The organism is Myceligenerans crystallogenes (assembly GCF_039529775.1).
GTDB classification, from domain to species: Bacteria; Actinomycetota; Actinomycetes; order Actinomycetales; family Cellulomonadaceae; genus Myceligenerans; species Myceligenerans crystallogenes.
This window is the reverse complement of sequence record NZ_BAAANL010000001.1, coordinates 1,010,595-1,067,286: the sequence shown is the minus strand read 5'-3', so window position 1 is coordinate 1,067,286 and position 56,692 is coordinate 1,010,595. Positions and strand designations below refer to the sequence as shown.

The window sequence follows — 56,692 nt, the reverse complement described above, 5'->3', positions numbered from 1 at the left end:
GATGCGGGCCTCCTGGAGCAGGTCGAGCATCTCGACGTTGTTGACGTGCTGGTACGCGTCGAGGTCGGACCAGCGCAGGGAGATCGGGATGTGCAGGCGCATGGGTCCATCTTGGCCCATCGTCTGGATTAATCGTTTCGTGAGCCCTCGCCCGCTCCCCTGGGCAACAGTGCGCCGCTACAGTGCGTTTCCGCTTGCACGACCACATTCCTGGAGGAAGCATGCGCCGCACCGTCGCGGTATTCGCCCTGGTCACCACCCTTGCGCTGACCGGCTGTTCCATGACGTCGGCCGGCCCCGGCGGGGCCGGCGACGGGAGCGACGCCGCCAGCAGTGCGCCCGCCGGGCCGCTGAGCAAGGAGGAGGCCGCTGCGCAGTTCTCGCAGATCGTCGCCCCCTACAACGGCGTCCTGGAACAGTTCGAGGAGGCGGTGAACTCCGACGCCCCGGTTGAGGAGCAGGCCGGGCTCGCGGCCGCGACCGGCGCCGCGTTGCGCGCCGAGGCGGAGGGCCTGCGCAACATCGCCTGGCCCGAGGACGTCGCCGAGGACGCCCAGGCCCTGGCCGCCGCCAACGACGAGGCCGCCGCGCACTGGGAGCACGCCGCCGGCGAGACCAAGACGAAGGACATCCTGAAGGCCGTCGACCTGGCGATGGAGGTCGACGCCGGCGACGCCGCGGCGAACATCCGCAAGGCCCTCGACCTCCCGGAGTACAAGGAGAAGTAGGCCGCCCGGGCGGCTCAGCTCGCCGCGATCGTCGCCGCCGTCCGGCAGCGGCCGAGCGCGGCGAGCTCCTCCCCCACCGGATTCCGCACCAGGCGGTCGCCCACCTCCGCCACGGACGCCCGCAGGCGCCGCCGGGCGACCGCGGCGCGGCGGCGCGCGCCGATCCCGGCCAGGATCCGCGAGACGAGCGCCACCAGCAGGCCGAGCAGCAGCCCGCCCAGCACCATCAGCGTCGGCCAGGGGATCTGGAACGGATCGACGCCGAGCCCGTCCGCCGGCCCGTCGGGCGCGCCGGGGAACACCACGTCGCCGTTCCCGGCACCGGACGGCAGCGGCACCGTCCACACCGGGGTGGGCGGCGCGGGCAGCCGCAGGTAGCTGAACAGGAACAGCACGGCCAGCCACAGCAGCCCGGCCCCCACCGCCACGATCAGCGCCCACTGCACCGCGTTCACCACGCGCCACCACAGCGGCCGCTTCCCGGCCTCCAGCCGGGTGCTCGCCACGGCCTGGTCCAGCGCGTCCGGCAGCTCCTCGATCCCCCGCTGCGCCCGTCCGCGCGCGGCCAGCACCCAGGAGTCCGCGACGCCGTCGGTCACGGCCTCGACGTACTGCCGCACGCCCGACGCCGCGGCGGAGCGCACCGCGGGCTTCGCCGTCGGCATCGAGGTGCGCATCAGGTCCTCGCGGCCCTCGGGGACGCGCCGGCCCGCGTCCCGCCGGCCGGAGTCGCGCAGGCCGAGCCGCCGCAGCGGGTCGCGCCGCAGCCGCCCGATCCACCGGGTCAGCGGCCAGCCCGTGGCCGCCGCCGCGTCCTGGCGCGCAGAGGCCCGCACGGCGTCGACGACGGTCGGCACGCCCGCGGCGTCCTCCAGGGCGGCGAGCAGGGCCCCCTTCGCCTTCTCCCCGGCCCGCACGGGCGGCTGCGCCCCGCAGGCGTCCACGATGCGCGTGGCCGCCGCGCGCTCGTCGGCGACCAGGCGCGCCGTGGCCGCCTCGCGCCTGCGCGCAGCCTTGGCGAGCAGCGCGCGCAGTTCGTCCATCCCCTGGCCGGTCTTCGCGGACAGGCCGAGCACCTTCGCCCCGTCCAGCCCGTCCTGCGCGACCAGCCGCCTCAGGTCCGCGAGCATCGCCTTCGTCGAGGCGGCGTCCAGCCGGTCGATCTGGTTCAGCACCACGACCACGATGTCCGCCCGCCCGGCCAGCGGCCGCAGGAATCCCTCGTGCAGGGCGGCGTCGGCGTACTTCTGCGGGTCCACGACCCAGACGAGCAGGTCCGCCCGCTCGACGAGCGCCTCGGCCCGCAGCCGGTGGTCCACCACCACCGAGTCGTGGTCGGGCAGGTCGAGCAGCACCAGCCCGTCGCCGTCGCCGGACGGCAGCGGCCCGGACATGTCGTGGCGGCGGGACACGTCCAGCCAGTCCAGCAGCGCCCCGGCGCCGTCGCCCCACACGGCCGCGAGCGCGTGCGACGTCGTCGGGCGGCGGACGCCCGGCACCGCGACGTCCTGCCCCGCGACGGCGTTGAACACCGACGACTTGCCCGACCCCGTCGCGCCCGCGAGCGCCACCACCGTGTGCTCGGCGGACAGGCCCCCGCGTTCGCGGGCGCGTTCGGCGACGGCGCGGGCCGCGTCGAGGGTGTCCTGGGCGATCCGCCCGGAGCCCTCCTGGGCCGCGTGCTCCAGCGCCGCGGTGCGGGCGGCCAGGTCGAGCCTGCTCATCGGTCCCCCTCCTGGAGCCCGAACAGCCGGTGCCAGAAGCCGCGGCGGCGGCCGGGGGCGTTCTCGTCGTCGGAGGTCGCGGCGCCGTTCGCGGCGTCGCCGTTGCCGGGGACGACGGCGGTCGCGGTGTCGTCGGGATGTCGTCCGGCGACGCCGCCTTGCCCGGCTCCGCGCAGGCGCTGGGCGGGTGTGCCGGCCGCGGCGTCGTCGGCTCCTGGGGCGGAGGCGGATCCGCGGGCGCCGCGCTCGGCAGATGCGGCGTCGGCGACCCGGCGGGCGGCGGCGCGCAGCGGCGCGCCCCCGGCGTCGGCCGAGCCGAGCGCGTCGAGCTGGGCGGTGTACCGGGCCGCCTGGCCGTCCATGAGTGCGCGCGTGCGGATGGTGAGGCGTTCCTTGGCCTCCACGGCGAGGCGGCGCACGGCGTCCTCCCCGAAGACGGCCTCCAGGAGGCGCTGCGCGAGGATGGCGCTGCCGCCCGCGATCCCGACCTCCACGCCCGTGAGGCCGCCGGTCGAGGCGAACACGACGACCATCAGCGCCACGCCCAGCGCGTTGACGCCGAGGGACAGCGCCCGGGCCGTGCCACGCTTGGCCTCGCCCTGCTCGCGCACCAGGCCGAGCACGTCGGACTGCCAGCCGCGGATCTGCTCGCTCACCTGCCCGCGCAGGGCCCCCGACGCGCGGGACAGCTCGAGCCCCTCCAGCAGCGCGCGGCCCGCGGCGTCGCCGTGCCAGCCCGCGTAGGCGCGTTCGGCGGCGTCCTCGGCGGCGTCCAGCACCACGGACTCCAGGCCGTGCGCGATGGCCTGCTCCACCTGGGGTGCCTGTTTCGGTTTGCCCTTGAAGAACGCGCCGATCGCGTCCCGGACGCGGCCGATCCCGTGCTCGACCGCCCGGAAGAACTCGCCGGTGCCCACGAAGTCCTGCCAGCGGGCGAGCACCTCGCCGCGCAGCAGCGCGCCGTCGGAGGTGGCGGCCCGGACGTGCGCGACGGCGTCGGCGTAGGCGGACGCGACCATCGCGCGCAGGCGCGCGTCGGCCTCCTGCTGCAGGTCGGCGGCGTCGGCGAGGTCTCCGGCGCGCCGGATCAGGTCGTCGACGACGCCGTCGCGGGTGGCCGCGATGACGTGCGCGCGGGCGCCCGCGTCGCCGCCGAGGTCGGTGAGCCAGTCGGAGACCGGGGCCACGGCCTCCTCGGGGAGGTAGCCCTCCGCCGTGAGCGGGGCCTCCGGCAGGACGAACAGCGGCGCGTCGGCGAGGCCCTGCTCGGCCATGAGGTCGCGCAGGTCGTCGGCGGTGGCCTCGGCGCCGGGGTCGACGCGGTCGAGCACCATGGCGACCTGCGCGCGGCGTTCCGCGGCGGTCTTGAGCAGGTCCCAGGGGACGGCGTCGGCGTAGCGGGCGGCGGTGGTGACGAACAGCCAGAGGTCCGCAGCGCCCAGGAGCTGGGCCGCGAGGTCGCGGTTGGCCTGCTCGACGGAGTCGATGTCGGGGGCGTCGAGCAGCGCGAGGCCGCGCGGGAGGGTCTCGCTGGAGACCATGCGCAGCGTGCGGGGTTCGGCGGTGCCCGACGACGTCCGGTTCGCCGGCCCGTTGCCCGACGACGACGCGCCGCTGGTCACGCGCGCGAGGCCGGGCAGGACGCGGTCGCCGGTGAACCAGCGTGCGTCGAGCGGGTGGTGCACGAGCACCGGGGCGCGCGTGGTGGGGCGCAGGACGCCGGGCTGCGTGACGTCCTCGCCCAGCACGGAGTTCACGAGGGTGGACTTGCCCGCTCCCGTCGAACCGCCGACCACGACCAGGAGCGGCGCCTGCTGCGACCGCAGGCGCGGGAGCAGGTAGTCGTCCAGCTGGTCGACCGAGCGCCGCTGCGCGTCGCGGGTGGCGGCCGCGTCCGGGGTCTCGAGGGGCAGGCGCAGGGCACCGAGGCGCGTCCGCAGCCCTTCGAGCGAGGTGGTCAGCTCGCCGACAGGGTCGGGCAGATCACCGGCGTCCGGCTCGGTGCGCGCGTCCTCGGGCTGCTGGGTCATGGCGCACAGTCTGCCGCAAGCACGCAGGCCAGGCTCGCGCGGGCCGTCAGAAGCCGAGCCGCCGCCGGAGCCATTCCACGCAGACTCTCGCCAGCGCGTGCTGCGCCGGCGCGCGCTGCGTGGTCCCGGCCGCGGGGACCGGGCCGAGGGCCTGCTCGATGTACTGGCCGGTGAGCGCGGTCACCAGGCAGGTCACGGCGTCCGGATCGACCGTGGGCGGCAGCGGGTGCTGGGCCAGGACGACCTCGGGCGCGGGGCCGCCGTCGGTGCGGATCTGGGCGAGGAGCTGGATCACGTCCACGAACGGGGCCCCGCGGGCGGCGCGGAACCAGCCGACCGCGATGCCCTGCTCCTGCGGGGACAGCGGGATCATCAGGGTGCGGCGGTCCGGGGCGCCGTGCAGGAGGTGCGAGCCGGAGACCGCCTCCGCGGTGTGCGCCGCGATCTGGGCCAGGGCGTCCAGGCGCGGTTCCAGCCAGGGCGAGAAGCCCCGCAGCCCGTCGGGCCGCTCGTTCGCGAGCCGGATCCACGACCCCGCGGCGAACAGCTCGCGCGCCTCGAGATAGGGCGCGCCCGGGGGCGCCTCGATCTCGTTGACCTGCCGCAGCACGCCCAGGGTGGCGGCCACCTCCTCCTGGGTCCACTCCGGGCCGACGGGGCGGACCACGCGCATGCCCCAGCCCGCCACGATCCAGTGCCCGAAGTCCCCGAAGTCCTCGTCGAAGGACCACAACAGCTCGGGCGCGGGCGCGCCCTTCGGAAGCGCGCGGACGACGGCGATCTCCCGCCGTGCCACCTCGAGACCGTCCGCGTCCGAGATGCTCACGACCGTCAGGACCACGCTGCCCAGGCTGGTCTGCACCTGCAGCTTGGCGCCCGGTACGACGTCGGCGGGAAGGTTCTTCCAGCCCAGCACCCGTGCGCCGAGTTCCTTCGAGATCCGCGCGCGGACCGGGGGCGGCAGGTCGGGCCAGCTGGGGAGCGGAAGAGAATTCGCCATGCCGTGATCTTCGCTGATTCACCCCATTCCCGGCAATGGGGTCGCGGGAACGGAGTGAATCAGGAAGTGGTCACGACCGGCCGGGCCTCGGTCGCGGTGTCAGTCGCGGGTGAGGCGCCGGTAGGTGACGCGGTGCGGGCGGGCCGCGTCCGCGCCGAGCCGCTCGACCTTGTTCTGCTCGTACGACTCGAAGTTGCCCTCGAACCAGTACCAGTTCGCCGGGTTCTCCTCCGTGCCCTCGTACGCCAGGATGTGCGTGGCGACCCGGTCCAGGAACCAACGGTCGTGGGAGACCACGACGGCGCAGCCCGGGAAGTCGAGCAGGGCGTTCTCCAGCGAGCCGAGGGTCTCGACGTCGAGGTCGTTGGTGGGCTCGTCCAGCAGGAGCAGGTTGCCGCCCTGCTTGAGGGTGAGCGCCAGGTTCAGGCGGTTGCGCTCGCCACCGGAGAGCACGCCCGCCGGCTTCTGCTGGTCCGGGCCCTTGAACCCGAACGAGGCGACGTACGCCCGGGACGGGATCTCCACGTTGCCGACCTTGATGAAGTCGAGCCCGTCGGAGACCACCTCGAAGAGCGTCTTGTCCGGGTCGATGCCGCCGCGCGACTGGTCGACGTAGGACACCGACACGGTGTCGCCGACCTTGAGCGACCCGCCGTCCAGCGGCTCCATCCCGACGATCGTCTTGAACAGCGTCGTCTTGCCCACGCCGTTCGGGCCGATGACGCCGACGATGCCGTTGCGCGGCAGCGTGAAGCTCAGCCCGTCGATCAGGACGCGGTCGCCGAAGCCCTTCTTCAGGCCCTCGGCCTCCAGCACCAGGCTGCCCAGGCGCGGGCCCGCGGGGATCTGGATCTCCTCGAAGTCGAGCTTCCTGGTGCGCTCCGCCTCGGCGGCCATCTCCTCGTAGCGGGCCAGGCGCGCCTTGGACTTGGTCTGGCGGCCCTTGGCGTTGGACCGCACCCACTCCAGCTCCTCCTTGAGGCGCTTGGCGAGCTTGGCGTCCTTCTTGCCCTGGACCTCCAGGCGCTCGCCCTTCTTCTCGAGGTAGGTCGAGTAGTTGCCCTCGTACGGGTACAGGCGGCCGCGGTCGACCTCGCAGATCCACTGGGCGACGTGGTCCAGGAAGTAGCGGTCGTGCGTCACGGCCAGGACGGCGCCGGGGTAGTTCGCCAGGTGCTGCTCCAGCCAGAGCACCGACTCCGCGTCCAGGTGGTTGGTGGGCTCGTCGAGCAGCAGCAGGTCCGGCTTCTCCAGCAGCAGCTTGCACAGCGCCACGCGACGCCGCTCACCACCCGAGAGCACCTTGACGTCGGCGTCCGGCGGCGGGCAGCGCAGCGCGTCCATCGCCTGCTCGAGCTGGTTGTCGAGGTCCCACGCGTCGGCGTTGTCGATCTCCTCCTGGAGCTCGCCCATCTCCGCCATGAGGGCGTCGAAGTCGGCGTCCGGCTCGGCCATGAGCGCGGAGATCTCGTCGAAGCGCGCCTTCTTGGCGAGGATGTCGCCGACCGCCTCCTGGACGTTGCCCAGCACCGTCTTGTCGTCGTTGAGCGGCGGCTCCTGCTGCAGGATCCCCACCGTGTAGCCGGGCGAGAGCCGCGCCTCGCCGTTGGACGGGGTGTCGAGGCCCGCCATGATCTTCAGGATCGTCGACTTCCCGGCCCCGTTCGGGCCCACGACGCCGATCTTCGCGCCGGGCAGGAAGTTCAGCGACACGTCGTCGAGAATGACCTTGTCGCCGTGCGCCTTGCGCGCCTTGTACATGGAGTAGATGAACTCAGCCACTGCCTTCGTTCCACCGTTTCAACAGGTAGGGAGAGAGGGTTGCGCCCGCCGCGCCGCGACGTGCTCGCGCACGACGTGCTCCTGAGATGGTCGCGCGCGGCGGGCGTCGTCGGCCCCCAGCCTACGCGGTCAGGTCCCTGTCGCGCCCGGCGCCCGCGCCGACGGGCTCCAGGACGCCGTCCGGCTCGCCACCGGCCAGGTCACCGCCGCTGTCGCCGGCGTCGTGATCCTCGGCGTCGTGATCCTCGGCGTCAGGGCCCCCGGCATCGTCGTCCCCGTCGAGGCCGTGCGGCCCGGACCGCGGCACCGACGTCGCGTACGGGTCCGGCGGCTGCCCGTGCGCACCGCTGCGGGCCATGCCCCCGCCGTGCTCCACCGGCGCGCCGGGCGGCTCCGCGGCCTGCACCACCCGGGTGAACGCGGTCCGGCCGCGCGCCAGGTTGTGTCCCACCGTCTCCGCGTTGATGACCAGCCCCATCCGCGGGCCCAGCTCCGACTGCCACTCGTCGACCTCGAGCCGGCCCGTCACCACCAGCGGCTGCCCCTTCTCGACGCTCGCGGCGATGTTCGACGCCGCCAGCCCCCACGCCTTGACCTTGAACCACAGCGTCTGCCCGTCGTGGAACCCGCCGTCGGCGCCCCGGATCCGCCGGGTACTCGCCACCGAGAACTGCGTCCACTCGGTGCCCCGCGCGGACCGGTTGATCACCGGCGTGCTCCCGGCGTTCCCGGTCACCGTCACCATCACCTCGTTGCTCACCACGTGCTCCTCCCGGATCCGTCGCGCGGCCCCGTGCCGCCCGACGGATCCAGCATCACGCGCGGGCCGCCGCCACGGACCGTCCCGGAACCGGGGCTGTGTACGCAGAGCCGGATCCGGGCCCTGTGGTCGGCGTCGGATCGGCCTGATCGCTCACTGAGGGTCCCTCGTCACGCGCGGACTGCGCGAGCTCCCGGACCTTGCGGTGATCGTCGAGCAGCGCCTGCGTCGGCACGCCGAGCGTCTGCTCCAGCACCCGCTCGACCGCCGCCCGGCCCGCCGCGAGCACCGCCTGCTCCCGCCGCCGGGCCAGCGTCCGGCGGATCCGCGTCGAGGCGAAGAACACCCCGAGCGCCGCCAGCGCCGCGACCACCCCCGCCACGCCCAGCACGGTCGTACCCGGGTCACCCAGCCGCAGCACGCGCATCGAGGCCAGGACGGTCGCGAGACCGAGGACCACGGCCAGCACCACGAACGCCAGCGCCACCCGACGCAGCGGTTTCGCCGACGCGGGGCCGCGCACGTCCAGCGTCACGCCCTGCAGCGCCGCCCCAAGCGCGGACGCGACCTGATCGGCGGACGCGACCGTCTCCGCCAGGGACCGCTGCCAGCCCGGCCGCAGCGCTTCCCCTGCCGTCGTCAGCCAGCGCGCCCGGGACAGCGACACCGCGTCCGGGTCCGGCGCCGGGAACTCGGGCCGCCCGTACCCGTTCTGCACCGAGGCCGCCACCTGCGCCGCGACCGGCCCGAGCCCGGCCGCCTCCGCCAGCGCCTCCGTCTCCGCGGCCAGCACCGCGGTCGTGTGCCAGGGCACCTCCGCCGGGGTCTCCTCGAGCAACGCGGCCGCGGCACCGTCCAGCTCCGCCGCCGCCCGCCCGGCCGCCACCGACCGCCGTGCCACCGCCTCCTCGAGCAGGTCCCGCAGCTCCGGGACGCCGTAGCCGGTCTTCGCCGACACCGGCACCACCGGCACGTCACCCAGCCCGTCGTCCCGCATCAGCCGCGCCACGTCGCGGATCAGCGTGTCCTGCTGCCCCGGCGGGACCGTGTCCATCTGGTTCAGCACCACGACGATCGAGCCGGGACGCGCGCCACCGCCGCGCAGGTATCCCGAGTGCAGCGCGTCGTCCGCGTACTTCTGCGGGTCGACCACCCACACGAGCAGGTCGACCAGCGGCAGCACGCGGTCCACGATGTCGCGGTGCCCGGGCGCGACCGAGTCGTGGTCCGGCAGGTCGAGCAGCACCAGCCCGCCCAGGCCCTCCTCGTCCGCGCCGTCCAGCTCGCCCGCGCGCATGATGCGGCGCTCGCGCTCGACCCCCAGCCAGTCCAGCAGCGCGGCGGCGTCGTCGGACCACGAGCAGGCCGACACCTTCGCGGTGGTGGGCCGCCGCACGCCGACGTCGGCGAACGACAGCCGCGAGACGCGGTTGAACAGGCTCGACTTGCCCGAGCCGGTGCCGCCCGCGAGCGCCACGACCGTGTGGCCGACGCCGAGCGCGATGCGCTCGCGCACCCCGGCCACGGCGCCGGCCACCCGCCCGAACACGGCGTCGTCGAGGCGGGACCCGGCCACCTGCAGGGCGCGCCCGAGGTCCTCGGTGCGGGCCCGCAGGGCGGCGTCGTGGTCGGCACGGCCCGTGGCCCGCACCGTGTTGCCCGTCACGCTCGTCATGTCAGCCTCCTGAGCTCGGCGAGCCGAACGCGCAGCGGGGCGGCCGCGTCGTCGGCGAGTGCGGGGATCTCAAGCGCACTCTGGACAGATCGGGCCTCATCCGCAACTGCTAGCGCGGTACGGTCCGCGAGCCCGGCCCGCAGGCGCGCGGCGAGCTCGCCGGCCGGCTCCCCGAGCACGCGGCCCGCGAGCCGCGCGGCGTCCTCGTTCCCGAGGGCCGCGGCGAGCAGCAGGGCCGAGAGCCCGGCGGGGCCGAACGCCTTGCGCGCGGCGTCCACGACGGCGGCGTCGATCGCGGGCAGGGCGTCCGCATCGTGGACGCCCTGCCCGCCGGCGTCGCCCGCACCGGCGGAACCGTTCGCACGGGCCGGAGCGGCGTCCGCGCCCCCGGCGCCGCCGCCGGTACCCGCCGGATCGCTGTTCGCGTCCGCCGGATCGCCGTTCGCGCCCGCAGGGGCGTCGCCCGCACCGGCGGAACCGTTCGCACCCGCGGAGGCGGCGCTCGCCTCCGCCGAGGCGCCGTCGGCGCCCCCGGTCACCCGAGCCCCGAGCGCCGCGACCAGCCGGTCGCCGTCGGCGACCCACTCCGCCGCCCCGGCGGCGGCCCGCCCGGCGCGCGCGGACTCGCGTTCCCCGCCCTGCGGGGCCGCCTGCGCGCCGCCGGGCGGCGCCCCCGGCCCGGACAGCGCGGCCCGCAGCTTCTCCTCGGTCCGCGCACCCGCCGCGGCGAGCGCACGCTCCGCGGCCTGGACGACGACGTCGCGCAGCCCGCCCAGCGCCTCCTCGCGGGCGCGCCCGCCCCGCTTGGTGGAGCGCACGACGCCGTCCTTGACCGTCACCCTGTCGATCCGCTGCCTCGCGACCAGCTCGCCGAACCTGGCGGCGACCTGCGCCCCGCCGCTCGTGGCCGCCAGCACGGCGGAGCGCGCCTCGTCCTGGGCGCCGGGGAGGACGGCGTCGACCACGCGCCGCAGTTCCCGGGCCGCCGCGCCCTGGGCGTCGACGGCCTCCACGAGGCTGTCCACCCAGCCCGGCAGCGCCTTGATCGCGCCCCGGAGGGTGCGCAGCACCACGGTCCGGGACCGCTCGGGCCCGGCCATCATCGCCAGCCAGCGCCCGATCCCGGCGACCAGCCGCGTGTCGAGCAGCCCTTCGTGCGGGCCGACGTCCGGGATGACGAACAGCGGCGCGTCCGTCATGCCGCGCTCCCGCATCCGCGCGTTGAGGTCGGCCCGGATCTCCGCCAGGTCCTCCGGGCTGACCCGGTTGAGCACCATGGCCACGCTCGCGCCCCGCTCGCGCGCCCGGTCCAGGGCCTCCCACGGCAGGGCGTCGCCGTACCGGGCTGCGGTCGTGACGAACAGCCACAGGTCCGCGCCCTCGAGCAGCTTGGCGGCCGTCGAGCGGTTCTGCGAGACGAACGAGTCGAGGTCGGGCGCGTCGAGCAGGGCCGTGCCGCGCGGCACGCCCTGATGCTCGACGACGCGCGCGAGCTCGGTGACCGGGCCGGCCTTGAGCGTGGGGCGGTCCCGCGGGTGGATGCCGACCACCGGCTCGCGGGTGGTGGGGCGCAGCACGCCGGCGTCGGAGATGTCGCCGCGCAGCAGGCTGTTGAAGATGGTCGACTTGCCCGCGCCGGTCGAGCCCGCGAGCACCACGAGCGCAGGGCTGGACAGTTCGGCGAGCCGTGGCAGCAGATGCTCGTCGAGCTGCGCGAGCAGGCGCACCCGGGAGGCTTCGGCGTCGCCGGCCCCCTCGATCGGGAGCGGGAGCCTCACGGCCTCGATGTCGCGACGAAGGTCCGTCACGACATCGTGCACCGTGAAGCCGAGTTGCTCGGCCACGTCGGGGTCGACTCCACCCCGGCGGCTGAGCGCGGCAGAGCGCGTTCCGAGAGTCACGGGTTCATCCTGATAGGTCCGGCTGAAGGTTGCCAACCGGGAAACACCACCGATCTGCGGCCGGTTCGAGGACGAGCCGCAGATCCGAGCCGTGCGTACCGCCATGATCCTCACATCTAGTTCATCACTCAGGCCACAGGGCACCGGGCGGAGGAACCAGGTTCACGACACACATTCCACAACCGCGGCCAGGATCGATACGATAGGCGCGCGCCTTCGCGGCGCATGCCTCCGTAGCTCAGTTGGATAGAGCACCGGCTTTCTACTCCGGGTGGCGCGGGTTCGAATCCTGCCGGGGGCGCCCGTCCACTGAAGCGACCGCCCCTGTGTTTTTCACCCGGGCAGCGGTAGCAGGATCACCCGCCTGGATCTACCGTGTCCTGAGCAACTATGTTCCGGCGCCCCCGGTGGCGCGGAAAGCACTGCCCCAGCACCGGAGGTATCGCCGATGACCGTGGCCGCCCCGACCCGGCCCGGTTCACCCACCCCTTCTGACGGGCTCGCGCAGCGTGCGGCCAACGCCATGGCCGGGACGCCCGGGCGCCTCGGGCTCGCGCAGATCGCCTCCGTGCTGGCCTGCCTGGCGATCGGCATCGCGGGATACCTCGCGGGCAGCGGGCAGTCGAAGGATCTCGACACCGCCCACGCCGACGCCGTCGACCTCGTCGCGACCCAGGAGCTGCGCAACCACGTCGTCTCCGCCGACGCCGCCGCGACCAGCGCGTTCCTGGTCGGCGGCCTCGAACCCACGGCCACCCGCGAGAGCTACTCCCGCCACCTCACCGCGGGCGCCCGCTCGATCCCGCCGCTGGCCGCCCGCGCCCCGGAGCGCTCGGACGACCTCGCGGCGATCTCCGACGCCGTCCAGCGCTACTCCGGCCTCATCGAGTCCGCCCGCGCCAACAACCGCCAGGGCTTCCCCGTCGGCACCGGTTACCTGGACCTCGCCTCGGCCACGCTGCACGAGGAGGTCCTCCCGGTCCTGGACGACGTCGCCACCCGCCTCACCACCCGCATGGGCTCCCACCTCGACCACGTCGCGGCCCGGCAGTCCGCGCTGATCGTCGTGGTCGCGGGACTCGTCGTGCTCCTGCTGGTCCAGTGGTGGCTCGCCCGCCGCACGCACCGCATGATCAGCCCGTGGCTCGTGGTCGCCACCGTGCTCGCCCTGATCGGCTGCGTCTCGGTCAGTGCCGGGGTGATCGGCGGCAACACGGTCGCGCGCGAGGTCGCGGCGGGCCCCTACGCGGCGACGGTCGCGACGTCGGCCGCGCTCGCCGAGGCCACGGACGCGAAGTCGCAGGAGTCGCTCACGCTCATCAAGCGCGGCTCCGGCCAGGAGCACGAACGCCGCTTCCAGAGGTCGACGGCCCGCGCCACCGAGCTCCTGTCCGCGTCCGACGACGCCGCCGGCACCGACCGCCCCACCCGCGACCTGCTGGAGGAGTGGGTGACGCACCACGCCGGGATCCGCGAGGCCGACGACGCCGGCCGCTGGGAGGAGGCGGTGCAGCGGGCGATCGCCACCGGGCAGGGCTCGGCCGGGAACGCCTTCGACGCCTTCACGACCCGCGCCCACGACGACATCGCCCGCACCGGGAGCCACGCCGGGATCAGTCTCGCCAAGGCGTCGGCCCTCGCCGCCGCGAGCGGCTGGATCGCCCTGGTGACCGGCCTGCTCGCCGCGGGGATGACCGCCACGGGCATCTGGACCCGGCAGAAGGAATACCTGTGACCGCCGCCGCCTCGGCCGGGCGCCTCGCGGCCGCGGCACTCACCGGGCTGCTCGCCGCCGTCCTGGCCGGCTGCGCCGTCCCGGGCGCCGCCCCCACGCCGTCGTACGCCCTGCACGGCGGCCACGACGTGAGCCGCGGCGCCCCGCGCGCGGCCGCCCGGACGCCGTCGTCGGACCTGAGCCACCTGCTGGAGACGAGGCAGACCTGCGCGGACGGCAGGCCCGCGACGGCGTCGTACGCGCCGGACGGCGCCAGGCCCGGGACCATCCCCGACGGCTCCACGATGGCCCGGATCCGCGAGCGCGGCTCGCTCCGCGTCGGGATCTCCGCCGACACGCTGCGGATGAGCGCCCGGAACCCGTTCACGGGTGAGATCGAGGGGTTCGACATCGATGTCGCGCGCTCGATCGCCGAGGCGATCCTCGGGGACCCGGGCAAGGTGACGTTCCGCGTCATCACCTCCGCCCAGCGGGAGGAGGTGCTGGAGGCGCACGAGGTCGACGTCGTCGTGCGCACGTTCACGATCACGTGCGAGCGCTGGCGGGACATCGCGTTCTCCGCCGAGTACTACCACGCGGGCCAGAAGCTCCTGGTGCCGATGTCCTCGAAGGTGACGGACGCCGAAGGGCTCCAGGGACAGCGGGTGTGCGCGCCGCAGGACACGACGTCGCTCGCCCTGCTGCAGACGTGGGGCGGCGTGACGCCGGTGGCCGCGGACACCCACACGGAGTGCCTGGCGCTGTTCCAGCAGGGGCGTGTCGACGCCGTCACCGGCGACGACACCGTCCTGGCGGGTTTCGCCGCGCAGGATCCCTACGCGAAGGTGGTGGGGGACGCGGTCGGCGACGAGCCGTACGGCGTCGGCATCCCCGCCGATCAGGTGGACATGGTGCGGTTCGTGAACGCGGTGCTGGAGCGCAGGGCCGACGACGGCGCCTGGCGGGCGAGCCACGACCGCTGGCTCACGGACGTCCTCGGCCACGCGCCCGGGGCGCCGGAGCCCGTGTACGGGCGGAGGGTCCCGTGACGGCGCCGTCCGACACCGCCGGCCCGCGGTCCGGCCGGCAACCCGACACGACGCGCACGTACGCGCCGGGTGCGACCAGCTCCGCCCGCCTGCGGACCGCCGCGCTCGGCTCCGCGATCGCGAACGGCTCGCGCGAGACCCAGCTGCACAGCACCTCGTCGCCCCGGCTGCGGGAGAACCGGCTCGGCGCCGGGCTGACGGTCGTCCCGACGCCCGAGGTGACCGATCCCCTGCGATCCGTCATGCATCGCCCGGAGCTCGGCGAGGAGAAGCGGTTCTGCTCCGCGTGCGGCGAGGCCGTGGGCCGGGCGCGCGACGGCCTGCCGGGGCGCACCAAGGGGTACTGCGCCGCGTGCGGCACGCCGTTCGACTTCGTCCCCGCGCTCACCGCCGGCGACCTGGTGGGCGGGCAGTACGAGGTGGTGGGCGCCATCGCGCACGGCGGCCTGGGCTGGATCTACCTGGCGCGCGACCGCAACGTCGCCGACCGCTGGGTGGTGCTCAAGGGCCTGCTGAACGCGGACAGCAAGGAGGCGTACGACGTCGCGGTCGCCGAACGCGAGTTCCTCGCCGAGGTGGAGCACCCGCTGATCGTGGAGATCTACAACTTCGCGCGGCACGAGGGCGCGGCCTACACGGTGATGGAGTACGTGGGCGGGCGCTCGCTGCGAGAGCTGCGGGCGGAGCAGGGCGGGCCGTTCGCGCCGGACCACGCGATCGCGTACCTGCTGGAGATCATGCCCGCCTTCACCTACCTGCACGAGCGCGAGCTGCTGTACTGCGACCTCAAGCCCGACAACCTGGTGGTGCAGGGCGACGCCGTCAAGCTGATCGACCTGGGCGGCGTGCGGCGCACGTCGGACATGACGTCGCTGATCTACGGCACGCGCGGGTACCAGGCGGCCGAGGTGGGCAAGGTCGGGCCGTCGGTCGCCTCGGACATCTACACGATCGGGCGCACGCTGGCCACGCTCGTGCTCGACTTCCCCAGCACGAGCGTGCACGTGCACACCCTGCCGCCGGTGGACGAGACGCCCCTGTTCCAGCGCCACGACTCGCTGCACCGCTGGCTGGTCAAGGCGTGCCACCCCTCGCGGGACGACCGGTTCCTGACCGTGGACGAGGCGCGCCGCCAGCTGCTCGGGGTGCTGCGGGAGGTGGTCGCGCTGGAACGGACGGGCAACGGGGGCGCGACGACGTCGGCCGCCTCGGCGCTGTTCGGCGTGCCGCCCGCGGACGGGTCGGACGGCCCGCTGGCCTGGGACGAGCTGCCCGCCCTGCTGCCCGACCCGGCCGACCCGATGACGACCTGGCTCGCGGGCGTGAACCTCACCGATCCCGCCGCGCGCATGGACCAGCTCGCCCTCGCCCCGCGCCGCACCGTGGAGGTGCTGCTGGCCGAGGCGCACGCGGCGCTCGGCATCGGCGAGCTGGGCCTGGCGCGGGAGACCGTGCGGCAGATCCTGGTGCTGGACCCGTGGGACTGGCGCGCCGCCTGGATCGACGGGCGGGCGCATCTCGCCGCCGGCGACCCGCACGCGGCCGCGGCGTCGTTCAACGCCGTCTACGGGCAGATCCCGGGCGAGCCCGCGCCGAAGCTGGCGCTGGCCTGCGCGTGCGAGCAGTCGGGTGAGCTCGGCATCGCGCACGAGATGTACGCCGTGTGCGCCCGGACCGACGCGAACTACGCGGGGGCCGCCGCCTTCGGCCTGGCGCGCGTGCGGCTCGCGGGCGACGACCTCGACGGCGCGCTGGAGGCGCTCGACTTCGTGGTTCCCACCCGTGGCTCCTACGGCGACGCCCGCCTGGCGCGCGCCCGGCTGCTCATCGCGTCCGGCCGTGGCCTGCCCGCCCTCGCGCAGGCCGCCGAGGTGATCGACGACGCGCCGGTCCCGCTGCGGATGCGCGCCCAGGTGGTGGTCGAGGCCCTGCAGCGCGCGCTCGACCACGTGCTGCGGCACGGCGAGGCCCCGCAGCTCCGGATCGCGGGGGCGGAGGCCACCGAGCCGGCCCTGCGGGACGCGCTGGAGGCGGGGCTGCGCAGGCTGGCTCAGCTGACGGAGAACCGCCCCGCTCGTGTCACGCTCGTGGACCGCGCCAATTCCGTGCGACGCTGGACGCTGCGATGACTACCCCGGACGAGAACCCGAGAAAGACCCGCTGCCCGCGCTGCGGCGAGCTGTCCGCGCCCGGCGCGCGGTTCTGCGAGCAGTGCGGCACCGAGCTCCGCCCGCAGGCGCCGCCGTTCGGGGCCGACGACGCCGGCCTGCCGCCCACCGAGCCCATCCCCGTGGTGACGGTCGTGGACCCGGACCCCGACTCGTCGGTGACCCCGCCGCCGGCCGGGCTGTCCGAGCGGGACCACTTCACCGAGAAGCCCGCGGCGTGGGTCGCGGGGATGTGCGACCGTGGCGTGCGGCACGCGCGCAACGAGGACGGGATGGCGCTGGCCGCCGCGGGCCCGGACTCCGCGCTCGGCACGGCCGTGCTCGTGGTGTGCGACGGCGTCTCCAGCGCCCCGAACTCCGACGTCGCCTCGCTGGCCGCCGCCCGCGTCGCCCGCGACGTGCTGGTCACGTTCGAGCCCGCCGGCTCGATGCCGGTACGCGGCAAGATCGAGAGCCGCGTCGCGGAGTGGACGCACGCCATGGTGACCGCCTCCCGGGAGGCCGGGGGCACCGTGGTCCGGGTGGGCGACGAGATCGCCCGGGAGGCCGCGATCTCGGGTGAGGTGAGCGGGCCGGCGTTCGACCCGCCGGCCTGCACGTTCGCCGCCGCCGTCGTCGACTCCGGGCTGGTCGTGGCCGGCTGGCTCGGCGACTCGCGGGTGTACTGGCTGCCGGACGAGGGCACCGCCGATCAGCTGTCGGTCGACGACTCCTGGGCGCAGGAGATGATGGCCGCCGGGTTCTCCCGCGAGGAGGCGGAGAACTCCCCGCACTCGCACGCGATCACCCGCTGGCTGGGCCGCAGCGCGCCCGACCACGACGCGCACTGCGCGGCGATGCTGCCGGAGGTGCCGGGCTGGATCCTGGTGTGCTCGGACGGTCTGTGGAACTACTGCTCCGAGGCCCAGGACGTCGCCGCGCTGGTGCGCCGCCTGTCCGGGGGCACGACCGACCCGTCGGAGACCGCCGCCGCGCTGGTGCTGTGGGCGAACGCGGCCGGCGGCCGGGACAACATCACCGTGGCTCTGGCGCGGGTGGAGCCGCCTGCCTGACCCGGAGCCCGGCCAGGCCGCACAGCAGGAGCGCGGCGACGTTGACCACCACGATCAGCCGCCAGTCCCAGACGGCCAGCAGGGCGGCGGCCCCGACCGTGACCGGCACCTGCGGGAAGTTCAGCAGGAGCGCGCTCGCGGCGCCGGTGCGCCCCTGCAGCTCCAGCGCCGTGACGACCTGCCGTTCGGTGACGTACGCGACCACGGCGGAGGTGAGCCCGAAGCCCATCGCGAACTGCGCGATCACCGTCGGCACGACGAGCCCCAGCGGCACCGGCCCCAGCCCGGCGGCCGCGAGCAGCAGGCCCACGGCCACCACCCGCGCGCGCCCCCAGCGCGCCATCATCCGCGGCAGGAGGGCGCCGGCGAGCAGCCCGCCCACGCCCTGCAGCACGAGCATCGGGGGCAGCCAGGCGTTCGGGATGCCGAGGTCCTCCATGATGGCGAAGGTCACGCCGTTGATCAGCCCCACCGACGCCAGCGCGATCGTCATGGCGGTCGTGAGGCCGCCGAGCGGCGAGACGGCGTAGAGCTGACGGAACCCGTCGGCGAGCTCGCGCGGGCTGACCCGCTGGGTCGGCGGGACCATCGTCTCGGTGATCCGCAGCGCGAAGAACACCACCGCCGCGACCGCGAACGCCGCGACGGTCGTCACGACCAGGAAGTGCGCGCCCAGGAACGCGTACACGCCCGCGCCGAGGAACGGCATCGCGACTCGGAACACCTGGTCGATGGTCGCCAGGCGCGCGTTCGCGTGCCCGAGGGCGGCGTCCGGCATGAGGTCCTTGAGCAGTCCCGACTGCCCGGCCGCGGTCACGTAGGCCACCAGCGCGTACACGGCCGTGACGGGGTAGATCACCCAGGCCGTCGCGGCGTCTTTCACCCAGAACAGCGGGAGGAGCACGACCGCACCCCCGACGTACGCCCAGGCCATCAGCTTGCGGCGGGACACCCGGTCGGCGAGCGCGCCGAGGAACGGGGAGGCCAGCGCGGGCAGGCCGAGCATCGCGAAGTTGAGGCCGCCCGCGATGGGGTCACCGGTGAGGTCGGCGATCCAGATCGCCAGGATGAAGGTGAGCGCGGAGTCCGCGAAGTTCGTCGCGGCCCAGCCGGTGGTCAGCCACCGGAAGGCGGGGGTGCGCAGGTGCGCCGCCGGATCCGTGCCGGGACCGGAGGCCGCGGTGCCCGCGGCAGGAGGGGACGCGTCGTCAGTCTCGGGGCCGACGACGGCGGCCGCCTCGTGAGTCATGCCCGGACGGTAACAACCCTGCCACTGTGTCAGTCAAAGCCTTATCGCCGTCCGGGACGAGCGCGGATCCGCCCGGAGGAAAAAGCCGTGCGCCCGGCATGCCTGACGTGCGAGTCTGCGGACACACCGCGGTGACGTCCGCCCGTTCCCCACGACCGGGCGGTGGAGAGGTCCGGCCAGACCTCACGCCGGGACATCCCGGCACTCCCACGTCACGAAAGGCACTCACGTGCTGACCATCGACCATCAGCTGTTCCAGGCCATCCAGCAGGAACGCATCGATCATGCGGCCGAGCTCCGGCGCGAGCGCTCCCAGCGCGACGCGGAGGAGAAGCGCCGCACGTCGCGCGACGCCACCGGCTCGCGCACCACCGCCGCCGGCGCACGCCGGGGGGCGACCCGTTGACGACACCGACCCCCTCGCACAGCCCGGCCTCACCAGCGGAACGCCCGTCGATCCGCCGGTGAGGCCGCGCCGTCGTGCCGCGTCCCTGCGCCACCTGGCCGGGCCGCGTCGTAGGGTGGGGCCGTGAGCACCAGTCCCGCCGACCGCATCGTGTGGATCGACTGCGAGATGACCGGTCTCGACGTACGCACGGATGCGCTCGTCGAGGTCGCCGCGGTCGTGACCGATTCCGAACTGAACCCGCTGGGCGACGGGATCGACGTCCTCGTCAAACCGCCGGCCGAGGCGCTGGCGCAGATGACGGACTTCGTCCGCAAGATGCACACCACCTCCGGCCTGCTCGACGCCCTCGCCGGCGGGCTCTCCCTCGCCGAGGCCGAGTCCCGCGTGCTGGAGTACATCCGCGAGTTCGTGCCCGCCCGGGGCAAGGCCCCGCTCGCGGGCAACTCGGTGGGCACCGACAAGATGTTCCTCGACGCCCAGATGCCGGCGCTGACGAACCACCTCCACTACCGCATCATCGACGTCTCCTCCATCAAGGAACTGGCCCGGCGCTGGTACCCGCGCGTCTACTTCGCCAGCCCGGAGAAGGACGGCGGCCACCGGGCGCTGGCGGACATCCTGGAGTCGATCGACGAGCTGCGGTACTACCGCGCGGCGCTCTTCCCGGCGCAGCCGGGCCCGGACACGGAGACCGCACGCGCGACGGCGGCGTCGGTCAAGGAGACGTCCGTCACGAAGCTGCTGTCCGCGGCGGAATAGATGCGAGGCCGGGGCCCGGCCTCATGTATGCTTTTCGTCGGCCGCCGGTCCAGGATCGGCGGGCATGGTGGGCGTAGCTCAGCTGGTAGAGCATCGCGTTGTGGTCGCGAGGGTCGCGGGTTCAAGTCCCGTCGCTCACCCCATGTGAAAGGCCCCTCTCGCCTCGGCGAGAGGGGCCTTCGCGCTCTGCCCGGGCTCAGCCCAGGCGGGCGACGATCGCGTCCGCGAGCCTGCCGAAGGCGTCCACGTCGCCCGCGAGGTGCAGCCACAGCGACGGCTCGGTGAGCTCCAGCTCCAGCACGAGCGGGGTGCCGTCGTCACCGGTGACGAGGTCGACGCGGGCGTACAGCAGCGGCTCGGCGACGCCGATCGCCGCGGTCGCGACCTCCAGCGCCCGGCGGGCCGCGGCGACCTGCTCGTCCGACGGCGCGAACGGCGCCATCTCCTCCAGCAGGTACAGGCCCTGGGTGGGCCGCATCGGTCCGTTGAGCAGGGCGTTCTTCCGCACGGCGTGCGTGGGCTCGCCGTCGACGAACACCACGCAGGTCTCCCCCGCGGTGTCCACGGACGTGACGTAGGGCTGGATCATGACCCAGCGACCGTCGTCGAGCAGGCGGCAGGCCCGCTTGATCGCCAGCGCCCGCGACTCGGCGTCGACCGGCTGGTACCGCCCCGTGTCGGCGGCGCCGGCGCTCACCACCGGCTTGACCACGAAGTCGCCGAACGCCGGCATCCGCGTGTGCACGGCACGCTTGGACAGGTGGCGCGCGGGGTCGAGCCAGATCGTGGGGACCACCGGGACGCCGGACTCCTCCAGCACCCGCAGGTAGCGCTTGTCGGTGTTCCACTCCAGGACGTCGGCGCCGTTGAGCAGGTTCGGGACGCTCCTGGCCCACTCGACGAACTCGTCGCGACGCGCCGAGTAGTCCCAGGTGGATCGCACGACGACGAGGTCGTAGCCCGCCCAGTCCACGGCGTCGTCGTCCCAGACCACGGGTTCCGCGGTGATCCCGCGCTCCGTCAGGGCGCCGACGAGCGGCTGGTCCCCCTTGTCGAGCTGGGGCAGGACGGAGCAGGTGGCCAGCGCAACGCGGCGGTTCTCAGTCACGGGATGCCAGCGTAGCCCCGCGGTGTGACGCGCGCCTCGCCCGGTCCACGTTCCAGGACGGCGTCGACCCGTGGCGCCCGGGCCGCCGCGGCACGACGACGCCGCCGGGCTCCGGCGGTCACCAGGTCAGGGACTCCCGGGCCGCGGCGACCTCCTCGGCGAAGTCGCGGCCGGAGGCCGGGCCGCGGCCGAGCACCGCCGCCGCCGCGTCGGGCGCACCGACCGCGACGGCCCGCCGGATCACGGCGGTGAGCAGCGCCTGCAGCTCGTGGACGATGTCCAGGCCCTGTTCGAGCGCGACGACCTGCATGACACCGTGCGTCCACAGGTCCTCGATGTCCCGTGAGGTGGAACCGCCGGCGCTGAACGGGCGCGGGGCGAGGACCTCGCGAAGCCGGTGCACCCGGGCCGCCACCAGCTTCGGGACCTGGATCAGGCCGAGGCTCTCGCCCTCCGCCAGCTCGGGCGGCAGCCCTCCCGCGCCCGAGCAGAGCCAGGTCACGGCCCGGTCCAGCCACGTGCCGGCGTACATCCACGCGTCCATGAGCGAGGATCCCGCGAGCGCGGTACGCGGGCTCAGGAAGGACGCCTGCTCGACCAACCTGCCGTCGACCAGCAGCGGGTTGTCCGACGGCCGCGCGAGATCCCCCTCCAGCGCCTCCTCGAAGCGTGCGACGACCTCGGCGAGGCTCGCCAGCACCTCGTCCGTCGCGCGGATCGCCACGGGGTCCTGTCCCAGCCGGGGCTCGATCCGCACGCCGTGCGCGGCGTCGGCGTTCTTGGCCCGTCCCGCCACGAGGGCCGCCGCGGCCACCCGCCGGAGGTCGGCCAGCGCCCCCCGCATCCGCGGCACCAGCGCCAGCGCCAGCCCCAGGTGCACGTACGAGCCGTTCATCAGGGTCAGCGCGCCCTTCGCGCCGAGATCCGCACGCGAGTGCTCCACCAGGCCGTGCGCCCACCAGGCGCCGGGGATGACGTCGCCCGACGAGTACGACGCGTCCAGCGGGACCCGGGGCGCGAACCCGGGGTCCACCGCGGCCTCGCAGACGGCCCGGTAGGTGGCGGGCGGGCATCCGGTGCCACCACGGCTCAGCTGGTGCGCCTTGGCCAGTGAAATGCACCGGGACTGCAGGCGCGTGGCCCACTCGAGGCCGGGCAGCAGATGGCTGCTCAGCAGGTCCTGCTGGAAGGCCTCGATGTCGCGGACACGGTTCTTGTCGCGGTGACCCACCTGCGTGGTGACGCCGTATCCGTCCGTGCCGCCGGCCACCAGCTCGGCCAGGGCCTTGTGCTCCGCCGCGATGCGGCGGGACGCACGGGTCCAGGCAGGCAGGGGCTTGCCGCCGTCGACCCGCGCCAGCAACTGATCGAGCGTCTCAGCCACGTCGTTCTCCCGTCATCACCAGGTAGGTGCTCGCGCCGGCGGCGATCAGCATGGCACCGGCCACCACCACCCTGAGGATGCTCGTGATCGGCGCGTCGCGCTCGACGAGGAACTCGTAGACGATCAGGGCCATCTCCATCGCGGCGATCAGCGTGAACAGGTAGAGCAGGTTGTTGCGGCGCACATCCATCTTCCTGCCGATGGCGTCGCGCGCGTCGGACGCCACGGACCGGACCGACGTGACCTGGTCGCGCAACCCCTCCCGGGACTCGTCGAGGCGCCAGGCGGCGACGGCCGAGGCGCGGGTCGCCGCCGCGGCGTGCGTGAGGTAGCGGGCGCGTTCGTCCATCACGAGCATCTGGTACTCGAGATCGGCGGCCGCCTCGGCGCCCTCGAGCACGAGCTCGTCCAGGCGGTCGGTCCGCCGCCGCCGCGACGCGTTGCGCATCCGGCCCATCTGGTCGAGCATCCCCCGGTACGCGCCGTCGAAGATGATCCACTCCTCGGTGGCGGCGAGCACGCCTTCCTCGACGTCGTCCAGGAAGGCCCCGTCGGGGACGTACGTGTACCCGTCGCCCACCTCGACGCGGTCGCCGCCGTGCGTCAGCCCGTGGACCGCGCAGACCTCCGGGGCGGGCGCGACCAGCAGGCGGTGCCACCAGATGATCTGCCCCTCGAAGGCCGCGCCGGCGTCGGTGCCGAGGTGCCGGCGGACGACGGCCACGGTCTCGCCGGCGATGCGGTCGACGTCCCCGCGCAGCCGCGTCTCGAGGCTCCTGAGCTCCTCCAGGCCGGCCACCTCGACGTCCAGGGTGAGCGTGGCGATGCCCAGGGCGGACAGGTGCAGCGACGCCTCGTGCTCCCGCACCGCGACGCGCGCGAGCGCGCGCCGCGAGACGAGGCCCGCCCCGGCGCCCGGCTTGTGGTCCTCGATGACCAGGTCGGACTCGACGGGCATGTTCATCGTCGCGCCGAGATCCGCGAGAAGCCTGCCGATCAAGCTGTCCCGCTCGACGCGCATCGACCCGTCCTCGCGCCAGATGCGGTCGAGGACCTTGGGAACCATGAACGGGGCCATGAGTCTGACATGCACACCGTGACATTACCGGACGAAGCGCATGCCCTGGCGCGGGCCCGGGGCTCCCCGCGAGATCACGCGCGAGGTGCCGGCGTCCTGGCCGGATGCCGCACGCCGGTCAGGCGAAGTGCTTGCTCAGGACCGCCCGGTAGGTGGGGCCGGCGGCATCGAGGAGGTCGCAGCCCTCCGAGGTGATCGCGAGGAAGTTGGAGCGGCGGTCGTTGTCGCAGGCGCCGCGCTCCACGAGCCCGGCCTTCTCCAGACGGGTGACGGTCCGGGAGAACGCGCTCTGGCTGAGGTACATCTGGGCCTCGAGATCCTTCATCAGGATCTTGTTCTTCGCCTTGCCGCAGCTCTTGGAGAGGATCTTGAGCAGCTCGAAGTCGCTCATGCCCAGGCCGTGCCCGGACTGCAGCGCGTGCTCCAGCTGGCCGGAGACGCTGTGGTAGGCGTGCAGGACGTCGGACCACTGCGCGTCCACCCGGAACTCAGGTGTGGCGAACTCCGATACAGCCTCCATGACCGGGACCCTACCATGCCCGAGCATTTTATGTCCAGGCATTTTATGCGTTGACATCTCATGCGCGCGCATTTATGTTGGCGCCATGGCTCTCACCGCAACGGAACCACCGGCCACCCCGGCCACCGACGCCCGCGATCTCGCCCCGCACGCCCCGCGGACATGGAGCCCGCGGCTCTGGGCCGTGCTCGTCGTGGCAGGCCTCGCGATGTTCCTCGACGCCCTCGACGTGTCGATGGTCGGCGTCGCGCTCCCGTCGATCGGCGCCGAGCTCGGTCTCGGGACGGCCTCGCTCCAATGGATCGTCAACGGTTACATCCTCGGCTACGGCGGGCTGCTGCTGCTGGGCGGCCGCCTGGCGGACCTGCTCGGGCGGCGCCAGGTGTTCCTCACCGCGCTCGTCGTCTTCGGCGCCGCCTCGCTCGTGGGCGGGCTCGTGGACAACGAGGCGCTGCTGATCGCGTCCCGCATCGTCAAGGGCGTCGCCGCCGCGTTCACGGCGCCGGCCGCGCTCTCGATCATCACCACGACCTTCAAGGAGGGCCACGACCGCAACCGGGCCCTGTCGATCTTCACCGTCTTCGGCGCCACCGGCTACGCCTCCGGCCTGGTCGCGTCCGGCGCGCTGACCAGCATCGACTGGCGGCTGACGTTCTTCGCGCCCGTCGCCGTCGTGATCGCCCTGATCATCGCCGCGTTCATCGTGGTCCCGAGGACCACCCAGCGCGAGGCGGGCACCGTCGACCTCGCCGGGGCCGCCACCCTCACGGGCGGGATGCTCGCGGCGGTCTACACGATCGTGACCGTCCCCGAGACCGGCTTCACCCCGCTGGTCACCACGACCACCGTGGCCGCCGTCCTGCTCCTGGGCGCGTTCTTCGTGCTGGAGAACCGCGTGCGTCACCCGCTGGTGCGCCTGAGCATCTTCAAGGTCCGGTCCATCGTGCGCGCCAACCTGGCCGCCCTGGCGATCTTCGGCTCGTACGTCTCGTTCCAGACCATCGTCACGCTGTACCTGCAGAACACGCTGCAGTGGGCCCCGATCGAGATGGCCCTCGCGCTGGCCCCGGCCGGCGTCATCGTCGCGATCCTGTCGCCGCTCGCGGGCCGGTTCATCGACCGCTTCGGCACGACGTCGATGATCATCACCTCCATGGCCGCGTTCGTGCTCGGCTACACGTGGTTCATCGTGCGGGGCGGCTCGCCCGAGCCGAACTACGTCACCGACTACCTGCCGGCCTTCCTGCTGCTCGGGCTCGGGTTCGCGATCGGGTTCTCGGCGGTCATGGTCCAGGCCACCGAGGGCATCTCCGACGACGAGCAGGGCCTGGCCTCGGGCCTGGTCCAGACCTCCGGCCAGATCGGCGGGGCGGTCGTCCTCGCGATCGTCACGGGCCTGATCTCCGGTGGCGTCGCCACCTCGATCGCCCAGTACCGGCCGGGCCTGTACCTGGTCACGGCGGTAGCCGTCATCGGCCTGGCCGCCAGCGCCACGGCCCTCGTCGGCCGCCCGAAGCCGGCCCTCTCCCCCGCGAGCTGACCCCGGCCCGCGCTCCGCGCACCGGGTAGACCCGCCGGACACGCGTCGGAGGGGCCACCGTCGTCCTGACGGTGGCCCCTCCGACGTGTTCGCGTTCACGTGTTCGCGTTCACGTGTTCGTGCGTCCGGGCGTCGTGCGCCCGGGTGTCGGTGCGGCCGGGGTCAGGCGAGGCCGGCCCGGCGCAGGGCGTCCGCCAGGGCCGTGTCGGCCGCGGGCTGGCCGCCCCGGCCGCCGCCGCCACCGTTTCCTCGGCCGCCCTGTCTGCCGCGCTGACCGCCGCCCTGTCCGCCACGGTCCCCGCCACGTCCGCCCCGGCCCTCGCTGCCGGGACGCCCCCGGACCGCCCCGCGCGCGGCGGCGTCGTCGTCGGAACCGGCGGAGCCGCCCGCACCCGGGAGCTCGTCGTTCAGGCGCAGCGTGAGGGAGATGCGCTTGCGGGCGGCGTCGACCTCCAGCACCTTGACCTTGACCACGTCACCCGACTTCACGACGTCGCGCGGGTTCTCCACGAACCGGTCGCTCATCGCCGAGACGTGGACGAGTCCGTCCTGGTGCACACCCACGTCCACGAACGCGCCGAAGGCGGCGACGTTGGTGACCTGACCCTCCAGGATCATGCCCGGCACCAGGTCCGTCAGCTTCTCCACGCCGTCGGTGAACGTCGCCGTCGTGAACTCCGGCCGCGGGTCACGACCGGGCTTGACCAGCTCGGCGAAGATGTCGGTCACGGTGGGCAGGCCGAACGTCTCGTCGACGAAGTCGGTCGGCTTCACGCCCTTGAGCGCCCCCGCGTTCCCGACGACGCCGGTCACGTCCACGCCCGCCGCGGTCACGATCTTGCGGGCGAGCGGGTACGCCTCCGGGTGCACCGACGAGGCGTCCAGCGCCTCGGCGCCGCCGCGGATCCGCAGGAAGCCCGCGCACTGCTCGAACGCCTTGGGCCCGAGCCGGGCGACGTCCTTCAGCCCGGCCCGCGACGCGAACGGCCCTCGTGCGTCCCGGTGCGCGACGATCGCCTCGGCCAGCGTCCTCGTGATCCCGGAGACCCGGCTCAGCAGCGGCACCGACGCGGTGTTCAGGTCCACGCCGACGCCGTTCACGCAGTCCTCGACCACCGCGTCGAGCGACCGCGACAGCTTCGTCTCGGTGATGTCGTGCTGGTACTGGCCGACGCCGATCGACTTCGGGTCGATCTTGACCAGCTCGGCCAGCGGGTCCTGCAGCCGCCGGGCGATGGACACGGCGCCGCGCAGCGACACGTCGAGCTCCGGCAGCTCGGCCGAGGCGTAGGCGGACGCCGAGTACACGGATGCGCCCGCCTCGCTCACCACCACCTTCGTCAGCCCGAGCTGCGGCGCCTTCTTCATGAGATCCGCGGCCAGCCGCTCCGTCTCGCGCGAGGCGGTGCCGTTGCCGATCGCCACCAGGTCGACCTGGTGCCGCGCCGCGAGCGCCCCGAGCTTCGCCAGCGACTCGTCCCACCGGTTGGCGGGCGCGTGCGGGTAGATCGTGTCGGTCGCGACGACCTTGCCGGTCGCGTCCACGACCGCGACCTTCACGCCGGTGCGCAGGCCGGGGTCGAGCCCCATCGTGGCCCGGGTCCCGGCGGGTGCGGCGAGCAGGAGGTCCCGCAGGTTGTCGGCGAAGATCTGCACGGCGCCGTCCTCGGCCTCGGTGCGCAGCCGCAGCCGGGCGTCGATCCCGAGGTGCACGAGGATCTTGGTGCGCCAGGCCCACCGGACGGTGTCGCCGAGCCAGCGGTCGCCGGCGCGCCCCTCCTGCCGGATCCCGAAGCGGTCGGCGATGGCCGCCTCGTACGACGTCGGCACGCCGGGCTCGGCGTCGGGCTCCGGATCGATCACCAGATCGAGCGCCTCCTCCTTCTCGCCGCGGAACATCGCCAGGATGCGGTGCGACGGGAGGCTGGACAGCTCCTCGGAGTAGTCGAAGTAGTCGGAGAACTTGGCGCCCTTCTCGGCGGCGCCGTCGCGCAGCCTCGAGACCATACGCCCGCGGGCCCAGAGGCGCGTCCGCAGCGTACCGATGAGGTCGGCGTCCTCCCCCATGCGCTCCACGAGGATGGCGCGCGCGCCGTCGAGGGCGGCCTTGACGTCCGCCACGCCCTGCTCGGCGTCGACGTACGACACCGCCTGCCGCTCCGGGTCGAGCGTCGCGTCCCCGATCAGCGCGTCGGCCAGCGGCTCCAGGCCCGCCTCGCGCGCGATCTGGGCCTTGGTGCGGCGCTTCGGCTTGTACGGGAGGTAGATGTCCTCGAGGCGCGACTTGGTGTCGGCGGTGAGGATCTGCGCGCGCAGCTCGTCGGTGAGCTTGCCCTGCTCGTCGATGGACTGCAGGATCGCCGCCCGGCGCTCCTCCAGCTCCCGCAGGTAACGCAGCCGCTCCTCGAGCGTGCGCAGCTGCGCGTCGTCGAGCGTGCCCGTCACCTCCTTGCGGTACCGGGCGATGAACGGGACCGTCGCCCCGCCGTCCAGCAGGCCGACGGCCGCGGCGACCTGGTTCTCCCGGACGCCCAGCTCCTCGGCGATGCGTGCGTTGATGCTCTGCACTGTCCCCTACCTCGTCGTCTCCACGGCCCCGCCTCGGGACCGGATCAGATCATGCCAGGAGACACCGACATCCACGAAGCACGCCGCGCAGGGCGAGGGCCGGGGAACGAGTCACCTGTCAGGCGAGCTTCAGCTGCATCTCGGCGCAGCCGCCGGCCGGGCGGAACCCCATGGCCACGTTGATGGCCAGCATGTAGGGGTTCTCCTCGTTGTTCCAGGTCCAGACGCGCTTCACGCCGGGCCGCGCGACGACGAGCGCCTGGGCGTTGACCGCCTTGACGAGCAGGCCGAGCCGGTGCCCGCGGTGGGCGCGGAGCACCACGGTGGTGTTCTGCTCGGCGTACTCGCCGGCCGCCTCCGCCCGGAACGCCAGCATCGTCATCGCCACGAGCTCACCCGTCGGCACGTGTTCGGCCGCCGTGATCAGATACCCCTTGCCGCGCGCGGCAAGCTGCTCGTGAGCGTTCCGCACGCGCTCCGCGTCCCACGGGTCGTCCTCGACGTCCTGGTCGCCGCGCGGCTCGTCGGCCGCGAGCGCCGTCTCCAGGGCCGCGTAGGCGTCGATCCACTCGTCGGGGATCCGGTCACGCCAGGTGTGCAGGCGATACGTCTCACCGGCCACCGCCCGGCCCTCCGCCTCGAACGCCTCCAGCGCGCCCGGGGCGAACGGCAGCTCCAGCAGTGACTTGCGCTCCACGATCGCGCACTCGAACCCGAGCGACAGCGCCCGCCGGATCCCCGGCAGCCCTGCCGCGACCCGCCCCTTCCCGGACGACGCCGTCACCCACTCGGCCGTCGCGGGATCCTCGTCGCCGAAGTCGACCGAGTACAGCACCGTGTCGCGCCCGGCGGCGCGAGCCCGCGCGAGCAGCGCCTCGGCAAGCGCCCGCCCGACGGCGTCGGCGTCGTCCTCGTACCCGCGTGCCACCTGGATCTCGAACTGCGCGAGGTGAGTGTTCGACGACGTCGGCAGGAACAGGAATCCGTGCCCGACGACGCGCGGCCGCGCGCCGTCGTCCTCCACCGCCACGAGGCGACAGAAGTCGGCGTACCGCTGGTTCGACATCTGCACGTGGAGGTCGACGACGCTCCTCGCGGTATCGGCCGCACCCCACGTCTCGACCGCGAACCCGCGCTCGACCTCCGCGATCCCCCGGTAGGCCCAGGAGTCAGGATGGTCGACGGACACGGGGTGCGGGGCCTCGACGATGCGCATCCTCACAGGATGCGCCGCGCCCGCCGACCCGGCCAGGGATTTTCCGCGCCCCCGCGACACCTACCGCGGGTCGATCTCGTCCGCCCACGCAGTGAAACGACCGATCATCGCATCACGCCGGACGGGATCGACCTCGTACTGCCCGAAGACGGCCGCCGGATGCCGGGCAATCATGCGGAATCGATCAGCCAGCAAGGCACGGTCGAGGGGCGTCGCTTCAATGGTGTCGCCCATCATGAGGAGGTCCGCCTTCGTGAACCGACCTGAACCGAGCACGGTGTCGATGTCCACGAAGTCGCGCGCCTCGCCGCGTGACCACAGCGCTCCCATCTTGTTGGCCACAGCATCCCGCGGGTCGAGCACCGGACCGATCGCGATGCGACGGGGTGGGAACTCCCGCCAGTCCCACCCGAGCTGAATGTCACTCTGCTGCCAGTCTTGCGGATCGACAACCTTGAGGTCCGCGAATGTTGCGCCGATCCGGTTGTCGCTGACCTCGAGACCGGACTCGCTCAGGGCCTCTCGCAGAGCAAGCACGGCCTCTGCGAAACGCTCTGGGTCGCCCTGGTCGGTGAAGAGATCAACGTCCATCGAGGGCCGGTCGCCCATACCGTTGGCAGACAGCGCATAGCCGCCGGCGAGCACGAATCCGTACGCCTCAAGCGCCTCCAGCCCAATTCGGGTCAGACGCTCGTGAAAGTGAAGCACTAGATGATTTTGGACGAGCTTGCATCGTGCGACAACTCGGGGAACTCTCGCTCCCACAGCGCCCTGCATGCGACCGGGAGATTGAGCTCGCGCCACAACGCGATGAGCGTCGCGCGATCAAGCAGCTGTTCCTGTTCCTGCCCGGTGCCGTCACGAACGACCGCACTGTAGAGATGCCATCGCATGGCCTCGTCCGAGAGGTCGTACACAGGATCGGGAGCAGTACTGATCGGTGGCCCCACACGCACCACACCCTGGGTCGGACCGTGCAAGGCATCGAGAGATCGCGGTGTGTGATACGCGATGCGTTCCGCGTACCGGGATCCTCGGGCGACCCGCCCGCGAGCATGCACGTCCTCAGCGGCCATCGGTCACCCTCCTTCCGGTGTACGTCCGTTCGCCAACCGGATCCAGCGTATCGCCACGCACCAGACCGGCACCAGGCACCTGGTAACTAGGTATCCTGCGGCGGTGATCGTGTCGATGGATTCCCCGGACCGGGCCGACGTCGTGCGGCTGCTCGACGAGCATCTCGCGGACATGTTCGCGACGTCGCCGGCCGAGAGCGTGCATGCCCTGGACCTCGCGGCCTTGCTCGCGCCGTCGGTCACGTTCTGGACCGCGCGGGAAGGCAGGACCCTGCTCGGGTGCGGGGCCATGAAGGAACTCGACCGGGAGTCCGGGGAGATCAAGTCGATGCGGACCGCGGCGACAGCCCGCGGGCAGGGCGTCGCCGCCGCCGTGCTGGCGGAGATCCTCCGGGAAGCCCGGACCCGCGGATACCAGCGCCTGAACCTGGAGACCGGATCCCAGGAGTTCTTTGCACCCGCACGCCGCCTGTACGAACGCCATGGGTTCACCGAATGCGGGCCGTTCGCCGACTACGTCGAGGACCCCCACAGCATTTTCATGACCCTGTCGCTCTCCTGACGCCGCCCCAGCCGACGCCGCGGCCTGTATGCCACGCCTGTCAGGGTGAGGGCCGGGTCGCGGAGGCGGTGGGGCCGGATTCCAGGGCGGCCCGGAGAACCGGGAGGATTCGCGAGAGGTGGGCGACGTCGTCGTCGGGCAGACCCGTGGCGCGGACGACCGCGCCGACCTCGCGGGCGGCGGCCGGCAGCAGGTCGTCCAGGACCTGGCGCCCCTCGGGCGTCAGCGCGAGGAACGAGGAGCGGCCGTCCTCGGGGTCGGGTATCCGGCGCACGAAGCCGTCCCGCACCTGCCGGTCGACCCCCTTGCTCGCCGCGCCAACGGTGATGCCGAGGCGGCGCACGACGTCGGACACCCGGCAGCCCGGGACCTCCGCGATGGTGCGGAGCGCGTCGAGGCGGCCGATCCCGTGGCCGGTCGCGGCCCGCAGCCGGGCGTCGAGGAGGGTGTAGAGCCGGACCTCGACCCGCACGAGGTCGTCGAGCAGCCGCACGAGGTCCGGCCCGCCGGGCGGAATAGATTCCTCGGAATCTTGTTTAGTTTCCATGGAAGCTATCCTGCCGCACGAGGAGAACCATGGACCAGCAGTCCCTCACCGAACTCCGCACGTTCTACGCGTCCTTCGGCCGGTTGCCACTCCCCGGCGGCACCCGCGTGACCGAGACCGCGCTGGGCGGCGTCCCCGCGCTCGCGATCACCCCACCACGAGCCGGCGACGCCGCGGGCACCCTGCTCTACCTGCACGGCGGCGGCTACGCGATCGGCAGCGCGCACACGGGCGCACCGCTCGCGGCGGCGCTCGCCGACCGGGCGGGCCTGCGGGCGCTCTCGCTCGGCTACCGCCTCGCCCCGGAGCACCCGTTCCCCGCGGCGGTCGACGACGCGCTGGCCGCGTACCGCGCTCTGATCGGCGACGTCGATCCCGCCCGTGTCGTCCTCGCGGGCGACTCCGCGGGCGCGGGCCTTGCCCTGGCGACGACGCTGGCGGCCCGTGCCGCGGGCCTGCCGCTGCCGGCCGCGATCGTCGCGTTCTCCGGCTGGTTCGACCTCACGCTGTCGGGTGCCAGCCTGACCGCCAAGGAGAGCGTCGACCCGCTCTTCGACGCCGCCGACATCGCGGGGTACGCCGGGCTGTACCTGCCCGACGCCGCCGACCCCGCCGACCCGCTCGCGAGCCCCCTGCTCGCGGACCTGCGCGGCCTGCCGCCGCTCCTGCTCCAGGCCGGCTCGCACGAGGTGCTGCTCGACGACACGACGGGCCTCGCCGCCCGCGCGGCCGCCGCGGACGTCGAGGTCGTCCTCGAGACGTACCCGGGCAGCGCGCACGTGTTCCAGCACAACCACACCACGGAGCCGGCCGCGGCCCGGGCCATGGACGCCGCCGCGAGCTTCCTGGCCCGGCGGCTCGGCGTCGTCGTGCCTCAGGGGTGACGCGGGACCGCCCGGTCCGGGAGCCCGTCGCCGGCCGGGCCCACGGCCCGATCGACCACGAGCAGGTCGCCCCCAGGCGCTGACCTCACGACAGCGGCCGCGATGCGTCGCAGCCGGCACCCGCCGGCTGCGACGCATCGCGGCCACTCGTCCTCAGGGATCCTGCGATCGATCCGGGCCAGGGGCCCGGGTCAGTGCGAGGTCGCCTTCTCGGCGCCCGCGCCCGTCAGGGAGCGGACCTCCATCTCCGCGTACTTCTCCGGGTGCGACTGCTCCTTGCTCAGGTACGTGCCGACGACGCCGAGCACGAACGCGAGCGGGATCGTCACGATGCCCGGGTTGTCGAGCGGGAACCAGTGGAAGTCGACCGACGTGTCCTTGATCATCGACAGGCTCGCCCCGGTGACCGGGTCGACCTTGCCGGACACCACCGGCGAGAAGATGATCAGCACGACCGTCGAGATCAGGCCGCCGTACATGCTCCACAGCGCGCCCGACGTGTTGAACCGCTTCCAGAACAGCGAGTAGATGATCGTCGGCAGGTTCGCCGCCGCCGCGATGCAGAACGCCAGCGCCACGAGGAACGCGATGTTCTGGCCGTTGGCGAAGATGCCGCCCACGATCGCGACCGCACCGATGACGACGACCGTCCAGCGGGCCACCTTGACCTCGCCGTCCGGGGAGACCTCGCCCTTCTTGATGATCGACGCGTAGATGTCGTGCGCGAAGCTCGTCGCCGCCGTGATCGTCAGGCCGGCCACCACCGCGAGGATGGTCGCGAAGGCGACCGCCGCGATGACGCCGAGCAGGATCTCGCCGCCCAGGGCGAACGCCAGCAGCGGCGCGGCCGAGTTGGCTCCGCCCGGCGCGGCCTTGATGACCTCGGGGCCCACGAGCGCGCCCGCGCCGTAGCCCAGCACCAGCGTGAACAGGTAGAACAGGCCGATCAGCCAGATCGCCACGACCACGGACTTCCGGGCGTCCTTGGCGGACGGCACCGTGTAGAAGCGCGTGAGCACGTGCGGCAGGCCCGCGGTGCCGAGCACCAGGGCCAGCGCCAGGGACAGGAAGTCGATCTTGGTGACGTCGGAGACGCCGTACTTGACCCCCGGCTCCAGGATCGCGTCCGTGCCGGCCTTGTCGACCGCGGCCTGCATCAGGCCCGACAGGTCGAAACCGTGCAGCACCAGCACCCACACCGTCATGACGCCGGCGCCCACGATCAGCAGGGTGGCCTTGATGATCTGCACCCAGGTGGTGCCCTTCATGCCGCCCACCAGCACGTACAGGATCATCAGCGCGCCCACGACGGCGATCACGACGCCCTGCCCCGCGAGGTCCGTCACGCCGAGCAGCAGGGCGACCAGGCCGCCCGCGCCGGCCATCTGGGCCAGCAGGTAGAAGAACACCACGGCGAGCGTGGAGAGGGCCGCCGCCAGCCGCACCGGCCGCTGCTGCAGCCGGAACGAGAGCACGTCGGCCATCGTGAACTTGCCGGTGTTCCGCAGCAGCTCGGCCACGAGCAGCAGCGCGACGAGCCAGGCGACCAGGAACCCGATCGAGTACAGGAAGCCGTCGTAGCCCTGCAGGGCGATGGCGCCCGCGATCCCCAGGAAGCTCGCGGCCGACAGGTAGTCGCCCGCGATCGCGGTGCCGTTCTGGGTCCCGGTGAAGCTGCGGCCGCCGGCGTAGAAGTCCGCCGCCGACTTGTTCTGCCCGGACACGCGGAACACGACGACGAGCGTGACGACGACGAACGCGGCGAAGATGCCGATGTTGATCCAGGTGTTGCCGACGTTGGTGGCCTCGGCAGCCATGACGACGCCGTTCACAGCTCGCCCTCCTCGATCTCCTCACGCAGGGCCGTGGCCCGCGCGTCGAACCTGTCGTTGGCCCACCGCGCGTAGAGCGTGGTGATCACGAACGTGGACACGAACTGCAGGAGGCCGAAGACCAGGCCCACCGTGATGTTCGAACCGCCGAGGCGCGTGCCCATGAAGTCGGTCGCGTAGACGCTCATCACCGCGTAGAGGAAGTACCAGACCAGGAAGAGCGCCGTCATGGGAAAGACGAAGTTCCGGAACGCCCGGCGCAGGCTCTGGAACTCCTCTGATCTCTCGACACGTTGGTAATCGGTTTCGACCGGCGAACTGCCGGCCTGTGTCTCACTCATGACGCCTCCATTGGCCCATGCGGCGCGCGCCGTCGGCCCGCCACCCGGTGCGCCCTTCGCACCGTGGCCCAATGTGCCGCACCTCACATGCTTCTGGCAAACACCTGTCCCGGCAGGTCGGGGCCAACGGCAATGCTCAGGTCACGACTGGGACTATCTCCAAGGGCCCGGGGACAACTTCGGAGCGTCGCCACCACGGTCGCGCACCCCGCCTGGATACGCTGGTCATCCCCCGTTTCAGTACTTCCCCAGGAGCGCAGATGCCCGGCCTCGCCCCCATCGCCTTCATGATCACGCTGGCCGCCACCGCGATCGCCGTCATCCATCACTCGAGCCTGCGGTCCGGCGCCACGTCCGGCGCCGCCGGACCCGAGGACGACCGCGCCGCCGAGTCCGGCTGGATCCTCGACGTCCTCCTGGCGGCGCACGCGGCCGTCTACGTCTGGCTCACGCTCGCGACGCGCGAGGTCAACCGCGGGGAGCTGAGCCTCGTCCCGCTCGCCGACGTCGGCCCCACCCTGACCGCCTGGTTCACGGAGTGGATCCCGCAGCACGGGCTGACGCAGGTGCCGCCGCAGGTCATGCTCGTCGCGGTGAACTTCCTGCTGCTCGCGCCGTTCGGCGCCGTCGCGCCGCTGCGCTGGCGGTGGCTCTCGACCGGCCTGCGGGTGCTCGGCGCGGCGGCGGCCGTCGCCGTCGCGGACGAGCTGCTGCAGCTGCTCCTCGGGCGCGGACGGGTGGTGTCGTTCGACGACGTCCTGGTCCAGGCCCTCGGCGCGTGCGCGATCTACGCGATGACCGACGCCGCCCTCAAGGCCCGCGACCGCCGCCTCGCCACCGCCCGCGAGGCGAGCTGACGGCCCGGGCTCACGGCCGTCCGCCGCCGGGCGGGCCAGGCAGGACTGCCCGGTCGGGTCCGGCCGCCGGGCCCGGCGCCGGGCCCGGCCGCCGGTCCGCCGTCAGCCCCAGCGGTGCTCCACCACCCTGCCGGGCTCCCCGGACAGCGCGTCGGCGAAGAGCTCGCCCAGGTAGGGAGCGACGCTCCGGGCATAAACCCCGGTGAGGTGGAACCCGTCGCGGTACACGATCGCGTGCCCGATGACCGGCGAGCACGTCTCGGGCCCGCAGTACAGGTCCGTGGCGTCCACGAACACGGCGTTCGGGTCCCGCCGGGCGGCCTCACGCAGCCCGTCGCCGGCGACGACGTCGGCCCGCGGCCTGCTGCAGGCCGCCGCGGCCTTGCCGGGCCCCGCCTCCGTGACGCACGGCACCACCTCGCTCCAGTACCTGGTGGCGCTGTACTCGAAGACCGGCACGTCCTTGAGCGCGATGATCCGCGTGGCGCCCGAGGGGCGCAGCGCCCACTGCTCGGCGAGCCCGTTCGCGAGCGCCACGATCCGGTCGTCGCCCTCACCGGGTGCGTTCTGCACCGACGTCCGCGCGGAATGCGTCGCGATGATCGCGTCGAGTTCCGGGATGGCCCTGAGGTGCTCGGTCACCTGCTGGTTCCACTGGTCGCAGAGCCCGGCCAGCTCGGTCCCGGCGGCCAGGCGCGAGCGCGAGTTCCAGTGGCACCCGGCGCGCCCGGCGACGTCGATGCGCCAGTTGTAGCGTTCCGCGATCCACTGGTAGGCGCCGGCCAGGGCGTGGTTGTGGGAGTCGCCGACGGCGAACAGATGCCTGTCGTACCCGGTGGCCGGGCCGACGGTGCAGATCCGCAGCTCGACGGGGCGTTCCTTGTTGGACCAGCAGCCCTCGACGCTGTGCTGGTCGGTGTCCAGCGTGGCGACCGCCGGGACCATCACGCCCTCCAGCTCGGGGGCCTCGCAGGGCCGCTTGGCGGGGTCCAGCACGGCCGCGCCGAGGCAGGGGTGCTCGCCGCCGGAGACGAGCTCGTCGATCCGCGCCTGCTCGGCCGCCTGGGCGCGGTCCACGGCCTGCAGCCCGGCGTACGAACCGCCGGCGACCAGCCCGACGGCCGCCACGGCCGCGATCAGCGGCGTGGCGCGGGACCGGCGCACGGCGGCGGCGTGCAGCGGGTCGAGCGCCTTGTGCGTGGCCCACGCCAGCACCCCCGCCACTCCGAGCAGCAGGGCGGCGTCCGGGACGGAGATCGTCTCGTGCTGCCGCCACTGCAGGAACGCGACGAGCAGGACCCAGTGCCACAGGTACAGCCCGTAGGAGATGTCCGCGACGAACGTCACCGGCCGCAGGTTCAGCGCCCGGCGCACCAGCGTGGGCCGCTCGCTCACGGAGCCGAGCACCACGAGCAGGGCCCCGGCCACGGGCCACAGCGCGAGCGGGCCGGGGAACACCGCCCCGCCGTCGATCACGAACCCGCAGGACACGACCAGCGCCAGGCCGGCGGCGGCGAGGAACCCCGCGACCGGAGCGGGCATCCGCACCCGCGGCAGCACGATCGCGAGCAGGGCGCCGGCGCCCAGCTCCCAGAACCGGGCCCCGGTGTGGAAGTAGGCCTCGGGCTGGTTGGCGCGCGACAGCTGCACGGCGAACGCGAAGGACGCCACGGTCGCGAGGCCGACGACGGCGGCGGCGAGCACCCGGGTCGCGCGGCTCCCGGCCCGGCCCGCGAGGGCACCGAACGCGAGGATGACCAGCGGCCAGGCCAGGAAGAACTGCCCCTGCACCGACAGCGACCAGAAGTGCTGCAGCGGGCTCGCCTCCGGCCCCGCGGCGCCGTACGCGAGCTGGCCGGAGATCATCTCCCAGTTGAGGTAGTACAGCGCCGAGGCGATGATCTCGCGGCCCGTCTGGTGCCAGGACATCTCCGGCGCCACGAGGAGCGTCAGCACCCAGCAGGCCGCGAGCACCACGAGCGCGGGGAGCACGAGCCGCAGGAACGTGCGCCCGTAGTACTCGACGAGGCGGAGGTCGCCGCGCGTCACGCGTCCCAGGTGCGAGCGCGTCGCCAGGAAGCCGGAGAGCACCAGGAAGACGTCCACGCCGCCCGACACCCGCCCGTTGCCGAACAGATGGAAGGCCGCGACCAGGGCGAGCGCGATCCCGCGCAGGCCGTGGATCTCTTCGATGCGGCCGCGCGAGCGGTCGGTGCGGACCGTTCCGGGCGCCGCGGGGGGCCGTGAGGCGATGTCGAGGGCCATGGCGTTTCTCTCGTCGTTTCCTACCAAAGGTGTCGGAAAACTATCAGGAGAACGCGCGGTCCGGGATCCGGTCGCGGCCCGGCCGACACGATCCGCGCACGGCCCCCGCCGGATCGCTACACACGCGTGTAGGTCAGGTCGGTGATCTCCCGCCCCGCCCGGTGCGCCTTGCGCTCGAAACCGGTGACGATCCGGCCCTCGAACCGCGGGGCCGCCGTGCGCGGGCCGTGCGCGCCGGCCAGCGCGGGCTCGGCGTCCAGCACGTCGAACATCTGCCCGGCGTAGTCGGCCCAGTCCGTCGCGAGCCGCCACGTACCGCCCGGCCGCAGCGCCCGCGCCGCGGTGGCGGCGAACTTCGGGGTGACCAGCCGCCGCTTCTTGTGCCGCGACTTGTGCCACGGGTCCGGGAAGAACGTCCACAGCTCGTCGAGCGACCCGGCCGGAACCGCCGTCTCGAGCAGTTCCGCCGCGTTGACCTGGACCACCCTCAGATTCGGGAGGCCGGCGACGTCGTCGTCCACCGCCCCGCGGCCGGCCGCGGCCTCGGCCGCCGCGCGATCCGCGCGGACCATCACCTGCGCCACCCCCGGCTTGTACACCTCGACGGCCAGGTAGTCCCGCTGCGGGTCACGGCCCGCGGCCGCGACGATCGCGTCCCCCTGCCCCGATCCGATCTCGAGCACCAGCGGCGCCACCCGCCCGTACACCCGCTCGGCGTCGAACCGCCAGGAGGTGTCGAGCGACATCCGCCCGACACCCCGCGGCACCTCCACCAGATAGGCGTCCCTCCGGGTGTCCCACGCCCGCTGCTGCGCGTCGGTCAACCGCCCCGACCGGGAGGAGAAGCTCACGGGCGACAACCGAAAACGGGGCGGCTCGAAGGACGAGGAAGGCTGACTCACCGGAAGATCCTATGTGGTCGGTCCGTTGCCGGTGCGATCGGCCGCCCGAGCGGCCGACTGCACTGACAACGGACCGACCATCACCCCCAGCCGTCAGCCTGCCGTGCGGAACCAGGACGGGGACGCAGTCGAGCGGCCGCCGCCGGTGGTCTCCGCCGTGACGAACCACGCGTACGTGCGGCCCGGCTGCAGCCCGGTCCACTCCGCCCGCGCGACCTCGCCGGAGGCCGTCACCACCCGCCCGATCTCCTCGCGGCCGTCGTACACGACCAGCGACTCCGTCGCGAAGCTGGTGGCCCGGCTCGTCAGGTCGACGGGGAGCACCATGTTGTCCTCCAGGCCGTTGAACCGCCGGTCCTCGTCGTACTCGGTCGCGCCGAACTCGTCCAGCAGCGGCGAGTACGTGTCCACGTGCAGCTCGCCGCGGTCGACGTCGAACTGCAGCATCCGGAAGAACGACGCCCCGAACCGCAGCCGCGTCGCCGGGTCGTGGAACGCCTGCAGCCCGAGCCGGTCCGCCCGCACCGTGTAGAACTGGTAGTCGGCGAGGAGCTCGACGACGCCGTGCCCGATCTCGTCCGCGACCGGCGGCCGCACGTTCGTCCCGACGCCGTGCCGGTGCCCGGCCAGCACGAGGAACAGGTTCGGGTTGTCCCGCACCAGCAGGTTGTACAGCAGCGGCCCGTCCGACCCGCCGAACGCGGCCCCGCGCCCGTCGGGCGAGGCGGACGGCTCGATGTAGTCGTGCGTGAGCAGGATGCCGTTGCGGTCCGGGTACCGCTGGAGGACCGACGCCGCCCACTCCGCCTCGGCGCGCGTCACGCCGTAGCTCAGCCCCACCACCACGAAGTCGAGGCCGCCGGCCGTGAACAGGTCGTAGTGGTTCTCGTTCGAGCCCGGCGTCATCGTCCCGCCGTAGGAGGCGTTCTCCCAGTTCCGGGCCGCGGCCTCGTAGCGGCCGGGCCCGAAGTGCTCGTCGTAGAGCGTCGGGTCCTGCCCCGACTGGTTGTCGTGGTTCCCGGCGACGACGCCGTTCGGGATGCCGGCAGCGTCGATCCGGCCCTGGGCACCGGACGCGAACTCGAACTCGCCCCTCACCTGCGCCTCGAGCTCCGGGCCGAACGGCCGGATGTTGTTCTCGATGATGTCGCCGGTGTGCGCGACGTACGCGATCTTCCGGTCCGCGGCGTTCCGGGTCACCCAGTCCATGACGCTCGTGTAGCCGCGCGCCCAGACCTCCCGCTCGGCGGCGTCGTCGTGCTCGACCGCCCCCTCGCTCAGGTACTGCGTGTCCGTGTAGTGGACCATCGAGAAGTCGTAGCCGGACGGGTCCGCGAAGCGGTCCGGGTCGCCCGGGTCGATGTCGTCGGCGAACGGGTCCGTGCCCGTGACCATGGCGTGCACGGTCCCCGCGTCGTCGTGCTCCGGGCCGACGACGGCCTCGAGCGCGGTGTCGCCCCCGGCGGCCCCGCGGCGCGCCGCCAGCTCGTCCCAAGCATGGGTCCGCAGGTTCCAGGCGTGCAGCGTGACGAGGCGCGCCGGGTCCACGGCGCCCTCCCAGCGCAGCACGGGCGCGGGCCCGCCGGTCCGGGCCGGCACGTCGAACCGCTGGTAGGTCACGTCGCGGGACGACGGCGACGCCACGATCCGCTCGTCACCCGGCGCGAAGGCACCGGTGTCGCCGATCGCGCTCTCCCCCGGGACCTGCAGCGTGGTGGGCACCGCGGCGGCCTCGCCCTGCCAGGCACGGCCCGGGGTGACCGCCTCGGCGCGGGTGAAGGTGGTCGTCACGTCCCCGCCGTCGGGCTCGCCGACGCGCGCCGACAACGTGACGGGCGCCTCGACGCCCCGGCTCCCGGACGCCGGCGTGAGCTCCGCGGGCGCGTCCGGGATCCCGGCGCTCGTGAAGGTGATCGCCCGCTCGGTCTCGTTGCCGAGCCCGTCGCGCGCGGTGACCCGCAGCGTGTGCTCGCCCGCCGCGAGGCCGGGCCCGACGAGATCGCCGACGGCGATCTCGTCCCCGTCGAGCGTGACGTGCGGTCCGTCGGCGACGCCGGACGCGTCCTCCAGCTCCACCGCGAGCGACACGGCCGAGGTGATCCGCTCGCCGGCCGCCGGGGTGCTCGACGTGACCGCCGGGCCGGCGTTGTCGGTGAAGAAGGTGCGGGTCGCGGTCCGCCCGGCGACGGAGGTCGCGGCCAGCGCGTGCTCGCCGTCGCGCAGCCGGTCGGTACGGACCTGCGCGAGCAGCCCGCGGGCCGGGGCGTCGACGTGGAAGACCCAGTCCACCTCGACCTCGGGGCTGACGCTGGACCCGCAGTTCCCGTCACCGAGGTTGTGGGCGGCGCGCAGGCTCACGTGGCGGGCCGTGCCCTCGGCGGGGCGCAGCTCGGGGGCGGACAGCGTGTAGTCGTCGCGGTTGTCCCCGCACGACGTGCCGTACAGCGTCCCGGCGACCAGGTCCACGCGGTTCCACCCCGCCAGCAGCCACTGGTTCGGCACGGTGATCTCGACGCGCTCCGAGACGTAGTCACGCTCGGTGAGCTCCAGCCGGTTCCCGTTGATCGTCAGGTAGGACGCGTACCGCGCCTCCATCGAGTTCGAGCCGATGCCGAACGCGAGGGTCGCGTCGCCCGCGCCGAGCGAGTCCGCGGCGGTGACCGCCGGGGCGTCGATCGTCCACGTGGTCGCGGCCTCCCGCAGCAGCGACTCGTTCGAGCCGCAGGAGCCGTCGCCCATCGCGTAGCTCGCCGCCGCGTCGCCCGGTACGGCCGCGCCGTCGAACGTCAGCCTGAGGCCGGAGATCGTGAAGTCGTCGCGGTTCGCGCCGCAGTCGGACGGGTAGTCCCCGGTGACGACCTCGATCGTGTTCTCGCCCGGCACCAGGATGCCGCCCGGCAGCGTGACGTCCACGCGCCGGCTCGCCCAGTCGCCGCCGAGCTCGACCCGGTGCCCGTTCACGCGCAGGAAGTTGTGGAAGGCGTCGTCGATCGAGTTGGAGCCGACGTCGAACGACAGCACCGCGGCCTGCCCGCCCAGGGTCGCCGTCGCGGGCGGCGCGTCGCCGTCGACCGTCAGCGTCGCGACGCCGCCGTCGCCGCCCGCCGCCGTCGCCGCGACGACCGGCTGCACGCCGTTGACCAGCACGCCGTCCGCCGGCGTGAGCCGCGGCGCGCCCGCCGGGGCGTTGTTCACGACGATGTCGTGCTCGGTGTCCGCCCCGGCGACGGTGACTCCCGCGAGCTCGTGCTCGCCGTTGCTCAGGGTGGTGGTGTCGAGCTCCGCGGTGAGGCCCGTGGTGGCCTGCGGGTCGTGCTGCACGAAGAAGCTCAGCTCGGCCGTGAGCAGCTTCTTGCTGGAACCGCAGTTGCCGTCGCCGAAGTCGTAGCCGTACTCGTTCTCCTCGCCGTCGGCCGTCTCGCCGAGCAGCTCCAGCGTGAAGTCCGAGAACGCGAAGTCGTCGTAGTTCGTGCCGCAGGAGGTGTTCTCCTTGGGCCCCACGTGGACCACGACGACGTTCTCGCCGCTGGTCAGGTACTGGTTCGGCACCTCCAGCGTGGCCCGCTCGCTCGCCCACGTCTCAGGCTGGTCGATCCGGTGCCCGTTGATCTCGAACCAGTTCCCGAACGTCGCGTCCGCGGAGTTGCTGCCCACCTCGAACCGCAGCGCCGACGTCCCGTGCGTCGCGGTCGCGCCGGGGATCTCCGCCCCGTCCACCCGCAGGCTCGCGACGCTCGCGCCGGGCGCCGTCGGCGTCGCCGCGACGGTGACGGTCCCCTCGAGATAGGCCCCGCGCCCCGGCGTCAGGATCGGCCCGCTCCCCTTGGAGGTACCGGGCTTCCCCGGGCGGTCCTTCCCCGCCGTCAGAGGATCCTCGGCCGACGACGTCGTCCCCGACGACGCGGCGCCGGTCACCGCGGAGGCCGACGTCGTCGTCACCCACCCTCCGAACAGCACCGCGGCCGCCGTGGCGGCGGCCGCCACCTGCAGCCCTCTCCTGCGTGATCGCCTGATCGCCCGCATCCCCACGTCCCTCCGCTAGCACTAGCCTGTGACTCGGCCACACGCTGCACCCAGGCGATGAACGCGAGGCGATCAGGGACCAAAGCCTGCGAGAACCTTGGGCCCGCCGTGCCTCCGGGTCGCGGCCGGGATCCTTCGCGGCGAGCAGGGCTCAGGTGCGGCGGGTCATGGCCGCGACCCGTTCAGCGGAAGGCCTGGAGGCCGGTGAGGTGGCGGCCCAGGACGAGGGTGTGGACCTCGTCGGTGCCCTCGTAGGTGCGGACCGTCTCCAGGTTGAGGGCATGGCGGAGCGGGGAGTGGTCCAGGGTGATGCCGTTGCCGCCCAGGATGGTGCGGGCGGTGCGGCAGACGTCGAGCGCGGTGCGGGCGTTGTCGAGCTTGCCCGCGGAGATCATGTGGGCCCGGAGCTTCCCGGCGTCCTTGAGACGGCCGAGGCGCAGCGCGATCAGCTGGCCCTTGCTGATGTCGAGCGCCATGTTCGCGAGCTTCTCCTGGACGAGCTGGTTCGCCGCGATCGGGCGGCCGAACTGCTCGCGCTCGCCCGCGTAGCCCAGCGCCGCCTCGAAGGCGTCCCGCGCGGCACCCATCGCACCCCAGACGATGCCGTACCGCGCCTCGTCGAGGCACGCGAACGGCCCGGCCAGGCCGGGGTTCTCGGGCAGGATCGCGTCGTCGGGCAGGCGCACGCCGTCGAGCGTGACGTCGCACTGGATCGAGGCCCGCATGGACAGCTTGGGTTCGATGGGCGTCGCCGTGAAGCCCGCCGACGACGTCGGCACGAGGAAGCCGCGGACGCGCTCACAGCCCGTCGTGCTCACCCCGGACGACGACGCCCCCGCCCGGCTCCGTGCTCCCTGGGAGGCCGCGGCGTCGTCGTCGGACACCTTGGCCCAGATGACCGCGACGTCGGCGATCGACGCGAGACCGATCCACCGCTTGGCGCCGTCGAGGACCCACTCGCCGCCGTCGCGGCGGGCGCGGGTGGTCATGCCCGCCGGGTCGGAGCCGGCGCCCGGTTCGGTGAGGCCGAAGCAGCCGATCGCCTCACCGCGCGCGAGGCGCGGGAGCCACTGCTCCTTCTGCGCCTCGGAGCCGTGCTTGTGGATCGCGGACATCGCGAGCGAACCCTGGACGGACACGAACGTGCGGATCCCGGAGTCCGCCGCCTCGATCTCCTGGCAGGCGAGCCCGTACTCGACGGCGGACGCACCGGCGCAGCCGTAGCCGTCCAGGTGCATCCCCAGCACACCGAGCTCGGCAAGCTCCGGGACGATCTCCCGCGGGAAGACGGCGTCGGCGAACCACCGCGCGATGCGGGGCCGGATGCGCCGGTCGGCGAACTCACGCACCCGGTCGCGAACCTCCAGCTCGGACACACTGAACTCGGACTCGAGGTCCAGCAGGTCGGCGGGCGACGCGGTTGCGGCGGGACGAACGACGTCGGTCATGTCCCGGACTGTATGCCAGAGCAATCCCGGCGTCGAGGCGGCCGGGACCGGCCGCCGGCTCGGCTCAGGGCAGGCGGCCGACGTGGGCCATGGCCTGCTTGATGAGCATGCCCTGGCCGTTCATCATCTCGGCCTGGACGGCGTCGGCGCAGGCCTCCTCCGGGGTCAGCCAGGCGAGGTCGAGCGCGTTCTGCTGGGGGCGGCAGTCGCCGGTGACCGGGACGACGTACGCCAGGGAGATCGCGTGCTGGCGCGGGTCGTGGTAGGCGGTGATCCCGGGGGTCGGGAAGTACTCCGCGACGGTGAACGGCTGCGGGGACGGCGGCACCTGCGGCAGCGCCACGGGGCCGAGGTCCTTCTCGATGTGCCGCAGCAGGGCGTCCCGGACGCGCTCGTGGTACATCACCCGGCCCGAGACGAGCGCCCGCGTGATCGCGCCCTGGGTGTCGACCCGCAGCAGCAGGCCCACCGAGATCACGTCACCGGAGTCGTCGACCCGCACCGGCACGGCGTCGACGTAGACGAGCGGGAGCTGGGCCCGGACGACCGCCAGGTCCTCCTCCGTCAGCCACCCGGAGACCTGGGTGGTGTCGTCGTAGAAGTCGTCCTCGGGGTAATCCGCGGTGTCGGTCACGAGCCTTTTCTACCAGCATCGGGGCCCCGAATCCGGTAACAGTGCGATCTCACACGACGGCCGGGGCTCGTCCCCGGGCGGGTTGGGGCTGCGCCCCACGGGAAATGACGAGGCGGAGCGGGCTTGGCCTCGCCAAGCACACTCCGCCCATCCGTCTCGTGCGCCATCAGGGACTCGAACCCCGAACCCGCTGATTAAGAGTCAGCTGCTCTACCCATTGAGCTAATGGCGCGCGGGAGCAGTCTACCTGCTCCTGGGTCACGACGAACGTCGTGATGGTGCGTCATCAGGGACTCGAACCCCGAACCCGCTGATTAAGAGTCAGCTGCTCTACCCATTGAGCTAATGACGCGCAACGAAGAGAAACACTAGCAGGCGCGGGGCCGGTGCTCACAACCGGAATTGACGTGACCTGCGTGACAGCGGCGCAGGCCGCCCGAGCCGGGGAGCGACGAGGGCCTACAGGTACAGGCCCGCCGACCTCTCGCCGTCGCCCACCGTGTGCACGCCGTGCACGTCGCGTTCGCGGAGCAGCACGTAGTCCGTGCCGCCGAACTCGACCTCGGCGCGGTCCTCGGGGTCGAACAGCACCCGATCGCCGACGGCGACCTGCCGCACGTGCTCGCCTGCCGCGACGACGACCGCCCAGGCGAGCCGCTTCGGCCCGGCGGCGGTCGCCGGGATGACGAGGCCGGCCCCGGACTGCCGCTCGGAGCTGTCGGCCTCGGGCTCGACCAGGAGCCGGTCGTGCAGCATGCGGATGGGAAGGTCGCCCGACGACGCCTGCGCGCCCCCGGGATTCGTCACAGCGGTACTCACGGGCCCAACGCTACGCGACCCGTCGGCATGAGCAGCGCGCGGGTTAGCGTTGTCGCATGACTCAACGGCTTGAGATCGGTGACAAGGCTCCTGACTTCGCGCTCCCGGCCGCCGGCGGCGGTTCCGTCTCCCTGGCGGAGCTGCGGGAGGGCGCCGAGAAGGGCGTGATCGTCTACTTCTACCCGGCCGCGTCCACACCCGGCTGCACCAAGGAGGCGTGCGATTTCCGCGACTCCCTGGCCTCGCTGCAGGCCGCGGGCTACGCCGTCGTCGGCGTCTCGCCGGACCCCGTCGCCAAGCTCGACAGGTTCGCGGGCGAGGAGTCGCTCACGTTCCCGCTCGCCGCCGACGAGGACCACGCCACCCTGGAGGCCTACGGCGCCTGGGGCGAGAAGCAGAACTACGGGCGCACGTACACCGGGGTGATCCGCTCCACGGTCGTCGTCGCGCCGGACGGCACGGTCTCCCAGGCCCTGTACAACGTGCGCGCGACGGGCCACGTGGCCCGCGTCCGGAAACTCCTGGGACTGGACTGAGCGATCCCATAGACTCGGCCCGCGCGCGAGTGGCGTAATTGGCAGCCGCGCCAGGTTTAGGTCCTGGTGTCTTCGGACGTGTGGGTTCGAGTCCCACCTCGCGCACGGGTCAGGTCAGCTCGAGCTCCGGCCAGTCGGAGAGCTCCTCGCGCATGCGGCGGTCGTGGGTCGCCACGACGACGGCGGCCGGGGTGGTGATCAGGGCCCGGGTGAGCTCGTCGACCAGGTCGATGGACAGGTGGTTGGTCGGCTCGTCCAGCAGGAGCAGGTGCGGGACGTGCACCAGGGCGCGGGCCAGCTCGAAGCGGCGGCGCTGGCCGACCGACAGCTCGCCGAGCGGGCGGTCGAGGTCCTCCTCGGAGAGCAGGCCCAGGGACGCCACCGGGACCACGTACTCCGGGTCCAGCTCGCCGGCGGCGAGCAGGGCCAGCGCCTCGTCGGCCGCGGTCTCGAAGCCGGTCCGCCGCGCGGCGTCGGGAGTCAGGGCCAGGCTCTCCTGCCCGACGACGCCGACCCGCACGCCGTCGGCCATCGTCCGGGTGCCGCGGCCCAGGGGCCGTTCCCCGGCCAGCGCCCGCAGCAGCGTCGATTTCCCGGTCCCGTTCGGGCCCGTGACGAGCAATCGGCCGGACGGCGGGATCGCGATCCGAGTGCCTGGCAGATCCAACAGGACGCTTGGCATACTTTTCCAGCGGACCCCGACGTCGTCGTCCCGGTCGCCCTGGGCAGCGGCGCCGTGCGCGCCCAGGTCGCGGGTGGCGCCGTCGTCGTCGGACGTCATGGCGGCGGGCCGCACCTCCACGCGCGGGCTGCGGACCTCCACGAGGGGGTCCGCGGGGTCCCAGCCCGGGGACATCGCGGGCAGGTCCGGGAACGTGAGGACGGGCGGCGGGACCGGGACCTCGATCGCCTCGGCCCCCAGCTTCTGGATGAGCCGGTCGGCGGCCTTGACGTGGATGCGGGCGCGCGTGGCGCGCCGGTGGGTCTGCGACCCCTTGGGCGGGCGCCACTCGTCCGACAGGCCCTCGTAGGACTTGTCCAGGACCGCGGCGAGCGCCGCGGCCCGCTTGCGCTCGGCGCGGTAGCGCTGCCGCCAGCGGTGGAGCGCCTGGTTCTTGGCGAACCGGTAGGCGAGGTAGCCGGGCTGGCCGTAGAGCACGGGCCTGCCGTCCCAGGACGGGTCGAGGTCGAGGATGGCGGTGGCGGCGTCGTCGAGCAGCTCGCGGTCGTGCGTGACGACGACGACGCCCCCGCGCCAGGCGACGAGCTCGCCGGTGAGGAACTCGATCGCGGCGGCGTCGAGGTGGTTGGTGGGCTCGTCGAGGAGCAGGATGTCGGCGCGTTCGGCGATCCGGCACGCCAGCCGGACGCGGAAGCGCTCGCCCACGCTGAGCTCGTCGAGACGCCGGCCGGGATCGCGGGGGGCGCCGAGGCGGGTGAGGGCGACGTCGACGCGCCGGTCGGCGTCCCAGGCGGCGAGGTGCTCGGCGCGGCCGAGCGTGCGCTGCAGCTCGGCGAGGTCGCCGGTGTCGTGGTCGAAGGCCGCGGCTGCGGCCTCGAGCTCGGCCGTGGCGGCGCGCAGTCCGTCGAGGGTGGCGGCGACGAGGTCGCCGACGGTCTGCCCGGGCGCGGGGTGCAGCTCCTGCTCGACGAGGCCGACGACACCGTCGCGGCGCACCTCTCCGCCGGACGGGTCGATACGGCCGGCGAGCAGGTGCAGGAACGTGGACTTCCCGGACCCGTTCTCGCCGACGACGCCGAGCCGCGTGCCGTCGTTCACGCTGACGCTCACCCCGCGCAGGACGTCGCGCCCGGGGTACGAGAAGGCGAGGTCGTCGGCCACGAGATGCATGAGTGAAACCCTATGCGGTACGGGCCCGCGCCCGGGGAACGGGCCCGTGAGGGGGCCCGGGGAAACTTCTCCTGTCGCGGACGCGCAAGGGTTCGCGAACAGCTCTCACTAGGGCATACTTCGACGCGGCAACACCCCGAAAACAAGAAATTCACCCGAACACGGTGTTCCCCCTTGTGTTGACCTGCACATATAGGCAGTATGTTCGCCATGTCCCAAGCCCCGCCCATGCTCCGCATGATGAACGTGCTTCTCCGCCCGGGGATGCGCACGCGCAACGATCCCGACGCCGCCTTCGACAAGCTGCTGGCCACCGCGCAGCGCGGGCGCGCCCCGCTCGGCGACGACGACCTCGCCGCCCTGGAGCCGCTCCGGCTCCTGCTGCGGGCGAACGCGGCGAACCCGGATCTGAGCCCGTTCGGCTGGCGAACGGTCCAGGAGGGGGTGCAGAGCCGGATCCTGAACCGGGTCGTCGTCCGGGACCTCCAGCGCACGCACCCGGACGTGAAGGACCAGCCGGTGCCGGCCCCGATCTTCGTGATCGGCCTGCCCCGCACGGGCACCACGTTCACCTACAACCTCATCTCCCGTTCGGTCGGCAACCGGGGCCCGCTGCTGTGGGAGATGCTCAACCTCGGGCTGCCGGTCACCGACCCGGCCCAGCAGGAGAAGATCATCGCGGCCACCACCAAGCGGCTGTCGATCATGGACAAGTTCAGCCGCGACTGGTCGCAGGTGCACCCGCTCATCCCGACGAGCGAGGAGGAGGACTTCTTCCTGCGCGACCACTCGGAGATGCACACGTCGGCGGCGTCGGTGCCGGCGTACCGCGCCTGGGTCGAGGGCGCCGACCTCACGAGCGACTACGTGCTGCTGCGCGAGGCCCTGCAGGTGATGTCGTACGGGCAGGAGCCGCGGCGCTGGGTGCTCAAGCACCCGGCGGACCTGTGGCGGATGCCGGAGATCCTCAATGCGTTCCCCGACGCGCAGTTCGTCTGGACGCACCGCGCGCCCGGCAAGGCGCTGGCGTCGGGCTGCTCGATGTCCGAGGTGCTGCGGCACATGCACTACGTCGAGGGAACGGTGGACCTGAACGCGATCGGCGCGGAGTGGCTGGACCTGACGTCGCGCGGCGTGGAGAAGGCGATCAAGCAGCGCGAGCGGCTCGACGAGGGCGTGATGGTCGACGTCTCCTACAACGACCTGGTCGAGGAGCCGGAGAAGATGATGCACGGGGTGTTCGAGCAGCTGGGCATGCGGTGGACCGAGGCCGACGACGCGAACCTCGCCGTGGCCCGGGACAGGCCGCACCACACGGGGCACAAGTACACGCTGGAGCGCTACGGGCTGGACGAGTTCCAGGTGGCCGCGGCGTTCGCCGGGTACAAGATCCCGCCGTCGGCCGGGTCGTGAGGCGGGGCCCAGGTCGCCGGGTGGGCGACCTGGGCCCTACCGCACGGCGAGCCGGCCCAGGATCACCGGCGCGAGGGAGCGGAAGGCCTTGCCCCGGTGGCTGATGGAGTTCTTGACGGCCGGGTCGAGTTCCGCGGAAGTGAGCGGGGACGACGAGGCCGGCTGGTCCTGCGGGACCAGGATCGGGTCGTAGCCGAAACCGTGGGTACCCCGGGGGGCCGCGGTCAGGGTGCCGCGCATCTCGCCCCGGCGGACCTCCTCGGTGCCGTCCGGGGTGACCAGGGCCGCGGCGCAGACGAAGGCCGCCGAGCGGTGCTCGGGGCGGACGTCGGCGAGCTGGGCCAGGAGCAGGTCGAGGTTGGCCTGGTCGTCGCCGTGCCGGCCGGACCAGCGGGCGGAGAAGATGCCGGGCGCGCCGCCCAGGACGTCGACGGCGAGGCCGGAGTCGTCCGCCACCGCGGGCAGGCCGGTGGACCGGCAGACGGCCCGGGCCTTGATGAGGGCGTTCTCCTCGAAGGTGATGCCGTCCTCGACCGGTTCCGGGGCGCCGATGTCGCCGGAGGTGACCAGCTCGCCGTCGGGCAGGTCGACGCCGGCCGCCGCGAGGATGGCGTGGAGCTCCACGAGCTTCTTGCGGTTGTGGGTGGCGATGACCAGGCGGGCGGTGTTCATCTCAGGCCTCCGACCTGCGGTCGAGGTTGCGGCGCAGGGCCGTGACCAGGGCGCGCCAGCCGAGCATGGTGATGCCGAGGAACAGGGTGGTCACCAGGAGGAACGTCGGGACGAAGGCGCCGCCGGTGACGATGCGCAGGATCATGCCGACGATCACCGTCGTGAACCAGATGCAGACGCCGGCGGGCCAGAGGCGGGACGGGTCGCGCCAGGCCCGGGTCCACGCCCAGCCGGCGGCCGCGCCGACGGCGAAGGGCCAGACGACGCGGCCCAGTTCCAGCAGCAGCGTGCCGTGGGTGTTCATGCCGATGATCGCGAAGGTCAGCACGGCGACGGCGTCGGCCACGATCGCCGGGGCGACCGGGACGCGTCCCGGGGCGCCGTCGGACACGGTCACGAACCGAGCTCCTGGGCGAGGGCCGCGGCCTGGATCGTCGCGAGCTCGGCGGTGCCCGCGATCGCGAGGTCGAGGAGCGAGTCGAGCTCGGCGCGGTCGAACGGGGCGTGCTCGGCGGTGCCCTGCACCTCGACGAACTTGCCCCGGCCCGTGACCACGACGTTCATGTCGGTGTCGGCGCGCACGTCCTCCTCGTAGGGCAGGTCGAGCATCGGGACGCCGTCGATGACGCCCACCGAGATCGCCGACACCGAGTCCGTCAGCACGGGCTTGCCGCGCGAGGTGATGTGGCCGTGCCGCTGGCCCCAGGCCACGGCGTCGGCGAGCGCCACGTAGGCGCCGGTGATCGCGGCGGTGCGGGTGCCGCCGTCGGCCTGCAGGACGTCGCAGTCGAGCACGATCGAGTTCTCCCCGAGGGCGGACATGTCCACGACGGCGCGCAGCGAGCGGCCCACGAGGCGCGAGATCTCGTGGGTGCGCCCGCCGATCTTGCCCTTGACGGACTCACGCCCTGAACGGGTGTTCGTCGCGCGCGGCAGCATCGCGTACTCTGCGGTCACCCAGCCCTCGCCGGAACCCTTGCGCCAGCGCGGCACGCCCTCCTCGAACGATGCCGCGCACAGCACCCGGGTACGCCCGAACTCGACGAGCACGGAACCCTCGGCGTGGTCGAGCCAGCCGCGGGTGATCCTGACGGGGCGGAGCTGGTCGGTGGCGCGGCCGTCGGCGCGCGTGACGGCGGAGGTCGAGGCACTGGTGGTCACGTGCGAAAGCCTACGCCGAGTGGGTGCGCTGGGCTGCGCCGCCGTTCGCGTGCGCATGATCACAGCGACGTGGTGCGAATGCCGTTCACTCCTGCTGCCCTGGTGGGAAGAAATCTCGGGAACAAGGGGAACACTTGAAAATCACTTTGCAGCCGGGGCGGGTCTGCTCGCTGGACACGGTCGCCGTGGCCGGGAACGGGTTCACCGCCGACGCGTCCGTCACGGTCGAGCTCCGCACGCCCGACGGCCACTCGATCCTGTCCCACCGCACCTCGGCCGATCACACGGGCGCCTTCGCCACGGTCCTCGTCGTGCCGGAGGTCCGTGAGGGCACCGACTGCACGGTGATCGCCACCGATCCGCTCTCCGGCGCCACCCGGACCAAGCTGACCGTGTCGGCCTGAGCGACCCGCCCGGGGTCAGACCGTGTACGTGGCCCCGGGCTGCGCCAGCCGCACGTCGCCGTCGTACTCGTCCCGCGCCTCCGCCAGCGAGATCGCCGGCTCGTTCCACACCGGCAGGTGCGTCAGCAGCAGCCGGTGCGCGCCCGACTCGTGCGCCACGCGGCCCGCGCGCCTCCCGGTGAGGTGCACGCCCGGCGCGACGTCGTCGTCCCTGCCCTCGACGAACGCCGCCTCGCAGAGCAGCAGATCGGCGTCGCGCGCGAGCGCGACCACGCCGTCGCAGTAGTCCGTGTCGCCCGAGTACGCGATGACCGCACGCTCGTCCGGGCGCAGCGTGCTCGGGCCCGTCACGCGGATCCCCCACGCCTCGGCCGGGTGGAACACCCGGAACGCCTCCAGCGTCAGCGGCCCGACCCGCACGGGCGCGCCCTCGGCCCAGGAACGGAAGTCGTAGTCGGCGTCCATCGTCTCGCCCTCGCTCAGCCCGTAGGCACGGGCGGCCTGCTGCGCCGTCGCCGACGGCGACCACACGGGCAGGCTCTTCCCCTTGCCGTGCTTCAGCGACCCGTGCTCGGGGTGGTAGCGCAGGTAGACGTACATGCCCGAGAGGTCGGCGCAGTGGTCCGGATGCAGGTGGGAGATGGCGACGGCGTCGACGTCGAACGGGTCGACGACGCGCTGCAGCGCCCCGAACGCGCCGTTGCCGAGATCCATGACGACCGTCCAGTCACGGGCCTCGAAACCGGCCGCGGCGGCCTCGGCCGCCGACACCTGCACGAGGTACGACGACGCCGGGGACCCGGGCCCCGGGCCCGAGCCGGAGACGCCGAGGGTGATCAGTCGCATCAGACGGCCTCCACCAGTGCGACCTCGGGGCCGAGGAACCGGTGCGCGAGCGGCTGGACGCGCGCGGGCTCGCCGGTGGTCAGGAACGTGTGCACGGGGGCGCCCGCGCCGGCGGACCGTTCCAGGCCGTGCTCGACGAGCTTGCGGTAGACGTCCTTGGCGGTCTCGTCGGCGGACGACACCAGCGTGACGTCGTCGCCCATCACGTAGCTGATCGCGCCGCGCAGGAGCGGGTAGTGCGTGCAGCCGAGCACGAGCGTGTCGACCCCGGCGGCCTTGACGGGGTCGAGGTACTCGCGGGCGTACTTCATCACCTCGTCGCCCGACGTCCTGCCCTCCTCGACGAGCCGCACGAACTCCGGGCAGGCCTGCGTGATGATCTGCAGGCCCGGGGTGACGTGGAAGGCGTCGTCGTACGCGAGCGACTGCACCGTGGACTTCGTGGCGATCACGCCGATCTTGCCCGAGCGGGTCGCGTGCACGGCGGCCCGGGCGGCGGGCAGGATGACCTCGATCACGGGGATGCCGTGCCGGTCGGTGTACCGCTCCCGCGCGTCGCGCAGCGCGACCGACGCCGCGGTGTTGCACGCGATGACCAGCATCTTCACGCCGTCGGCGACCAGCCTGTCCATGACGTCGAGCGCCATGGCGCGGATCGCGCCCAGCGGCTTGGGGCCGTAGGGGGCGTTCGCGTTGTCGCCGAGGTAGCGGACCTGCTCGTTGGGCAGCTGGTCGAGGATGGCGCGCGTGACCGTGAGGCCGCCGAGGCCGGAGTCGAAGATGCCGATGGGCGCGTCGTTCACGGGTGCGATGCTAACCGCGCGGGTGTGTCCGATCCGTTACCGACGCCACGTGATACGGGTGACGCCTGCCACGTTGCCTCAGAACGGGCGGGAACGGGCGCGCCGGACGACCGGTACCGCCCGGGAACGCCCTCCTCGGAAGGTGAATCCCACCCCAGCTACTAGATAAGGTAGGGGGGTGACAATCTCCGCCGCGCAGATGCCCCGCTCCGCGCCCGCGGGATCGGTCTCGGCCAGGACTGCCACAAGTGAGGAAACCGCTCAGGACGCGGCCCAGGAGCTGGCCGATCCGTGGGTGACCATCGTCTGGAACGACCCGGTCAACCTCATGTCCTACGTGACCTACGTCTTCGAGAGCTACTTCGGCTACCCGACGGCCAAGGCCCACAAGCTCATGATGCAGGTGCACAACGACGGCCGGGCGGTCGTGTCCAGCGGGGGCAGGGAGCGCATGGAGGTGGACGTGCAGGCGATGCACGGGTTCGGGCTGTGGGCGACGCTGCAGGAGTCCGGGTCCGGCACGGGTCAGGGCGCGGCATGACGCCGTTCCGCGCGATGCGGCGCGGCTACGAGTCGCGGATGGACCCCGTCGAGCGGGCCGTGCTGGCGCGCGTGGCGCGGGACGTCGCGGAGATGGTCCGGGCCGAGACCGGCCTGCCCTCGGCGGCCCCCGATCCCGACCCGAACGACAAGCCCGCCCCGCACACCGGCAGCACCACGCGGGTGTGGAACAAGGGCCTGCTCGCGCCCGACGAGATCACCGACGGCGACCTCGCGAAGCTGACGGGCATCTCGTCGGTCGGCCCGACGCCGCAGGATCCCGCGGTGCGCCGCCTGCTCCCGGACGCGAGCAAGGAGGACGCGGCCGTGGCGGCCGAGTTCCGCCGGTTCACGCAGAACGACCTGGCGCGCGAGAAGGCCGAGCGGCTCGAGGCGTTCGCCGACCTGCTGGAACCGCCGGTCTCCGAGGAGGACCCGGAACCGGAGAAGGCGCCGTGGCAGGCCCTCGGCAAGCACGGCGCCCCGCCGCCGGTGCGGGTCTCGCGCGAGTCCGCCGAGTCGGTGGCGGGGGCGCTCACCGACCTGCGCCTGGTCATCGCGCAGCGCCTCGGCCTGGAGTCCGACGACGACGTCAACTCGCTCACGGACCAGGTGATGTGGGACCAGCAGCTCGGCAAGGAGATCCCGGTCGCGGCCGACGGACGGGCCGCGCGCCGGTTCTGGTCGGGCGTGTTCGTGGCCGCGGGGTTCGCGCTGGAGACCCTGATGGAGGTCATGATCGCGGACCTACGAGGACGGCCACGTCCGCTCGAGGACAACTGAGAGCGAGCCGTTCGCCGTCGCCGGCACCGGTCGATTCGGCCGGCCGGATCGTCCGGTCAGCCGTCGCCCGGTCGTGCGATGCGCCGGCGGCGCCCGTCGCCCCAGGCGTGAGCTCCCCGCACGGCGGCGGTCCCCTGGGGCTCGGTCGTCACAGGTAGTTGCCCGCGACCGGGGCCGGCTTCCAGCGGCCCGAGGTGGCGATGTCCAGGACCTGGTCCGTGGTGAGCTCGTCCGCGCCGTGCTCCAGCAGGGAGCGCCGGGCGACCTCGCGGAGGTCCGCGCCGGTGGCGCCGTCGAGGAACGACGAGACCAGCCCGGTGTCCACCCCGGCCCGGGGCGGCAGGTACAGGTCGAGGATCGCCTTGCGGCCCTCGGCGTCGGGCGGCGGGACCTCCAGGATGGTGTCGAACCGGCCGGGTCGCTTGACCGCCGGGTCGAGGGAGCCCGGGTCGTTCGTGGTGGCCACGGTCAGGACGTCGTCGGTGGTGCGAGCACCGTCGAGCGCGTCGAGGAACTCGCCGAAGCTCGTGGAGCCGCGGCTGTCCTTGCCGCCCACCGAGTCGATCTCCTCCAGCACCACGAGGCACGGCCCGAGCGTGCGGACCTCCTCGTAGAGCTCGGTCATCCAGGTGCGCAGCACGTCGGCGGTCACCAGCACGACGGTGAGGGTGCCCTTGAGCTCCGTGGCGATCACCCGGGCGAGCTTCGTCTTGCCCACCCCGGGCGGCCCGGCCAGCAGCAGCCCGCGCGACGTCGAGTGCCCGAGCGCGCGCAGCGTGTCGCGGCGCGTCGTGACCCCCGCGCAGAACAGGTCGACCTCGTGCCACACCTCGCGCGGCAGCACGAGATCCGCGCGGCCCTGCGGCGTCGGCGTGACGGGCTTGATCGTGAGCCTGCCGGGGGCGGCGGCCTGGAGCGTGCGCCCGCGGTACGGGTGGTCGGCGGCGAGATCCGCGGACAGGGCGTCGAGCGCCCGCTCCGCGACGTCCCGGTGTCCCGGCATCGCGTGCGCGGTGAGGAACGGGTCCCCGAACTGGTAGCCGGTCTCGATCGCGACGGGCTGCTCGTCGCGGGTCCCGGCCGGGAAGAGCACGGTCCCCGCGGTCGGGACGGTCACGCCGGTCCCGGAGCCGAGGTCCAGCCGGGCCATCTGCGGCGCCCGGCGCTCCGGCCCGCGCTGCGTGACCTCGTCGGCGTGCGCGGCGATCCAGCGGCCCAGCACGAAGCCGTACAGCAGGTGCAGCACGGGCGACACGGGCCGCGACACGGTCTCCAGGACCGCCTCGTTCACCTTCCAGGTGCGGGCGAGCCATTCCGACGCCGTCCGGGGCTCGGTCTCCTTCTCCGGGATCGGGCGCCCGAGCAGGGCGGCGATCCCGGCGACGGCGGCGCGGGCCGCCTCGTCGTGCGGGCCGAGGTCCGGCCAGGCGGGCGCGGGGTGCGGTTCAGGGGTCAGCCCGGAGTTCTCCGGGCCGGAAGCGTTGTTCAGAGCGATCCTCTCGTCTCGTGTGCTCACCGACGATGTTTACCAGCCGGGAACGGCCTGGTAAAGGCCGAAACGTGGCATGGCGGCAGGGCAGATTCGGCGGTACCACGACGGCGTCGAGTGTCACACAGACCGGCACGTATGTTCGCATCGCCTGCCCGGCGGCCGGCGGTGCCTGCCGCTGCCGTCTCCTCGGATCCGGCTCCGGGCGGGTGCCGCGCCGTCGTGCGTCCACGGCGCGTTCCGCGGCCCTCACCCTCCGCCTCATCTCTCGTCGATGTCAGTGGGGGTCAGTAGACTTCCCGTCATGAGCGACCCCCTCTCGAGCCCGCCAGACGATCCCCGGACCAGCGGCTCCACCGGCCTTCTCGAGCGCGAGGAGACCCGCGAGCAGGCCGAGCCGGGGGACCACGAACGCTTCGCGCACTACGCCAGCAAGAAGAAGATCATGGACTCGGCGCTGTCCGGCAAGCCGGTGGTCGCCCTCTGCGGCAAGGTCTGGGTGCCGGGCCGCGACCCGAGCAAGTTCCCCGTGTGCCCGAAGTGCAAGGAGATCTACGAGGGCCTGAAGCCCGGCGGCTCCGGCGGCAAG

50 protein-coding genes and 5 tRNA genes (2 of these 55 only partly in view) are annotated in these 56,692 nt (G+C 73.2%); 20 read left to right on the top strand and 35 right to left on the bottom strand.

The features are described 5' to 3' along the window. Positions 1-102, bottom strand: partial view of an acyl-CoA thioesterase gene (locus tag ABD208_RS04380; protein ID WP_344099856.1) — the 5' end (the start) only. The gene continues 390 nt to the left of window position 1, outside the view; the window shows 102 of its 492 coding nt (coding positions 1-102); it begins with the start codon at positions 100-102; the stop codon falls past the left edge of the window. 119 nt (positions 103-221) lie between these two features. Here ABD208_RS04380 and ABD208_RS04375 point away from each other — a divergent pair, with 119 nt between their 5' ends. Continuing rightward, positions 222-728, top strand: coding sequence for a hypothetical protein (locus ABD208_RS04375; protein ID WP_344099854.1), 507 nt, complete (start codon positions 222-224; stop codon positions 726-728). Between the two features lie 14 nt (positions 729-742). Here the strand turns inward: ABD208_RS04375 and ABD208_RS04370 are convergent, their stop codons facing one another. From ABD208_RS04370 to ABD208_RS04340, 7 genes are all read right to left on the bottom strand, one after another. Beyond that, a complete protein-coding gene (locus ABD208_RS04370; RefSeq protein WP_344099852.1) occupies positions 743-2,452 on the bottom strand; it encodes a GTPase in 1,710 nt (569 codons plus the stop codon). Beyond that, a complete protein-coding gene (locus ABD208_RS04365; RefSeq protein ID WP_344099850.1) occupies positions 2,449-4,482 on the bottom strand; it encodes a dynamin family protein in 2,034 nt (677 codons plus the stop codon). Before ABD208_RS04365 ends, ABD208_RS04370 begins: the two co-directional genes overlap by 4 nt. A 46-nt stretch (positions 4,483-4,528) precedes the next feature. Continuing rightward, positions 4,529-5,482 carry a hypothetical protein gene (locus ABD208_RS04360; RefSeq protein ID WP_344099848.1) on the bottom strand — a complete coding sequence of 318 codons (954 nt, stop codon included), beginning with the start codon at positions 5,480-5,482 and terminating at the stop codon, positions 4,529-4,531. Positions 5,483-5,581: 99 nt separating this feature from the next. After that, positions 5,582-7,264 (bottom strand): energy-dependent translational throttle protein EttA, encoded by a 1,683-nt coding sequence (gene ettA, locus ABD208_RS04355; RefSeq protein ID WP_344099846.1) that lies wholly within the window; start codon positions 7,262-7,264, stop codon positions 5,582-5,584. A 121-nt stretch (positions 7,265-7,385) separates the two neighbouring features. Beyond that, complete coding sequence (locus ABD208_RS04350; protein ID WP_344099844.1) at positions 7,386-8,024, bottom strand: single-stranded DNA-binding protein; 639 nt, start codon at positions 8,022-8,024, stop codon at positions 7,386-7,388. 55 nt (positions 8,025-8,079) lie between these two features. Next, on the bottom strand, positions 8,080-9,699 hold the full coding sequence (locus ABD208_RS04345) for a P-loop NTPase family protein (protein WP_344099842.1): 1,620 nt from the start codon (positions 9,697-9,699) through the stop codon (positions 8,080-8,082). Continuing rightward, positions 9,696-11,600: a GTPase domain-containing protein gene (locus ABD208_RS04340; RefSeq protein WP_344099840.1), complete on the bottom strand. Its 1,905-nt coding sequence runs from the start codon at positions 11,598-11,600 to the stop codon at positions 9,696-9,698. Before ABD208_RS04340 ends, ABD208_RS04345 begins: the two co-directional genes overlap by 4 nt. 227 nt (positions 11,601-11,827) lie before the next feature. Between ABD208_RS04340 and ABD208_RS04335 the strand changes: the two genes are divergently transcribed. The 5 genes from ABD208_RS04335 to ABD208_RS04315 all read left to right on the top strand — a co-directional run bounded on the left by ABD208_RS04335 (position 11,828) and on the right by ABD208_RS04315 (position 17,583). After that, a tRNA-Arg gene (locus ABD208_RS04335) sits at positions 11,828-11,901 on the top strand. Positions 11,902-12,048: 147 nt separating this feature from the next. Continuing rightward, entirely contained in the window at positions 12,049-13,335 is a 1,287-nt protein-coding gene (locus ABD208_RS04330) for a hypothetical protein (RefSeq protein ID WP_344099838.1), read from the top strand. Next, on the top strand, positions 13,332-14,363 hold the full coding sequence (locus ABD208_RS04325) for a glutamate ABC transporter substrate-binding protein (RefSeq protein WP_344099836.1): 1,032 nt from the start codon (positions 13,332-13,334) through the stop codon (positions 14,361-14,363). The genes ABD208_RS04330 and ABD208_RS04325 overlap by 4 nt, the downstream gene beginning before the upstream one ends. Next, complete coding sequence (locus ABD208_RS04320) at positions 14,360-16,492, top strand: serine/threonine-protein kinase (RefSeq protein ID WP_344099834.1); 2,133 nt, start codon at positions 14,360-14,362, stop codon at positions 16,490-16,492. The genes ABD208_RS04325 and ABD208_RS04320 overlap by 4 nt, the downstream gene beginning before the upstream one ends. Further along, positions 16,489-17,583: a PP2C family protein-serine/threonine phosphatase gene (locus ABD208_RS04315; RefSeq protein WP_344099832.1), complete on the top strand. Its 1,095-nt coding sequence runs from the start codon at positions 16,489-16,491 to the stop codon at positions 17,581-17,583. The genes ABD208_RS04320 and ABD208_RS04315 overlap by 4 nt, the downstream gene beginning before the upstream one ends. Here ABD208_RS04315 and ABD208_RS04310 read toward each other — a convergent pair. Beyond that, positions 17,546-18,832: an MFS transporter gene (locus ABD208_RS04310; RefSeq protein ID WP_344099829.1), complete on the bottom strand. Its 1,287-nt coding sequence runs from the start codon at positions 18,830-18,832 to the stop codon at positions 17,546-17,548. The two genes, ABD208_RS04315 and ABD208_RS04310, sit on opposite strands and share 38 nt — an antisense overlap. A 229-nt stretch (positions 18,833-19,061) precedes the next feature. Between ABD208_RS04310 and ABD208_RS04305 the strand changes: the two genes are divergently transcribed. From ABD208_RS04305 to ABD208_RS04295, 3 genes are all read left to right on the top strand, one after another. After that, positions 19,062-19,238, top strand: a complete 177-nt coding sequence (locus ABD208_RS04305; protein ID WP_344099827.1) for a hypothetical protein — start codon at positions 19,062-19,064, stop codon at positions 19,236-19,238. A gap of 123 nt (positions 19,239-19,361) precedes the next feature. Beyond that, positions 19,362-20,000: an oligoribonuclease gene (gene orn, locus ABD208_RS04300; protein WP_344099825.1), complete on the top strand. Its 639-nt coding sequence runs from the start codon at positions 19,362-19,364 to the stop codon at positions 19,998-20,000. A 67-nt stretch (positions 20,001-20,067) separates the two neighbouring features. Further along, positions 20,068-20,143 (top strand) — tRNA-His (locus tag ABD208_RS04295). Positions 20,144-20,196: 53 nt separating this feature from the next. Here ABD208_RS04295 and ABD208_RS04290 read toward each other — a convergent pair. From ABD208_RS04290 to ABD208_RS04275, 4 genes are all read right to left on the bottom strand, one after another. After that, positions 20,197-21,108: an ATP-grasp domain-containing protein gene (locus tag ABD208_RS04290; protein WP_344099823.1), complete on the bottom strand. Its 912-nt coding sequence runs from the start codon at positions 21,106-21,108 to the stop codon at positions 20,197-20,199. Positions 21,109-21,226: 118 nt separating this feature from the next. After that, positions 21,227-22,492, bottom strand: a complete 1,266-nt coding sequence (locus ABD208_RS04285; protein WP_344099821.1) for an aromatic amino acid lyase — start codon at positions 22,490-22,492, stop codon at positions 21,227-21,229. Then, the gene (locus ABD208_RS04280; RefSeq protein ID WP_344099819.1) at positions 22,485-23,585 is read right to left on the bottom strand and encodes a hypothetical protein; all 1,101 of its coding nucleotides are present in this window, start codon (positions 23,583-23,585) and stop codon (positions 22,485-22,487) included. Before ABD208_RS04280 ends, ABD208_RS04285 begins: the two co-directional genes overlap by 8 nt. 103 nt (positions 23,586-23,688) lie before the next feature. Beyond that, complete coding sequence (locus ABD208_RS04275) at positions 23,689-24,090, bottom strand: MarR family winged helix-turn-helix transcriptional regulator (RefSeq protein ID WP_344099817.1); 402 nt, start codon at positions 24,088-24,090, stop codon at positions 23,689-23,691. 85 nt (positions 24,091-24,175) lie between these two features. Here ABD208_RS04275 and ABD208_RS04270 point away from each other — a divergent pair, with 85 nt between their 5' ends. Next, positions 24,176-25,630 (top strand): MFS transporter, encoded by a 1,455-nt coding sequence (locus tag ABD208_RS04270; protein ID WP_344099815.1) that lies wholly within the window; start codon positions 24,176-24,178, stop codon positions 25,628-25,630. Between the two features lie 162 nt (positions 25,631-25,792). Here ABD208_RS04270 and ABD208_RS04265 read toward each other — a convergent pair whose 3' ends face one another. The 4 genes from ABD208_RS04265 to ABD208_RS04250 form a co-directional block, all read right to left on the bottom strand. After that, positions 25,793-28,198, bottom strand: a complete 2,406-nt coding sequence (locus ABD208_RS04265; RefSeq protein WP_344099813.1) for a Tex family protein — start codon at positions 28,196-28,198, stop codon at positions 25,793-25,795. A 118-nt stretch (positions 28,199-28,316) separates the two neighbouring features. Then, entirely contained in the window at positions 28,317-29,414 is a 1,098-nt protein-coding gene (locus ABD208_RS04260) for a GNAT family N-acetyltransferase (RefSeq protein WP_344099811.1), read from the bottom strand. 60 nt (positions 29,415-29,474) lie between these two features. Beyond that, positions 29,475-30,122, bottom strand: a complete 648-nt coding sequence (locus ABD208_RS04255; protein WP_344099808.1) for a nucleotidyl transferase AbiEii/AbiGii toxin family protein — start codon at positions 30,120-30,122, stop codon at positions 29,475-29,477. Beyond that, positions 30,122-30,490 (bottom strand): hypothetical protein, encoded by a 369-nt coding sequence (locus ABD208_RS04250; protein WP_344099806.1) that lies wholly within the window; start codon positions 30,488-30,490, stop codon positions 30,122-30,124. The genes ABD208_RS04255 and ABD208_RS04250 overlap by 1 nt, the downstream gene beginning before the upstream one ends. 115 nt (positions 30,491-30,605) lie before the next feature. Between ABD208_RS04250 and ABD208_RS04245 the strand changes: the two genes are divergently transcribed. Further along, entirely contained in the window at positions 30,606-31,052 is a 447-nt protein-coding gene (locus tag ABD208_RS04245) for a GNAT family N-acetyltransferase (RefSeq protein ID WP_344100035.1), read from the top strand. Positions 31,053-31,092: 40 nt separating this feature from the next. Here the strand turns inward: ABD208_RS04245 and ABD208_RS04240 are convergent, their stop codons facing one another. Continuing rightward, positions 31,093-31,599, bottom strand: coding sequence for a MarR family winged helix-turn-helix transcriptional regulator (locus tag ABD208_RS04240; RefSeq protein WP_344099803.1), 507 nt, complete (start codon positions 31,597-31,599; stop codon positions 31,093-31,095). 29 nt (positions 31,600-31,628) lie between these two features. On the opposite strand from ABD208_RS04240, the gene ABD208_RS04235 reads away from it, so the two are divergent. Further along, entirely contained in the window at positions 31,629-32,483 is an 855-nt protein-coding gene (locus ABD208_RS04235; RefSeq protein ID WP_344099800.1) for an alpha/beta hydrolase, read from the top strand. 191 nt (positions 32,484-32,674) lie between these two features. Here the strand turns inward: ABD208_RS04235 and ABD208_RS04230 are convergent, their stop codons facing one another. Continuing rightward, positions 32,675-34,300, bottom strand: a complete 1,626-nt coding sequence (locus ABD208_RS04230; RefSeq protein ID WP_344100033.1) for a solute symporter family protein — start codon at positions 34,298-34,300, stop codon at positions 32,675-32,677. A gap of 11 nt (positions 34,301-34,311) precedes the next feature. Then, on the bottom strand, positions 34,312-34,656 hold the full coding sequence (locus tag ABD208_RS04225) for a DUF485 domain-containing protein (RefSeq protein ID WP_344099798.1): 345 nt from the start codon (positions 34,654-34,656) through the stop codon (positions 34,312-34,314). A 260-nt stretch (positions 34,657-34,916) separates the two neighbouring features. Between ABD208_RS04225 and ABD208_RS04220 the strand changes: the two genes are divergently transcribed. After that, a complete protein-coding gene (locus tag ABD208_RS04220) occupies positions 34,917-35,513 on the top strand; it encodes a VanZ family protein (protein WP_344099796.1) in 597 nt (198 codons plus the stop codon). A gap of 102 nt (positions 35,514-35,615) precedes the next feature. On the opposite strand, the gene ABD208_RS04215 is transcribed toward ABD208_RS04220, so the two are convergent. From ABD208_RS04215 to ABD208_RS04180, 8 genes are all read right to left on the bottom strand, one after another. After that, positions 35,616-37,778 carry an acyltransferase family protein gene (locus ABD208_RS04215; protein WP_344099794.1) on the bottom strand — a complete coding sequence of 721 codons (2,163 nt, stop codon included), beginning with the start codon at positions 37,776-37,778 and terminating at the stop codon, positions 35,616-35,618. A 116-nt stretch (positions 37,779-37,894) separates the two neighbouring features. Continuing rightward, positions 37,895-38,629, bottom strand: a complete 735-nt coding sequence (trmB, locus tag ABD208_RS04210; protein ID WP_344099792.1) for a tRNA (guanosine(46)-N7)-methyltransferase TrmB — start codon at positions 38,627-38,629, stop codon at positions 37,895-37,897. A gap of 144 nt (positions 38,630-38,773) precedes the next feature. After that, complete coding sequence (locus ABD208_RS04205; RefSeq protein WP_344099790.1) at positions 38,774-42,664, bottom strand: metallophosphoesterase; 3,891 nt, start codon at positions 42,662-42,664, stop codon at positions 38,774-38,776. 221 nt (positions 42,665-42,885) lie between these two features. Next, positions 42,886-44,151: an acyl-CoA dehydrogenase family protein gene (locus ABD208_RS04200; RefSeq protein WP_344099788.1), complete on the bottom strand. Its 1,266-nt coding sequence runs from the start codon at positions 44,149-44,151 to the stop codon at positions 42,886-42,888. A 64-nt stretch (positions 44,152-44,215) separates the two neighbouring features. Next, complete coding sequence (locus ABD208_RS04195) at positions 44,216-44,785, bottom strand: NUDIX hydrolase family protein (protein ID WP_344099786.1); 570 nt, start codon at positions 44,783-44,785, stop codon at positions 44,216-44,218. Positions 44,786-44,944: 159 nt separating this feature from the next. Further along, positions 44,945-45,017, bottom strand: a tRNA-Lys gene (locus ABD208_RS04190). Positions 45,018-45,061: 44 nt separating this feature from the next. Further along, a tRNA-Lys gene (locus ABD208_RS04185) sits at positions 45,062-45,137 on the bottom strand. Between the two features lie 107 nt (positions 45,138-45,244). Continuing rightward, complete coding sequence (locus ABD208_RS04180; RefSeq protein ID WP_344100031.1) at positions 45,245-45,541, bottom strand: GroES family chaperonin; 297 nt, start codon at positions 45,539-45,541, stop codon at positions 45,245-45,247. A gap of 119 nt (positions 45,542-45,660) precedes the next feature. Between ABD208_RS04180 and ABD208_RS04175 the strand changes: the two genes are divergently transcribed. Continuing rightward, positions 45,661-46,140: a peroxiredoxin gene (locus ABD208_RS04175; protein WP_344099785.1), complete on the top strand. Its 480-nt coding sequence runs from the start codon at positions 45,661-45,663 to the stop codon at positions 46,138-46,140. Positions 46,141-46,163: 23 nt separating this feature from the next. Next, positions 46,164-46,245, top strand: a tRNA-Leu gene (locus ABD208_RS04170). 4 nt (positions 46,246-46,249) lie between these two features. On the opposite strand, the gene ABD208_RS04165 is transcribed toward ABD208_RS04170, so the two are convergent. Further along, the gene (locus tag ABD208_RS04165) at positions 46,250-47,992 is read right to left on the bottom strand and encodes an ATP-binding cassette domain-containing protein (RefSeq protein WP_344099784.1); all 1,743 of its coding nucleotides are present in this window, start codon (positions 47,990-47,992) and stop codon (positions 46,250-46,252) included. A 240-nt stretch (positions 47,993-48,232) separates the two neighbouring features. Between ABD208_RS04165 and ABD208_RS04160 the strand changes: the two genes are divergently transcribed. Beyond that, positions 48,233-49,405 (top strand): sulfotransferase family protein, encoded by a 1,173-nt coding sequence (locus tag ABD208_RS04160; RefSeq protein ID WP_344099783.1) that lies wholly within the window; start codon positions 48,233-48,235, stop codon positions 49,403-49,405. Between the two features lie 36 nt (positions 49,406-49,441). Here the strand turns inward: ABD208_RS04160 and rdgB are convergent, their stop codons facing one another. From rdgB to rph, 3 genes are read right to left on the bottom strand one after another with little or no spacing between them, the layout of a single operon-like run. Next, on the bottom strand, positions 49,442-50,077 hold the full coding sequence (gene rdgB / locus ABD208_RS04155; protein WP_344099781.1) for an RdgB/HAM1 family non-canonical purine NTP pyrophosphatase: 636 nt from the start codon (positions 50,075-50,077) through the stop codon (positions 49,442-49,444). Between the two features lies 1 nt (position 50,078). Further along, positions 50,079-50,474 carry a DUF3054 domain-containing protein gene (locus tag ABD208_RS04150; protein ID WP_344099779.1) on the bottom strand — a complete coding sequence of 132 codons (396 nt, stop codon included), beginning with the start codon at positions 50,472-50,474 and terminating at the stop codon, positions 50,079-50,081. After that, complete coding sequence (gene rph / locus ABD208_RS04145) at positions 50,471-51,238, bottom strand: ribonuclease PH (protein ID WP_344099776.1); 768 nt, start codon at positions 51,236-51,238, stop codon at positions 50,471-50,473. The genes ABD208_RS04150 and rph overlap by 4 nt, the downstream gene beginning before the upstream one ends. A gap of 134 nt (positions 51,239-51,372) precedes the next feature. Between rph and ABD208_RS04140 the strand changes: the two genes are divergently transcribed. Next, positions 51,373-51,642 carry a hypothetical protein gene (locus ABD208_RS04140; protein WP_344099774.1) on the top strand — a complete coding sequence of 90 codons (270 nt, stop codon included), beginning with the start codon at positions 51,373-51,375 and terminating at the stop codon, positions 51,640-51,642. Between the two features lie 15 nt (positions 51,643-51,657). Here the strand turns inward: ABD208_RS04140 and ABD208_RS04135 are convergent, their stop codons facing one another. Both ABD208_RS04135 and murI read right to left on the bottom strand, forming a co-directional pair. Continuing rightward, a complete protein-coding gene (locus ABD208_RS04135; protein ID WP_344099772.1) occupies positions 51,658-52,488 on the bottom strand; it encodes an MBL fold metallo-hydrolase in 831 nt (276 codons plus the stop codon). Next, positions 52,488-53,291 carry a glutamate racemase gene (gene murI, locus ABD208_RS04130; protein WP_344099770.1) on the bottom strand — a complete coding sequence of 268 codons (804 nt, stop codon included), beginning with the start codon at positions 53,289-53,291 and terminating at the stop codon, positions 52,488-52,490. Before murI ends, ABD208_RS04135 begins: the two co-directional genes overlap by 1 nt. 199 nt (positions 53,292-53,490) lie before the next feature. On the opposite strand from murI, the gene clpS reads away from it, so the two are divergent. Both clpS and ABD208_RS04120 read left to right on the top strand, forming a co-directional pair. Next, entirely contained in the window at positions 53,491-53,832 is a 342-nt protein-coding gene (gene clpS / locus ABD208_RS04125; protein ID WP_344100029.1) for an ATP-dependent Clp protease adapter ClpS, read from the top strand. Further along, the gene (locus ABD208_RS04120; protein ID WP_344099768.1) at positions 53,829-54,614 is read left to right on the top strand and encodes a DUF2017 family protein; all 786 of its coding nucleotides are present in this window, start codon (positions 53,829-53,831) and stop codon (positions 54,612-54,614) included. The genes clpS and ABD208_RS04120 overlap by 4 nt, the downstream gene beginning before the upstream one ends. A 148-nt stretch (positions 54,615-54,762) precedes the next feature. Here ABD208_RS04120 and ABD208_RS04115 read toward each other — a convergent pair whose 3' ends face one another. Beyond that, a complete protein-coding gene (locus ABD208_RS04115) occupies positions 54,763-56,130 on the bottom strand; it encodes an AAA family ATPase (RefSeq protein ID WP_344099766.1) in 1,368 nt (455 codons plus the stop codon). Positions 56,131-56,407: 277 nt separating this feature from the next. On the opposite strand from ABD208_RS04115, the gene ABD208_RS04110 reads away from it, so the two are divergent. Further along, positions 56,408-56,692, top strand: partial view of a DUF3039 domain-containing protein gene (locus ABD208_RS04110; RefSeq protein WP_344099764.1) — the 5' portion only. Its footprint extends 27 nt past the window's final position; 285 of the gene's 312 nt are visible here — the first part of the coding sequence; its start codon is at positions 56,408-56,410; its stop codon lies off the right edge, out of view.

What these genes read in the sequence shown, in the direction of transcription:
- ABD208_RS04375 (WP_344099854.1), top strand. Translation starts at nt 222, where the DNA reads ATGCGCCGCACCGTCGCGGTATTCGCCCTGGTCACCACCCTTGCGCTG.
- ABD208_RS04160 (WP_344099783.1), top strand. Translation starts at nt 48,233, where the DNA reads ATGAACGTGCTTCTCCGCCCGGGGATGCGCACGCGCAACGATCCCGAC.
- ABD208_RS04135 (WP_344099772.1), bottom strand. Translation starts at nt 52,488, where the DNA reads ATGCGACTGATCACCCTCGGCGTCTCCGGCTCGGGCCCGGGGCCCGGG.
- ABD208_RS04230 (WP_344100033.1), bottom strand. Translation starts at nt 34,300, where the DNA reads ATGGCTGCCGAGGCCACCAACGTCGGCAACACCTGGATCAACATCGGC.
- ABD208_RS04240 (WP_344099803.1), bottom strand. Translation starts at nt 31,599, where the DNA reads ATGGAAACTAAACAAGATTCCGAGGAATCTATTCCGCCCGGCGGGCCG.
- ABD208_RS04165 (WP_344099784.1), bottom strand. Translation starts at nt 47,992, where the DNA reads ATGCATCTCGTGGCCGACGACCTCGCCTTCTCGTACCCCGGGCGCGAC.
- ABD208_RS04330 (WP_344099838.1), top strand. Translation starts at nt 12,049, where the DNA reads ATGACCGTGGCCGCCCCGACCCGGCCCGGTTCACCCACCCCTTCTGAC.
- ABD208_RS04250 (WP_344099806.1), bottom strand. Translation starts at nt 30,490, where the DNA reads ATGGCCGCTGAGGACGTGCATGCTCGCGGGCGGGTCGCCCGAGGATCC.
- ABD208_RS04235 (WP_344099800.1), top strand. Translation starts at nt 31,629, where the DNA reads ATGGACCAGCAGTCCCTCACCGAACTCCGCACGTTCTACGCGTCCTTC.
- ABD208_RS04270 (WP_344099815.1), top strand. Translation starts at nt 24,176, where the DNA reads ATGGCTCTCACCGCAACGGAACCACCGGCCACCCCGGCCACCGACGCC.
- ABD208_RS04175 (WP_344099785.1), top strand. Translation starts at nt 45,661, where the DNA reads ATGACTCAACGGCTTGAGATCGGTGACAAGGCTCCTGACTTCGCGCTC.
- ABD208_RS04220 (WP_344099796.1), top strand. Translation starts at nt 34,917, where the DNA reads ATGCCCGGCCTCGCCCCCATCGCCTTCATGATCACGCTGGCCGCCACC.
- ABD208_RS04365 (WP_344099850.1), bottom strand. Translation starts at nt 4,482, where the DNA reads ATGACCCAGCAGCCCGAGGACGCGCGCACCGAGCCGGACGCCGGTGAT.
- rdgB (WP_344099781.1), bottom strand. Translation starts at nt 50,077, where the DNA reads ATGAACACCGCCCGCCTGGTCATCGCCACCCACAACCGCAAGAAGCTC.
- ABD208_RS04370 (WP_344099852.1), bottom strand. Translation starts at nt 2,452, where the DNA reads ATGAGCAGGCTCGACCTGGCCGCCCGCACCGCGGCGCTGGAGCACGCG.
- ABD208_RS04360 (WP_344099848.1), bottom strand. Translation starts at nt 5,482, where the DNA reads ATGGCGAATTCTCTTCCGCTCCCCAGCTGGCCCGACCTGCCGCCCCCG.
- ABD208_RS04260 (WP_344099811.1), bottom strand. Translation starts at nt 29,414, where the DNA reads ATGCGCATCGTCGAGGCCCCGCACCCCGTGTCCGTCGACCATCCTGAC.
- ABD208_RS04315 (WP_344099832.1), top strand. Translation starts at nt 16,489, where the DNA reads ATGACTACCCCGGACGAGAACCCGAGAAAGACCCGCTGCCCGCGCTGC.
- ABD208_RS04275 (WP_344099817.1), bottom strand. Translation starts at nt 24,090, where the DNA reads ATGGAGGCTGTATCGGAGTTCGCCACACCTGAGTTCCGGGTGGACGCG.
- ABD208_RS04215 (WP_344099794.1), bottom strand. Translation starts at nt 37,778, where the DNA reads ATGGCCCTCGACATCGCCTCACGGCCCCCCGCGGCGCCCGGAACGGTC.
- ABD208_RS04245 (WP_344100035.1), top strand. Translation starts at nt 30,606, where the DNA reads ATGGATTCCCCGGACCGGGCCGACGTCGTGCGGCTGCTCGACGAGCAT.
- ABD208_RS04120 (WP_344099768.1), top strand. Translation starts at nt 53,829, where the DNA reads ATGACGCCGTTCCGCGCGATGCGGCGCGGCTACGAGTCGCGGATGGAC.
- ABD208_RS04180 (WP_344100031.1), bottom strand. Translation starts at nt 45,541, where the DNA reads ATGCTGCACGACCGGCTCCTGGTCGAGCCCGAGGCCGACAGCTCCGAG.
- ABD208_RS04225 (WP_344099798.1), bottom strand. Translation starts at nt 34,656, where the DNA reads ATGAGTGAGACACAGGCCGGCAGTTCGCCGGTCGAAACCGATTACCAA.
- ABD208_RS04345 (WP_344099842.1), bottom strand. Translation starts at nt 9,699, where the DNA reads ATGACGAGCGTGACGGGCAACACGGTGCGGGCCACGGGCCGTGCCGAC.
- clpS (WP_344100029.1), top strand. Translation starts at nt 53,491, where the DNA reads ATGCCCCGCTCCGCGCCCGCGGGATCGGTCTCGGCCAGGACTGCCACA.
- ABD208_RS04200 (WP_344099788.1), bottom strand. Translation starts at nt 44,151, where the DNA reads ATGACCGACGTCGTTCGTCCCGCCGCAACCGCGTCGCCCGCCGACCTG.
- ABD208_RS04310 (WP_344099829.1), bottom strand. Translation starts at nt 18,832, where the DNA reads ATGACTCACGAGGCGGCCGCCGTCGTCGGCCCCGAGACTGACGACGCG.